This window comes from Prauserella halophila (assembly GCF_024171895.1).
In the GTDB taxonomy this organism is placed as follows: Bacteria; Actinomycetota; Actinomycetes; order Mycobacteriales; family Pseudonocardiaceae; genus Prauserella; species Prauserella halophila.
This window is the reverse complement of the sequence record NZ_JAMTCQ010000013.1, coordinates 1-57,671: the sequence shown is the minus strand read 5'-3', so window position 1 is coordinate 57,671 and position 57,671 is coordinate 1. Positions and strand designations below refer to the sequence as shown.

Genomic DNA, 57,671 nt, shown 5'->3' with positions numbered 1-57,671 from the left:
GAGGCCACCGAAAGCGCCTACGGCGTCATCGGCAAGCAGATCAACCTCGGTTCACCGAAACAGTTGCAGGTCGTGCTGTTCGACGAGCTCGGCATGCCGAAGACCAAGCGCACCAAGACGGGGTACACGACCGACGCCGATGCGCTGCAGACGTTGTACGAGAAGACCGAGCACCCGTTCCTGCAGCACCTGCTGGAACACCGCGACGCCGCACGGCTGCGCAGTACGGTCGAAGGGCTGATCAAGGCCGTCGCGCCCGACGGCCGGATCCACACGACGCTGCACCAGACGATCGCCGCGACCGGCCGGCTGTCCTCTGTGGACCCGAACCTGCAGAACATCCCGATCCGCACCGACGAGGGAAGGCGGATCCGGGAGGCGTTCGTCGTCGGCGAGGGCTACGACCAGCTGATGACCGCCGACTACAGCCAGATCGAAATGCGGATCATGGCGCACCTGTCCGGCGACACCGACCTGATCGAGGCGTTCCAATCCGGGACCGATTTCCACGCCGCGACGGCCGCCGCGGTGTTCGGCGTCGATCCGGCCGAGGTGACCGGTCCCCAGCGCGCCAAGATCAAGGCGATGAACTACGGCCTCGCCTACGGACTGTCGGCGTACGGGCTCTCGCAGCAGCTGCGGATCTCCACCGAGGAGGCCCGCGGGCTGATGGACAACTACTTCGCGCGCTTCGGCGGGGTTCGCGACTACCTGCAGACCGTCGTCGACGAGGCCGCGAAGTCCGGCTACACGCAGACGATCTTCGGCAGGCGGCGGTATCTGCCGGACCTGACGAGCGAGAACCGGCAGCGGCGTGAGATGGCCGAACGGATGGCGCTCAACGCGCCCATTCAGGGCAGTGCCGCCGACATCATCAAGGTCGCGATGCTGGGCGTCTGCGGCGCGCTGGCCTCGTCGGACCTGCGCAGCCGCACGCTGCTTCAGGTGCACGACGAATTGATCCTCGAGATCGTCGAGGGCGAGCACGCCGAGGTCGAGCAGCTGGTGCGCCGCGAGATGGGCGCGGCGTGCGAGCTCGCCGTGCCGCTGGAAGTGTCCGTCGGGTTCGGGCGCTCCTGGAACGACGCCGCGCACTGACCACCCGGCACGGCCTGCGGCATCGAACACTGCGGCTCGAACACCGGGGTATCGGGCACTGCGGCTCGAGCACTGCGGGCGCGGTGCTCGGTCACTATCGTGCTCGTCATGACGCGCCGCGCGCTGCTGCTCGCCGGGACCGGGATGCTCCGCCGGGTTGCGAGGGAGCTCGCGGTCGACGGCTGGCAGGTCGTACTGCCGAGCCGGCGGTACGCACCCGTTCCGGCAGGAGACCCCGAGTCGCACGCGGTCCGCTGGACGGCGGGCAACCGCCGCACCACGATCGGTGCCGGCCGGGCGACGTGGGTGCGGGCGCAGTGGGACGAGCCGGCCGAGCTCGCCCGGAAAGCGGGCGAGGTGCTGGTCGAGCCTGCCGATCTGCTCGTCGCGTGGGTGCACGAGACCTACCGGGAGGCCGTGCTGGCCGCCGTCGCCCCGTTGCTCTCGGCCGCTGCTCCCGTGGTCGAGGTGACCACCATCCCGACGCACCGCGAGGTCGTCGCACCACCGGCCCCGTACTACCCGCACCGGCCGACCCAGCAGGTGCTGCTCGGGTCCACCTCGGACGTTGCGGTGGGCAGGCCACTGAGGCACGAGGAGATCGAGCGGGGAGTGCTCGACGCGGTTGGGCGTGCGCTCGACGGCAGGCCGCCCTCGGCGCATCAGCTGGGGGAGCGGAGGCCGGTGCGCAGACCCTGACCAGCGGGTGAGCGCACCGGTCCGGGTGCGCTCACCCGGTGTCGGCCCGTGCGGCGAGGAGGGTGAGCACCCCGTCCCGCACCTCTGCCCGGTCCCGGTGCGGTTCGAAGACCAGCCAGTCGAGCGCCGACACGAGCAGCGTCCCGAACAGCGCCGTCGCCGCCCTCCGCGCGGGCACGTCCACCGGGAACCGCCGGGTGGCGGCGACCCGTTCCAATTGGCCTTCGAGGATCGTGAGGATCTCCTCCCGCAGCGGTGCGAGTGTCTCGGCCCAACGGCCCGGCGTCCGCCAGAGCTCGCTCACGAGGATCTGTGAGAACCCCGGGTACTGCTCGATGAAGGCCAACGCGGCGTCCACCAGTGCGGCGAGTCCGGCGGACGGGTCGTCCGAGCTCTCGACGGCGGCGGTCAACCGCTCGGCGAGGTCGTTGACGCCGTAGCGCAGCAGCGCCTCGACGAGCCCGTTCTTGCTGCCGAAGTTGTAGTACACGGTGCCCTTGGCGACACCGGCTTCGGCGGCGATGTCGTCGACGGTGACACCGGCCAGTCCCGTGCCACGTGCCAGGCGCATCGTCGCCTCGAACAGCCGCCTGCGGGTCGCCTCCGCCCGAGCGGTCACAGCGCCAGCTCCGGTTTGAGACTGCCGACCGTCCACATGCGACGTCGCCGTGCGGCCAGCGTCGAGGCCGTGAGCCCGGCCGCGAGATAGGCCACGAGGACGCCGACGTCGATGAGCATCTCTGCCGACGCTCCGCTGTAGAGCAGGTGCCGCAGTCCGTCGATCACATAGCCCATCGGCAGCGCCGCGTGCAGCGGTTGCAGCGCGTCGGGCAAGGTCTGCCAGGGGAACGTGCCTCCCGCGCTGACGAGCTGCAGTACGAGCAGCACGAGCCCGAGGAACTTGCCGACCGCACCGAAGAGCGCGTTGAGCGCGTGCACGATCGCGGTGAACGTCAGCGACGTCAGGATCACGAAGCCCAGCGCCGCAACCGGATCCGCGACCGGGATGCCGACGAGCCAGGTCACGGCGCCGAACAGCACCACCACCTGGGCGATCCCGAGCGCGGCTGCCGACAGCCACCCGCCGACGGCGACCCGCAGCGGCGACGCACCCGCAGTGAGGGCACGCGTCGACAACGGGCGCAGGAGCAGGAACAACACGAAGGCACCGATCCATGTCGCCAGGCCGATGAAGAACGGGGCGAGCCCGGCCCCGTACGTGCCCGCGCTGGCCATGCTCGCGTTGTCGACGGAGACGGGATCGGCGATGGTGCGTGCCGTCTGCTCCCGCGTGTCGTCGTCGGTGTCGGGAATCTGGTCGAGCCCTTCGCTGAGCCCGTCCCGGAGTTCGTTCGCGCCGCTGACGAGTTCCTTCGAACCGGCCAGGGCGTCCTGCTCACCGCTGTCGAGGCTCGCTGCTCCGTTCGAGAGCTTCTGCGCCCCGTCGGCTGCGCTGGCGATACCGTTGCTCAGCTGCGGTGCGCTGCCCGCGATGCGCTGCGCGCCGTTCGCGACCTCCCGCGCACCGGTGGCGAGGGTGTTCAGCTGCGACGATGTCTGCTGGATCCGGCCGTCGGCTTCGTCGATCGGTGTGCGCAGTTCCCCGAGCACCCCCAGGACGTGTTGGACCTCCTGTTCGCCGAGCCCACCTTCGCGGAGTCGCTGCCCGAGCTGGTCGTCCGCGTTGTTCAGGCTGTTCTGCAGGTCCGTCGATCCCTGCGCGAGGGCCGACGCCTTCGCGGCGATCTGCTCGTTGCCGGCTGCGACCTGGTTGGCGCCGTTCGCGAGCTTGCGGGCCTGCTCGGGCAGGTTCTCGGTACTCGACTTCAGCGTCGCCAGTCCCGACGCGAGCTGGCTGCTGCTCGTGTCGAGCTGCGATGCGCCGTTCGCGAGCTGTTGCTGGCCGTCGCGGAGTTCGCGGGCGCCGTCGGCGAGCTGCCGTGCTCCGTCCGTGGCCTTCGCGGTGCGTTCGTGGATCGTGGAGAACCCGACGAGGAACCGGTCGGCCGCCTGCGTGCCGACCTTCTTCGCGATCGTGTCCCGCACCTTCTCTGCGACCTGATCGGCGATCGTGTGGGAGAGGTAGTTGTTCGTGTCGTTGGTGGTCAGCGTGATCCCGGCCTGACGTGGCTCGAAATCGGCGCTCGACGTCAGTGCCTTGCTGAAGCCGCGGGGAATGGTGATCGCGAACGCGTAGTCGCCGTCCCGGACACCGTTGTGGGCCTCCTCCGCCGACACCGACTGCCAGTCGAAGTCGCCGGATCGCAGGAGTTCGTCGGTGACGTCTCGGCCGACGTTGCGGTGGTCGTCCCCGGTGCCGGAGCCCGCGTCGTTGTCGACGATCGCGGCCGGGAGATTGTCGAGTCGGCCGTACGGGTCGTAATTGGAGTACAGGTACAGGGACGCGTACAGCAGGGGTACGAGCACGATCGCGGCGATGGCGAGCTTGGGCAGCGTGCCTGTGGTGAGCCTGCGCAGCTCGTTGTGAGCGAGGTGAACGGCGTTCACGAGTGGTCCTCCGGCAGCGGGCGTGCGGGGTCGGGTTGGCCGAGCCTGCCGATGTGTGCGGGTTCGGTCGGCAGCGCCGAATCGGGAACGGTGGCCGTCAGTACGACGACTGCGAGTCCCCGCTCGGCGTGTTCGCGGGCGAGCTGCACCCACCCGTCGGTCTCGCTCGTGTGCCGGTCGGGACGGTCGAGCACGAGCATCCGCACGCCGTCGCGGGATGCGGCAAGCGTGGTCAGCAGTCGAGTGCGGAGATCGGCGTCGAGATGTTCGAACCGGGAGTCCGCGTAGGGCGCCGCGTCGTGATCGGCGAGCCAGCGGGTGACCGCGGCCTTGTTCGCGGGCCTGCCCGCGAGTGCCAGTTCCTCGCCGACGACGACGCGGACGGGCAGCGCTTCGTCGGGCTCACTGACGCCGGGGGCGTCGACGACCGCGACGAGTCGTGACGCCGTGCGGGCAGTGCCGGCCGGGGCTGCAGTGGCGTCGGGACTGTCTGCGGGCCGGTCCGACCGGCTGCCGCTGTCCTCGGAGTTGTCCCCGCTGTCGTCCGCGTCGCTGTCGCTCTCGTCGGCGGGGCTCTCGTCGCTGTCGCTGTCGCTGTCGCTGTCGCTGTCGCTGTCGCTGTCGTCGCTGCCGTCGCCGTCCTCGTTCCCGTCCCCGTCGTCTCGGTCCGGGTCGTCTCGGTCCGGGTCGTCTTGGTCCGGGTCGTCGTCGGCGCGGTCGGTGGGATCGGGTGTGTCGTCGTGGACGGTGACCGTGCCGGTGGAGGGGCGCAGCCGCCCGGCGAGGGCGAGGCCGAACGCCGTGACGCCGGTACCGGGCTCGCCCTTCACGACGACGAACTCGCCGGACGAGACGGTGAGCGAGGTCTGCGGCACGAGCGTTCCGTGCGGGCCATCGATGCGGACCCGGTCGGCGATCATCTGCATACGTCATCCTTTTGAACTGACTGGTCAGTTCTAACTCTAGGTCCGTCGATCCCGAAGTGTGTCGCGGGTGTCGGCGCGGGCGGAGGATCGACGCCGCAGCATGCCCGTAACGGGGGAACGGTTGCGCGATCCGGGCCGGCCGGGTGCGAGGGAACCGAGGGAACCGAGGGAACGCTGCCGCCCGTGCCGCGCCTCGACGCGGTGCGGGCACGGAGCCCGGGTGCGTGAGGACGAGCCGGCGGTCAGTGGGCTCGTTCGGCCCGGAAGATCGCGGTTCCGGGGAAGAGCTTGCCGCGCAGTGGGCTCCACTGGCCCCAGACGCGGGTGTGCCCGTCGGGCCATTCGGGCTCGACGACCTCGAGCAGACGGAAGCCGGTCGAGGTCAGTGCGCGGACGTAGTCGCCGAAGGTGCGGTGGTACTCGACGTAGGTCGCGGTGCCGCTCTCGTCCTGTTCGACGTACGGGGTGCGGTCGAAGTACGGCTGAACGGCCGTGAGCCCGGTCGGCCCGGGGTCGTCAGGAAAGATCCACCGCATCGGGTGTGTCACCGAGAACACCCAGCTGCCGCCCGGCCGCAGGACCCGTGCCACCTCGGCGAACACGGTCTCCAGGGACGGGACGAACAACAGTGCGCCGAACGACGAGCACGCGATGTCGAACGTGGCGCCCGACAGCGGCAGGGCTTCGGCGTTGGCCTGGAGCAGTGCCGGTGTCAGGCCGCTGCGCCGCGCTGCGGTGCGGGCGTGCCGGAGCATGCCCGCCGACAGATCGAGCGCGACGGCGTCGGCCCCCTGTGCCGTGAGCCAGCGGGCGCAGGGCGCCGAACCGCAGCCGATCTCGAGCACGTCGGCTCCGGCGAGAGTGCCGGACGGTCCGAGGAGCCGGGCCTGCTCCTCCCGGAGCCCTTCCGGGCACCACACGAAATCCGCCTCACCGAGGAAATCGCCGTGTTCGTCGAGATAGGTGTCCGCGTCGGCGTCCCACCAGGCCAGGTTCGCGCGTTCGGCCTCGGTGGACCCGACGGTGCGGTGGGCGACACGGGCTGTGCCGAGAGCGCGTTCGGTGTCCGCATACCGTGGATCGCGGGCGGCGGAACCGGCCGGGGGAGGCGTCTCGGACACGGTGCCATTCTCCGCCGTGAAGCGGCGTGATCACGCGTGCACCCCTGATTGTGTGGGTCACAGCCAGCCGCGTACGATGCTTGTTAGCGCAGTGGGTTCCGCGCTTCCTCTCGCCTCCCGGGTTCGTGTGAGGTGGTGTGGTCGCGCACCTCGAGATGATCCTCGGCGGCCGTTGCGGCGCAAGTGGCGCGATCAGCGTCGGAGACGCCTGGACGAATGCACGGTCATCACCCGGTGGCCCGTCCTGCGCTGCCCGACGTCGACCGATCGACCGTCTCCGGATCCCCGAGGCCGGTCCCGGCGATGGCGGGTTTCGGCAAACTGCAAACCCCACGACATCTATCCGCTACCGGAGCAACCCACCTAATGACCATCGACACCACCACCGCCCCGAGTGCCGAGCAGGCCCAGGTCGCCGTCAACGACATCGGGACGGAGGAAGACTTCCTCGCCGCGATCGACAAGACCATCAAGTACTTCAACGATGGTGACATCGTCGAAGGCACGATCGTCAAGGTCGACCGCGACGAAGTGCTGCTCGACATCGGTTACAAGACCGAGGGCGTCATCCCCTCTCGTGAGCTGTCCATCAAGCACGATGTCGACCCGGCCGAGGTTGTCGCCGTCGGTGACGAGGTGGAGGCCCTTGTCCTGCAGAAGGAGGACAAGGAAGGCCGGCTGATCCTGTCCAAGAAGCGCGCCCAGTACGAGCGCGCCTGGGGCACGATCGAGGACCTCAAGGAGAAGGACGAGCCCGTCAAGGGCACCGTCATCGAGGTCGTCAAGGGCGGCCTCATCCTCGACATCGGTCTCCGTGGCTTCCTGCCCGCCTCGCTCGTCGAGATGCGCCGGGTGCGCGACCTGCAGCCGTACGTCGGCCGCGAGCTCGAGGCCAAGATCATCGAGCTGGACAAGAACCGCAACAACGTGGTCCTGTCCCGCCGCGCCTACCTGGAGCAGACCCAGTCCGAGGTCCGCAGCGAGTTCCTCAACGCGCTCGCCAAGGGTCAGGTCCGCAAGGGCGTCGTGTCCTCGATCGTCAACTTCGGTGCGTTCGTGGACCTCGGCGGCGTCGACGGCCTGGTGCACGTCTCGGAGCTGTCCTGGAAGCACATCGACCACCCGTCCGAGGTCGTCGAGGTCGGCCAGGAGGTCACGGTCGAGGTGCTCGAGGTGGACATGGACCGCGAGCGCGTGTCCCTGTCGCTGAAGGCCACCCAGGAAGACCCGTGGCGCCAGTTCGCCCGTACCCACGCGATCGGCCAGATCGTCCCGGGCAAGGTCACCAAGCTCGTCCCGTTCGGTGCGTTCGTCCGCGTCGAGGAGGGCATCGAGGGCCTGGTGCACATCTCCGAGCTGGCCGAGCGCCACGTGGAGATCCCGGAGCAGGTCGTCCAGGTCGGTACCGAGGTCATGGTCAAGGTCATCGACATCGACCTCGAGCGTCGCCGCATCTCGCTGTCGCTGAAGCAGGCCAACGAGGGCTTCACGGCGGACGCCGACTTCGACCCGACGCAGTACGGCATGGCCGCCGAGTACGACGACCAGGGCAACTACATCTACCCCGAGGGCTTCGACCCGGACACGCAGGAGTGGCAGGAAGGCTACGAGACTGCGCGTGAGGAGTGGGAGCGGCAGTACGCCGAGGCCCACGAGCGTTACGAGCAGCACATGAAGCAGGTCGCCGAGGCGGCCGCCGCCAACGCCGCCGCGGCGGCCGACGCCGCGACCGGCGTCGAGGGCGGCGACCAGAGCTACACCTCTGGTGGCGGGGCGTCGACGTCCTCCTCCTCGTCCTCCTCCTCCTCTTCGTCGTCCTCGTCCTCGTCCTCCGCCCCGTCGGCCCCGTCGACGGGCTCGTCGGAGCAGCCCGCCCAGAGCGGCGGAACGCTGGCGAGCGACGAGCAGCTCGCGGCTCTGCGGGAGAAGCTCTCCGGCGGTGCGTGAGTGGCGTGAACGCCTCGGCGAGGCGTGACGTCACGCGGGTGAACCCCGCGCGATGAACCCCGCGCGATGAACCGACAGTGGCCCCGGTCCGATCACGGACCGGGGCCACTGTCGTGTCAGAGGGTCGAGCGACGGAACCGGCCGACCGGGGGTACCGGGGTCGTGTCGGTCAGGCGGCCGCGCGGGCGGGCAGGGGTGCCCAGGCGCGTTCGTGCGCCGCGGCACGGGCGCGGCGGCGGAGGCCCGCCAGGCTGTGCTTGGCCGGCACGAGCAGCGCGGTCAGCCAGTTGCGGCGGTGCTCGTCGAGTGCCGCCGCAACGGCCTGGTGCATGACACAGTGCACCAGGCCCGGGGTTCCCAGACGATGTTTCCCGGCGTACGTGTTGGCTGGCATCGTTCCTCCGAGTGGGCGATAGCCGATGCGCGGAAGAGTAGGTAATCAACGCCGGACTGTGGTGGAACGTCGCGGCGTGTCACTCGAATTTGCTGGATAACGGTTCGATCGACGCCGGAGAGTGCGCCGGTGGTGACGACTGGTTGAATGCGCGCATGCTTCGTGTAGGGCTGACCGGTGGAATCGGTGCGGGAAAATCGACGGTGGCGGTCAGGCTGGCCGAACTCGGGGCCACGGTGATCGATGCGGATCGCATCGCCAGGGAGGTCGTCGAGCCCGGGACGGACGGACTGGCCGAGGTCGTCGAGGCGTTCGGCAAGGACGTGCTCACGGCCGACGGTGAACTGGACCGTGCGGCTCTCGCCGCGAGGGCGTTCGCCGACGACGAGTCGCGTGCCCGGCTGAACGCGATCACCCATCCGCGGATCGGCAGGCGGACGGCCGAACTGATGGCGCAGGCATCCGCCGACGCCGTCGTCGTGCACGACGTCCCGTTGCTGGTCGAAGGCGGCATGGGCGCCAGTTACCACCTGGTGCTGGTCGTGGATGCGGATGAGGAAACCCGCGTCCGGCGGCTCGGCGAGAGCAGGGGAATGGCCGCCGAGGACGCGCGGTCCCGGATCGCCGCGCAGGCGACGCGGGCACAGCGTGAAGCCGCGGCCGACGTGTGGCTCGACAACAGCGGCACCGCCGACCTGGTGCAGGCGCAGGTGGATGCCCTCTGGCACGAGCGGATCGTGCCCTTCGAGGCCAATGTGCGCCTGCGGCAGCCCCGTGCGCCGAAGCCGCCCACGCTCGTCGAACCCGACCCGGCATGGCCCGCGCAGGCCGAACGGCTACTGGCACGGGTGCGTGCGGCGGCGGGCGACAAGGCCGAGCGCGCCGACCACATCGGTTCGACCGCCGTGCCCGGACTGCCCGCCAAGGACACGCTCGATCTGCAGCTCGTCGTGCCGTCGCTGGCCGAGGCCGATCTGGTCTCCGAGGCACTGTCCGATGCGGGCTTCGTGCGGGCCGAGGGGCACTGGTTCGACCAACCGCAGGACGGGACGACCGCGCCGGCCCGGTGGGACAAACGGTTCCACTACGGTGCCGATCCGCAGCGGCCCGTGAACCTGCACGTCCGCTCGGCGCAAGGTCCGGCGTGGCGGCTCGCACTCCTGTTCCGCGATTGGCTGCGGGCGCATCCGGCCGAGGCCGGTGTGTACGCGGACATCAAACAGCGGCTCGCCCGCGCGCACGCGGGTGATGCGAGTTCGCTGAACTACTCCGAGGAGAAACAGTCCTGGGTGGATGCCGCGTTCGTCCGTGCCGAACGCTGGGCCGCCGAGACGGGCTGGGACGGCTGAGCGGCCAGCGGTCCCTGTGTCTAGGTAGGCATGGTGGCCAGATAGGCAAGGTGATGGGACGTCGCGAAAGCGATCGGTGCGCTCGAGCGGCCCAGAGCTCGCCCGTTGCCGTGTGCTGCGTCGGACAGCTCGTGATCGCCCCACGAGAAGTACCGCCCCGCGAAGATGTCGGCGTCGACCAGCTCGCGGCACAGCTTTCGGAAGGTACGTGCTCGTGGTGGCTCGTCGGTCGACCCGTCGCCCTCATGCGCGGGGGCTGATTCCTCGATGGGCCGACGCCAGTAGGCCCATCCGGTCGAGCAGGTGTAGCGCACGGTGATGTTCTTGGGCGGCCATCCGGGTGCCTGCTTCGGGTGGACCACGCCGTAATCGCCGAACAACACGTCGCTGTGTCGCGCCGAGACCTCACGCCACAGTTGTTCCTCGTATCGGTCCTGCTGCCAGTTTCCATGGTGTGACAGTCGTGAGGGCACCGAGCCGCTCAGAAGAACGAGGTTGCGCACCGGTCCGATCGCTCGGACCGTCGCCACGGCGGTATGCACGGCGTGAGCGTGTTCGGTGGGTACGGCCTCGATGAATCCCAGGTCGACGACGATGTCGATCCTGCGCGGGTCGACGTTCAGAGCCTCGACAATGCGCTCGAACTCGGCCGGAATTCCCGGCCTCCACCGGATGCGCAGGGCGACTCCGGTCCCTGTCTCCTCGCCCAGCCGGCCGGTATCGGCGGCAGTCCGGGCCGACGCTCCTTCCCGGAGCACGGGCAGGATCGGGATCGGGGCGCCGACGTCGAAGAGGTCCACGCCGTAGCTCAGCCGGTCGACGAGTTCGCCGAGGGCTCCGACCGGAGTGAAGGTCGAACGGTCGACGTCCGATGCGTCGACGGCGAGTACCCGGTGGTGAGTGTGAAGGTGTCGCGCAACTCCTTCTGCGCGGCCGATCTGACGTGCTGCCGACGTCGCCTGGTCGAGGATCATCAGCGGCTGTATCCGGCCGAGGTGGGCTTCGTCGGCATGAGTGAGTGCCTCGGCCTCACCCTCTTTGGCCCGCAAGGCGACCCAGGCGTGTGCATCGTGTGGCAACAGAGCCTCCCCGGCCACGAGTGAAGTGCCCGTAGCGTGACGATAAGGTCACTCGTCGTTCGGGAGAAGCCACCGAACAGGGGTCTGCGCGCTAGGGGTGACGTTTCCAGGTGAGTGCGATGCCTCGGCTCGCCAGCCAGGCACCGAGGTCGTGGTCGTGCCGGGCGAGCGCGCCGACCGTGCTGTAGGCCGTCTCCAGTGCCCGGGTGGCCTCGCCGCAGCTCACCAGCCCGTCCTGCACGGCCTCGAGCAGCTCGCCGGTGTCGATCACGTCGACACCGCGGTGCTGCCGCAGGACGAGGTCGAGGTACAGGTCGGTGGTGTGCCACACCCCGTCGGGAGTCGTGGTGACACCGACGACGTCGAGATAGAAGTCCTGGTCCTTCTCGTGACCGGGGTTGAACCAGAAGTCGCTGATCCGCAGCCCGAGCGAGGGCAACAGCCACGATTCGAGATACCGGAACTGTGCCCGTCCCGGTGTCGGCCGCGCCATGTACAGGCCGCAGTCCTCGACGCGGTACTCCTCGACGTCGCGGACGACGCCCTTCGGGTCGGTGTTGGTGCCGGCTGCAACGTCGAACGTCTCCCGCTTCGGCGGATGCATGCCGATCATCTTGCTGCGCGCACCGGTGTGCGTCGAGTCGGACCACACCGGTGCCGGAGCCGGCGTGCGATGCGCTGTCCCCCGATCGGGGGCTGCTCACGTTCGGAAAGCGGCCGGGCCGGGGCGCCTTTTACTGCGGCGCGGGGACGGCCACGCTGCGGTGAGCAGGTACGCCCGCGGGGCGGAGAGTGTCGGTGGGCACGCTTATGCTGGATGGCGTGGCATTCGCGACCGAGTATCCCGTGCTGGCGCACTCCGAGTTCCGCCCCGTCTCCGACATCCCGCGTGAAGGCGGGCGGTTCGAGGTCGTCAGCGATTACCAGCCCGCCGGTGACCAGCCCGCGGCGATCGAGGAACTCGACGGCAGGCTGGCGGCGGGCGAGAAGGACGTCGTCCTGCTCGGTGCGACCGGTACGGGTAAATCGGCGACCACGGCCTGGCTGGTCGAGCGGGTGCAGCGGCCGACGCTGGTGCTCCAGCCGAACAAGACGCTGGCCGCGCAGATGGCGAACGAGCTGCGGGAACTGTTCCCGAACAACGCCGTCGAGTACTTCGTCAGCTACTACGACTACTACCAACCCGAGGCGTACGTTCCGCAGACGGACACCTACATCGAGAAGGACTCGTCGGTCAACGACGACGTGGAACGGCTGCGCCACTCGGCCACCATGAACCTGCTCTCGCGCCGCGACACGATCGTGGTGGCGAGCGTGTCCTGCATCTACGGCCTCGGCACACCGCAGTCGTACCTCGACCGGTCGACGCGGCTGGCGGTCGGCGAGGAGGTCGATCGTGACGTGTTCCTGCGCGCGCTGGTCGACGTCCAGTACACCCGCAACGACCTGGCCTTCGCCCGCGGTACCTTCCGCGTGCGCGGCGACACCGTCGAGATCATCCCCGCCTACGAGGAGCTGGCGATCCGCGTCGAGTTCTTCGGCGACGAGATCGACAGTCTCTACTATCTGCACCCGTTGACCGGCGACATCGTCAGCGAGATCGATGAGGTGCGCATCTTCCCGGCCACGCACTACGTCGCGGGGCCCGAGCGCATGGAAAAGGCCGTACACGCCATCGAGGCCGAACTCGAGGAGCGGCTGGCCGAGCTCGAGAAGCAGAACAAGCTCCTCGAGGCACAGCGGCTGCGCATGCGCACGAGCTACGACATCGAGATGATGCGGCAGGTCGGGTTCTGCTCCGGTATCGAGAACTACTCGCGCCACATCGACGCCCGTGCACCCGGGTCCGCTCCGGCCACGTTGATCGACTACTTCCCTGAGGACTTTCTGCTGGTCATCGACGAGTCGCACCAGACGGTGCCGCAGATCGGCGCGATGTTCGAGGGCGACACGTCGCGCAAGCGCACGCTCGTCGATCACGGCTTCCGCCTGCCGAGCGCGCTCGACAACCGGCCGTTGACGTGGGAGGAATTCGCCGATCGCATCGGCCAGACCGTGTACCTCTCGGCCACACCCGGTCCGTACGAGATGGGGCAGGCCGGCGGCGAGTTCGTCGAGCAGGTCATCCGCCCGACCGGGCTGGTCGATCCCGAGGTCGTCGTCAAACCGACCGAGGGGCAGATCGACGACCTGGTGCACGAGATCCGCACGCGCGCGGAGAAGGACGAGCGGACGCTGGTCACCACGCTCACGAAGAAGATGGCCGAGGACCTCACCGACTACCTGCTCGAACTGGGCATCCGGGTGCGTTACCTGCACTCCGAGGTCGACACGCTCCGCCGTGTCGAGCTGTTGCGGCAGTTGCGGTCCGGTGACTTCGACGTGCTCGTGGGCATCAACCTGCTGCGCGAGGGCCTGGACCTGCCCGAGGTGTCACTCGTGGCGATCCTCGACGCCGACAAGGAGGGCTTCCTGCGCAGCGGCACGTCCCTGGTGCAGACGATCGGCCGTGCGGCGCGGAACGTGTCCGGCCAGGTGCACATGTACGCCGACACGATCACCGCCTCGATGCAGTACGCCATCGACGAGACGAACCGCCGGCGCGAGAAGCAGGTCGCCTACAACACCGAGCGGGGTATCGACCCGCAGCCGCTGCGGAAGAAGATCGCCGACATCCTCGACCGCGTCTACACCGAGGCCGAGGACTCCGAGGAGGAGGTCGACGTCGGCGGTTCCGGGCGCAACGCCTCGCGGGGCAAGAAGCCGGAGCAGGGCGACAAGGTGCGCAGCTCGGGCGTGCTCGTGGACCGCGAACCGAGCTCGATGCCGCGGGCCGAACTCGCCGACCTCATCCAGCAGATGACCGACCAGATGATGCAGGCCGCCCGAGACCTGCAGTTCGAGTTGGCCGCCCGGCTGCGCGACGAGATCTCCGAGCTGAAGAAGGAGCTCCGCGGGATGGACGCCGCCGGACAGCAGTGACCGGCACGAGGCCGTGAGCGATCGGCATGAGGCCGTGAGTGGCCGACGGCACTCGGACGGTGGCGCTCGGATGGTGGCGCTCGGACGGCGGCACTCGGGCGGTGAATCGCGGAGGTCAGGCCGCGTTCGGATCGGGTTCGAGCATGCCGAACAGCGTGCCTTCCGGATCGCGGCAGTGGACGAGCCTGCCCATCTCCGGGACGGTCCGTGCCGACGCGGCGAGCGAGCCGCCCGCCTGCTGCACCTCGCGCACCATCAGGTCCAGGTCGTCGACCTCCATCGTGAGCGAGCACGTCGGTGCGGCCGCGCCGTTCTCGGGTGGCGGCTCGTCCCGCTGTACGAGGCTGCCGTCGATGCCGGCGCCGCTGCCCGTCGTGATCGCCCACGCCGCGTCCGGAGCCCAGCGTTCGAAATGCCACTCGAACACGGTCGTGTAGAAGGTGATCGCCCGTTCGGGATCGCTCGCGTAGACCTCGAAGTACACGGGACGAGGCATGGGGCCTCCTTGCCGGATGGGGCCGCGTGCGGCGGGGACGATTCTGTTTCGGAATTGTCGGTCATTCCCGGCCACATGTCATGCCCTGACCGTGATCGTCACCGGCCCGGGGCAGTGATCGCACCGGGTGCGGTGCAAGCGGGCCGCGCCGTCAGCTCGTGACGTCCTTCGTCGCGAACCGCCGGGCCGCGAGCAGCCCGAACACCGTGGCGAACAGTGTCGCCGACAGGACGCCGGAGGCCATGCGGGTCCACTCGATGTCGGTGGCGATCAGGTCCATCCACGCGAACGAGAAGTGGGTCGGCAGGAAGTCCCGCAGGTCCCCGAGCGCGGTGATCCGGTTGAGGATCTGCGACAGGATCGAGACCAGCACGGCGCCGCCGACGGCGCCCAACGGAGCGTCGGTGGACACGCTCAGCAGCAGTGCCAGCCCGGCCACCCACGCCAGGTGGACGATCAGGTACACCGTCGCCAGTGCGAGCGCGACGAGGCTGTCCGCGAACGGGATCGAATCGCCCGTCGGGCTGATCGCCTCGCCCGCGCCGTACCAGATCATTCCCGCGACGAGCGCCGACAGGGGCAGGATCACGATCGCCAGGGCCGACAGCAGCGCCGACGCGATCGCCTTCTGCCGCAGCAGCCGGTGCCGGGGTACGGGTATCGCCAGCAGATACTTCAGGCTCGACCACGACGACTCGCTGGCGATCGTGTCGCCGAAGTACAGCGCCACGATCATCGGCAGCAGGAACGAGCCGGACACGAACAGTGCCACGACGACGAAGTTGGGCGCGCTGGCAGTGGCGAGGTCGATGAACCCGCCCGAGCGCGGGTCGGCTTCTGCCTCGCCGATCTCGAACGCCGCGACCAGGATGAACGGCAGTAGCGCGACGAACGCCAGCAGCAGCTGGGTGCGCCGTCTGCGCAGTTGCCTCCGCAGTTCCACGCCGAGCCGGAGCGTCCGGGCTGGGCGGTAGCCGGTGACGGCGCCGTCCGGCCCGGATCCCGTGGCCGGTTCCGCCCCGGCCACGTCGGTGAGCTCGTCCAGCGCGGCCGGGTCGGTGTGCACGCCGTGCTGGTCCACCGCGTGCGGGTGCGCCGTTGCGGCGCCGGACGGCTCCGGGGTACCGCGTTCGGAGTCGCTCATCAGCCCTCACCTTCTCCGACGAGTTGCAGGAACGCGTCTTCGAGCCTGCGCCGCGGTCCGGCCTGTTCCACGGACACGTCCGCACGCACCAGCGCCGCGACGGCCTCGCTGCGCGGCAGGCCGTCGAGGTCGGCGTGCACGAGGCCGTCGGCGATCTCCACGTCGGACACGCCGTCGAGCCCGCGCAGGATCTCCGCGGCACGTTCCGCGTCGTCCACGCGGAACGTGGCCTCGCCGCCCGCGGCGATGATGTCGTGCACGCCGCCGGATGCGATCAGCCTGCCGCGGTGCATGACGACGACGTCGGTGCACGTCTGTTCCACCTCGGCCAGCAGGTGGCTGGACACGACGACCGTGCGGCCCGTCGCCGCGTACCGGCCCAGTACCTCGCGCATCTGGTGGATCTGGGGCGGGTCGAGCCCGTTGGTGGGTTCGTCGAGCACGAGCAGTTCCGGCAGCCCGAGCATCGCCTGTGCGATGGCCAGGCGCTGCCGCATGCCCTGGCTGTACGTGCGGACCTTGCGGTGCACCGCATCGCCCAGCCCGGCGATCTCGAGGGCTTCGTCGACGTGGGCCTTGTCCGTGGGGCGGCCGGTCGCCTGCCAGAACAGTTCGAGATTCGCCGCGCCCGACAGATGCGGCAGGAACCCGGAGCCTTCGACGAAGGACCCGATGCGCGACAGTACCGGCGCGCCCGGTGTCACCCGGTGGCCGAACACCCTGATCTCGCCGTCGGACGGCGAGATCAGGCCCATCAGCATGCGCAGCGTCGTCGTCTTGCCCGCGCCGTTGGGCCCGAGCAGGCCCAGCACCTGGCCGGGCTCGACCCGGAACGAGAGGTCGCTGACCGCGGTCAGCCCACCGGGATAGGACTTCGTCAGCCCGGAGATCACCATCGGGGTGTCGGCCAGCTCCGGGTCCATGCGGTGCGAACGCCTGCGGCGGATCCTGCCGATCGCGGCCACGAGCACGGCGAGGGCGAGTGCACCGCCGACGCCCGCGAGCTGGGCCACCGGCCACCCGGACGTCGCCGCCGTACCCGGGACCACCGGTACCGCCACCTCGGGTGGGCCGGCGAGCGCGACGCGGAAGGCGGCGGGCTGGTCGGGAGTGGTGTACGACTGGTCCGTCGTGCCGACCACCAGCTGCAGCCGGTGGTCGGCCTCGACCGGCCGGACGATTCCGGGCAACGTGACGGTCGTTTCGGTCGGCGAGCCGTCGTCGGCGAGCGGCACCCGGATCGGTGACACGGCGTTGCCGGGCAGCGTGCGGGTGCCGTCGGGGCCGACGTCGTACAGCTTGGCGAACAGCACCGCCTCGGACGGGGCGCCGGCGCCCGGTGCGTCGGCGCTCGGGTTCGCGTCCTCCTGCCCGGAGCCGCCGTCCCGCCCGGAGTCGCCGTCCTCCTGCCCGGATTCGTTGCCGGTACCGCCGGTGTCGTCGGCGTTGCGGCCGGTGGCGGCCTGCGTGGGCTCGGGCGTGATGGACAGTCGCACCGTCGACGCGCCGGAGACGAGCAGCTGCTCGGTCATGGGCCGCGACGTGAACACGGCGGACTGGCCGGGAGGATCGAGGGTGAACAGGCTCGACAACCGGGACGAGCCCGACACGACGCGGTTCAGCCCGGGGATGCCGCTCACCGAGGCGGGGGTGCCGCCGGGCGGGCGTACGACGGTCTGCTGTTCACCGAGGAGCCGCACGGTCCGGCGCCCGACGTCGTCGCCGTTGACGCCGGGATAGGAGCCCGCTTCGACGTTACGGACCGACGGGGCGCCGTCGGGGCGCAATGCACCGGTCACGTCGTAGGAGAAGGGCGCAGCGGGGTCGTTGCCCTCGCCGGTCAGGTGATGCCAGAGGAAGTCGGCCATGACACCGCGCAGGTTCGAGCCGGGGCCGCCGCCGTCGTGGCCACCCGCGTACCAGGCGACGGACACCTCGCCGCCCGCCTCGGCGATCTGGCGGGCGTTGGCGTCGGCCTGGTCGAGACCGAACAGGGTGTCGTGTTCGCCCTGCACCAGCAACGTCGGCACGGTGATGTCACCGGTGACGGAGGCGGGCGAGACGCGGTGCAGCAGGTCGAGCGTCTCCGGTTCGGCGACCCCGTCGGTCGCGACGTCGGCGTAGGCCGCGCAGACCTCGGCACTGAACCGGCCGCACGCACCGGCGTCGCCGCGCGTGTTTCCCCCGGCGCCGCTCTGCCCCTGGCCTGCGTCGGACGTCGAGCCGGTGTCGCCTGCCTGGCCCGGTGGTGCGGCGAGGTCGTCGTTCTCCTCGTCGTCGCCGGGTTCGACGGCGTCGGGTCCCGCACCTGCGGTCGCCGACGGGGCGCTCGAGCCCGCGGAGAAGAGCGTGCCGATCCACGACCGCTTGAGTACGCCGGATTCCGTGCCCGCGCCGGGTGCCGGGGTGGCCGTGTCGAGTCGGCCGTCGGTGGCGTTGTTCGGCAGCAGGGACTGCCGCAGGTCGTTGTACGTGATCGCAGGCGCGATGGCGTCCACCCGCGAATCCGTGCCCGCCAGCAGCAGTGCCAGCGCACCGCCGTACGAGGCGCCGGTCACGCCGACGCGCGGGTCGCCGTCGTCGTCGGAGACCACTTCGGGCATGCCGGCCAGGTGGTCGAGCAGTCGGGAGGCGTCGGCCACCTCGCGGTCGGGTGCGCCGAGCGAGATCATGCCCGTGCTGTCACCGAAACCACGCGCCGACCAGGTCAGCACGACGAACCCGCGTTCGGCGAGTTCCCGGGCGTCGCGGGCGACACTGTCCTTGTCGCCGCCGAAACCGTGCGGCAGCAGGACGGCGGGTGCGGGCGTGTCCTCCGGCACGTAGACCGTCGTGTCGAGCTGCTCGCGCTCGGACGACCCCGGGGAGGTCGCGACGTCGATGGTCGCGGCCTGGGTGCGGTACGTGGGCGGCCGCTCGCCGTCACGGAACAACAGGAGGCCGCCTGCGGCGAGGAGCACGACGACGGCGACCAGCGCCGTCAGACGGCGGCCGCGGCTGTGGAGAAGGCGGGACACGGTGCTCACACTATTGGGGTGGGACGCAGGCGGTTCGTCCGGGCATGCCCGGTTTCCGGCGTCGGGACGGTCTCGTGTGACCGATGTTACGTGTGTGGTGATGACCCCGGACGGCCACCACAAGTGGCGCCGGGTCCTACCGGGGAGTCAGGATGGGACGGTTGTTCCCCACGGAGGGGAGTATTCCCTCACGGCGACGTCGTCAGCACGGTTGCGCTCCCGCCGCACCCGGTGTCGCCGGCCGGTGTGCCTGTCGCAGGCCGCGGGTGGAAGAGACCTCCGGATAGCACCGTCACGCTGACCGGAGGAAGTCGTCGATGTCCGTGCCGTTCTGGCTGTGGGCCGCCACCATCGGCGGTCTGATCGCGCTGCTTGCGATCGATCTGATCATCGTCGACCGCAAACCCCACGAGGTCACCACCGGGGAGGCGGCTCGTTGGGTGACCTTCTACGTCGGGTGTGCTGTGGTGTTCGGCGTCGGCATATGGCTGCTGGCCGGGCACGATTCGGGGGTCGAGTTCTTCACCGGTTACATCACCGAGTACTCGCTGTCGGTCGACAACCTCTTCATCTTCATGGTGATCATGTCGTCGTTCAAGGTGCCTGCGATCCACCAGCACCGCGTGCTGCTGATCGGCATCGTGATCGCGTTGGCCATGCGCAGCGTGTTCATCGCGATCGGCGCGTGGGCCATCGCGCAGGTCGTGTGGATCTTCTTCCTGTTCGGCGCGTTCCTGATCTTCACGGCGATCAACATGGTGCGGAAGAAGGACGAGGACGAGGAGTACCACGAGAACCTGGTCACGCGCCTGACGCGGAAGGCCTTCCGCGTCACCGACGACTACGAGGGTCACCACTCGGTCGTCAAGAGGAACGGCAAGCGGTACCTGACGCCGATGGCGCTCGTGATCGTGGCGATCGGGAGTGCGGACCTGCTGTTCGCGGTCGACTCGATCCCGGCGATCTTCGGCATCACCCAGGAGGCGTTCCTCGTCTTCACGGCCAACGCGTTCGCGCTGATGGGCCTGCGGCAGCTGTACTTCCTGCTCGGCGGCCTGGTGAGCAGGCTGGTGTACCTGTCGCAGGGCCTGGCGATCATCCTCGCGTTCATCGGCGTGAAGCTCGTGCTCCACGCATTCCACGAGTACCACGTCACGCCGCCGTGGCTGGAGATCAACAACTGGATGTCCCTCGGCGTCATCGTCGTCGTGCTGACCGCGACCACCGTGGCGAGCCTCGTCAAGGCCAAGCGCGACCCGAGCGTGGTGGGCCAATCCGGGTTGAACCTCAACGCCGCAGCTCCGGAGGAGCTCAACGCCTCGGCTCCGGAGGAGAGGGCCGTCGATCCGGCCGGGCCGGACGACGAACGGTGACGGTGTGGGGTGACGTCCCCGGGAACAGGTCGTTAGCCCCGCTAATAACCGGGTAGGCTGCGCATCGTGCGTCCTATCGATATCGAACTGCAGCAGGTCCCCGGCAGGCCCGCCCTGTCCGGGGACCTCCTTCTCGTCTCCGTCACGCGCCCCGACGTCGCCGCGAACGCCTATGTCGGCGGACTGCAGCGCGTCGGCCGCGACGGGGTGACGGCGTGGACCCACGCCGAGGGTCGGCAGGGGAGTGGCAACGGCGCCGGTCCGGACCGGCGCCACGATTCGGCCCCTGCGATCTCCCCGGACGGCCGGTGGGTGGCGTTCCTGCGCAGCGATGCGGGCGAGTCCGCGCAGCTGCACGTCATGCCGGCCGGAGGCGGGGAGTCACGAGCGCTGACCGCGCTGCCGCTGGGGGCCGGCGGGCCCGTGTGGGCACCGGACTCGCGGCGGATCGCGTTCACCGCACGAGTGCCGGAACCCGGCCGGTACGGCACGACCGTCGGTGACGTGACCCCGGAACCGGGTGACGAGGCGCCCCGGCGGATCACGCGGTACGACTACCGCATCGACAACGTCGGCTTCCTGCGCGACCGGCCGCAGCGGCTGTTCGTCCTCGACGTGCTGGCCGGCGAGCCGGAACTCGAGCCGGAGCCGCTGACCGATGACGCGGCCTCGGTCGCCGACCCGGCGTGGACCCCGGACGGCGAGGCGGTGCTGGTCACGGCACCACGGGACTGGGACCGAGCCGAGACGATGCACGCCGATCTCTACGCCGTGCCCGCGGCAGGCGGGGTCCCGCGCCTGGTCGTGCGGACCGAGGGGCGTGCGGAGAACCCGGCCGTGGCCGCCGACGGCACCGTCTTCTTCTACGCGGCCGCGTTCGAGGGTTTCGCGCGCGCGGCGACCAATGCGGGGCTGTGGGCGGCGCCGCTCGACGGATCCGAGCCACCGCGCAGGCTCACCGACGCCGAATCGGTGGACTGCGTCGCGTCCGCGGGGCCGCCCGCGCCGTACGGCGACGACGTGCTCGTCGTCGTCGCCGACCGCGGTGCCGCCGGGCTGCGGCGCGTGCCGCGAGCGGGCTCCGACGTGAGCCTGCCGGAGCTGCCGGTGCTCACCGGTGAGCGGGCGGCCGTGCGGTCGTTCGCAGTGGCGGGGGAGCGGATCGCCGTGGTGCAGGCCGGGCCCGGGGACGCGGGCGAGGTGCTGCTCGCCGACGGCGACGGCGCGTTCACGGCGCTGACAGCGTTCTCGGCACCGTTGCGCGACAGCGGCGTCCGTCCCGCCGAGGAGATCACCACCACGTCGGCCGACGGTTATCCGGTGCACGGCTGGGTCGTCACGCCCGAGGGCGACGGCCCGCATCCGGTGCTGCTCGTCGTCCACGGCGGACCGTTCGCGGCCTACGAGTGGAGCCTGTTCGACGAGGCGCAGGTCTACGCGGCGGCCGGATACGCTGTGGTGCTGGCGAATCCGCGCGGCTCGGCCGGATACGGTGAGTCGCACGGCCGCGCGGTGCTGCACGCCCTTGGCACGGTGGACGCCGACGACCTGCTGGCGCTGCTCGATGCCGTGCTCGAGCGTCCCGACACCGATGCCGACCGGGTCGGGGTGATGGGCGGTTCGTACGGCGGATTCATGACCGGGTGGCTCGCCGCGCACCACGGGCGGCGTTTTCGTGCCGCGTGGAGCGAGCGTGCGGTCAACGCGTGGGACTCGTTCGCGGGGAGCTCGGACATCGGCTGGACGTTCACCGACGTCTACGTCGGCGGCGATCCGGAGGAGCAGCGCAAGCGCAGTCCGCTGACCTACGCCGCGGACATCGGCATCCCGTTCGCGGTGGTGCATTCCGAACAGGACTGGCGGTGCCCGCTGGAACAGGCACAGCGGCTGTTCGTCGCGCTGAAGAAGGCCGGCGCGGACACCGAGTTCCTGCTGTTCCCCGGCGAGGGGCACGAGCTGACCCGCAGTGGCCGGCCGCGGCATCGTGTCCAGCGGTTCGAGGCCGTGCTCGACTGGTGGGCCCGCCACCTGCCGGTGCACTGAGACCGCATCCCGGTGTGCCGGGACCGCCTCGTCCGCGAGGTCGCGGACGAGGCGGTCGGCGGGACCCGGCGGGTCAGATGGTGAAGGCCAGGTTGCCCGCGATCCGCCTGCCGAGCTCCGTGTCGCCGGAGTACTCCACATCGGACAGCCGGTCCGCGGCGGCGACGCGGCCACCGGCGAGCCGCGCGAACAGTCCCGAGTTCAGCCGCAGCGTGGTGGTCGCCGGACCGGGGAGTTCGGGGACCACGGAGGCCCTGCCGTCGACGGCGACGTGCACGGTGCGCCGCAATGGTCCGGTGAGCTCCAGGGTCACGCCGGCACCGTCCGGAGCGCCCGCCCGCTTGCCGATGACGAAGCCGAGCGATTCGGTGAGTTCGTCGAGCGATTGCTCGGCGCACGGGCCGTCCTCGTGTCCGGGCAGGCCGACCACGTCGCGGATGTCCTGCTCGTGCAGCCAGGTGTCGAAGATCCGGATGCGCATGAACCGGCCGTAGGTGGCGTGTCCCACCGGCGTCCACGAGGGCGCGTCGAAGTCGTCCTGCGTCATTGCCTGCAGCGCAACACCGCGGCGGGAGATGACATCGCGGAACCGGTCGAGCATGCGCTGTGGGTCCCGGTCCCGCATGGACTGCACCCAGCGTTCGTTGAACGCGGCGACGTCGTTGCGGACGTGGGCCAGCTCGGTCACGTCGATGTCCGGGTCCGGCGCCTGCTCGCCGAGCAGCGACGCCTCGGTGCCGATGACGTGCGCGACGACGTCGCGCACGGTCCAGCCGGGCAGCGTGCTCGGTTCGTCCCAGGCCGCTGCGGGCAGCGATGCCAGTAGCGTGTCCAGCGACTCCCACTGCGTGGCGAGCGCCCCGGTGATCGTGTCCTTGTCGAAGCCGGTCGTCGTGGTCACGAGGTGGTCTCCCGTTCGTCTCCGAGTTCGATGATCTGTCCTCTGTCGACGCTCTTCCAGTCCCTGCCCCGCAGGTACGGGGCGAGTGCCTCCGCGACGGCTTGCTGGTCGCCCGGGGCCTTGGGTCGCTGCAACTCGTAGACGTGCGGGAACTCCAGCATGCCGGTGACGACGTCCCAGAGTCGTACGGCGGCGGCACCGGAGGGCGGGTCGACCAGCACCGGGCCGAACAGGCACTGCCCGTCGGGGAAGAACAATGTGGGTACGCCGAAGCCGCCCGCGTCGAGCACGCGCTGGTGGTCCGCCTTGATGTCCTCATGGGTGGACGGGTCCGCGAGCGCCTCGTCCAGCAGCGCGGCGTCAGCGCCGATCTCGGTGAGCAGCCGCCGTGCCGTCTCCGGTTCGTGCGGTGTGCCGCCGTCGAGGTGGAGCTCCCGGCCGATCCTCGCGTACCAGGCGTCGAGCAGCGCGGGGTCGCGGCGGCGCAGCAGTGCGGCGATGCGCATCAGGGACCAGCCGTACGACCACGACCGCTCCCACGGGTGCTTCTTGCCCTCGAACCGGTTGACCTCTTCCAGGCTGAAGAACCGCCAGTTGACGGTCAGTCCGGTGTGCGCGCGGACCTCCCGGATCCAACGCGAGGTGTGATAGGCGAACGGGCACATCGGGTCGAAGTGGAAGTCCACCTCGGGCTGCTCGGACTGCACTGTCATACGGCCCCTTCGTGCAGGTGTACGTCGATGAGGTCGTGCAGCATCGCGGCGACCTCGGCCGCCGAGTGACCGCCGACCTTCGCCAGCAGGATCTGGCCCTGGGCGTGGGCGAGCAGCGAGTGTGCCAGGCGGTCGGGGTCGACACCGTCGCGCAGTACGCCGTCGTCCTGTGCCCGGTGGCAGATCGCCGCGAATTCCCGTTCCCATCGCGCGAAGGCCGAGGCCAGATGGTCGCGCAACGTGTCGTCCACTGTGGACAATTCGGCCGCGAGGTTGCCGAACGGACAGCCCACCACTCGGCCGAACGTGGATTCGAACCCGGTCTGGATGGTTCCCAGCGCGTCGGCGACTCCGTGGAGCCGCTCCGCCGCGGACGCGCCGGGTGCGGCCGAGAGCCGGTCGAGCAGGGCTTCCGTGTGCAGGTCGACGACGGCCTTCGCCAGCTCGGCCTTCGAGGGGAAGAAGTGGTAGAAGCTGCCCTTGCGCACGTCGGCCGCCGTGCACACGTCGTCCACGCTCACCGAGCCGTAACTGCGGGACAGCAACAGCCGGGCGGAGGTGCGGACGATCCGCTCGCGGGTGCCGCCGGTCCTGCCCATGGCGGGGACCGTAACCGTAGTTGACCGGTCGGTCAACGCACAGCACCGATACCGGGCGCGATCCCGTCGCGCTCGGCGATCACGGGCGGATCACTGGTCGAGCAGCACGTAGCCCAGTTCGCGGCACACCCGGGCCAGCGGTACGTCCAGGCCCGGGTGGTCGAGCCCGAGCAGGATGTCCGGTGACGCGGGCAGCGCCGAGCCCGCAGGCGGATCCCACAGGCACACCGCGGGCTCGCCCCCGTCCATCGACGACCGGTACCAGAGCCCGTCGAGATCCGGCAGCTCGGTGCGGATCGCGCGCGCCCACGCCTGGGTGACCTTCTTCGGTCCGCTGGAGATCTCCTGCGACGCACCGAGCCGGGTCGGCCACAGGCCGGACAGGTCGAGCAGTCGCAGCGTGCGGGACGGCCGGACGACCACGAGGTGAGGACCACGCGTCGTGCGGTCGACTGTGGACGTCGTCTGGAAGACCTCGGCGATGCTGGTACGTACCGACAGTCCGAAGTAGAGGACACCGTGATCGGGCTGATGCGACGGCGTGGGTGCGGCCGGCTGCGGTTCGAACCGGGCGTGGGCGATCGGCCCGGTGCGGCGGAACGTGTCCCAGCGCTGCGGATGGTTGCCGCGCGCGGCGAAGACGCGCACGAGCCGCGTGGCCGGATGGACCGCGACGATGTCCTCATCGGGGCGGAGGTGCTGCCGCAGGACCTCGCCCGGTGGAGGCAGGGGTAACCGTGCCATGGCTGTGCCGACGTGCTCCTCGGTGCGCGGTCGGGGCGGACGGGTCGGGGAACGGGCGCCGCCGGGCGCCGGGCGTCAGGCGGGTGTTCCGAGGGTAGCGGCCAGTTCGGCCACGCGCGCAGGGTCGCCGCCCGCGAGTAGCCAGTCGCGCGGTGTCGCCGGCGTGTCGTGGATCGGCAGGTCGGGCTGCGGCGTGGTCATGAATCCGGCGACCACCAGTGCGGGCTGGTCGTCGGGTACGGCGTGCAGTACGACATCGAGGCCGGGCACGGCACCGTCGGCGGAGAACTGCCACGCGGGCAGCCGCCATCCGCCGTGTCCCTTCCAGCCGGTGAGCCGGTGCTGCTTGAGGCGATGGCGGATGCGGCTGTCGTCGACGCCGAGTCGCGCGGCCGCCTCGGTGACGGTCAGTGCGGAATCGGCGAACACGGCCCGGGTGGCGACGGCGTTCGCGCGCGGGTCGGGCTCGTCCGCGCGGGTCGCCGACAGGTCGAGGCCGACGTCGCCGAGGACGGCGCGTTGTTCGCCGGAGAAGAAGTGTGCCGGGTCCGGGTCGCCGGGGGACAGGCGGCGGGCGGCCTGCTCGATGAGTGCCAGGAACTCGGTGGCGTCCACCTTGAGCCCGGTGCGGGCGAGGACATCCTCCAACGCTGTCGTCGCACTGGTCATGCGCCCATGTTAACACGGCCGTGCGCATTCGTGCGCCCAAATCGGCCGACGCTCACCGAGCCGCGCATTCAGAACAGCGGTGCCGAGTGCAGGACACGCGGTGGGCCGGCGGACGTCGGTCCGCCGGCCCACCGGCCCGTTCGCACCGGTTACGCGCCCGCCTCGCGCAGGAGGATGTCGACGGCTTCGTCGTTGCGCTCGGTCTCCGGCGCGATGTCCTCGTCGTCGGGATAGAACCCGTCGAGGCCGGAGCCGTCGGCCGGATACATCTCGAACGTGAAGCTCAGGATCCGGTGCTCGCCCCACATCCAGCCGTTGACGTCGCCGTCGGTGACGTAGAGATCGCTGGACTGTTGCGGGGTGTAGCCGTTGCTGTCTGCCAGCTCCCGGCCCACGTCCCGGAACCGCTGCGCCTGCTGTTCGGTCATGTCCTCGGTGACGTCGTCGGTGGTGTGCCCGAACGGCCACAGCACCAGTTCACCGTAGGTGTGGAAGTCGATGTGGCCCTCGATCTGCTGTTCGCCGTCGACGACGCGGGAGTCGACGAAGTCGCGCACGGCCGCCGTCTCGGGCGCGGAGAACGCCGCCTCGCCGCGGTAGGTCTCGGAGCCCGGGTAGCCGCTGGATCCGCCGCAGCAGCCCCACTTGTAACCCCAGTTGCGGTTGAGATCGGTGCCCCGTCCTTGCCGGTTCTTCCGCCAGCCCTGGTACTGGCCACCCTCGATGTCGTGCTCGGAGCCGTCCGGGTTGACCGTCGGGATGACGTAGATCTCGCGGCTGTCGACGAAATCGGTGACCGTCCGGTCCGTGCCGTAGTCGTCGGTGAAGCGCTCGACGATGCGCAGGCACATCTCCGTGGTCAGGTGTTCGCGGGCGTGCTGGTTGCAGGTGAACAGGACCTCCGGCTCGTCGGCGTCCCGTGCCGCATCGCCGCTGATCTTCAGGAGCGGGATCGTGCGGCCCTCGTGACTGCTGCCGACGTCCGAGAGCTGCGTGATGTCCGGATGGTCGGCCGCTGCATCCTCGAGCTCCGTGGTCAGCTCGGAATAGGTGTGGAAGCCCTCGTCTCCCGCGGGGAACTCGTCCGCGGCGGCCCTTGCCTCCGAGGGGGCCGGGTTGCGCTCGGCGAGCAGAGCGTCGAAGTCGCCGATCGTGGTGAGCTCGACCCCCGTTCCGCGCAGCTGCGAGGCCTGTGCCGGGTCGGCGACGACGGCGAGCGTGCCGCCGCGGGAGCCGAGCACGTCAACGCCCGACCGGGAGATCGCATCCCGGTCGGCCGCGTCGGGGGTGATCTCGTAGACGCCACGGTCGGGAGCCGCCGGGTTCGCGCCCGTCGTCGGGCCCTGGGCACCCGCGGGCGCCGCCGTGGCGAGCAGTAACAACAGTCCGGTGGTCACGCTGAGTGTTCGACGTGTGATCCGCATGTGATCAGGCTGGCCGCAGGGTCACGGGCCGACAACCACCGGAAGTCGGGCGCCGTTCCCACGACGTGCGCGATGCGGCCGGACTTGACCTCGAGTGCGCTCGAAGTTGCACGCTGGAGGCCGGCCGGGACGACCGGCCGGAACCTCGCCATCGGAACGGCCGCTCGGTACGGCCATCGCGTACCCGGAAGTCGGGCCACCCGGCAACCGCCCACGCCACCACCCAGCAATCGGACCAGACAGCAACCGGACAGGAGCGTCCATGACGGAAACGGTCGGACGGGAGACCTTCGACAGTGCCTACGCGGAGGGAACGGCGGGCTGGGTGATCGGCCGGTCGCAGCCCGCGATCCTGGAGCTGGAGCGGACGGGCCGGATCGCCCGCCGGGTGCTCGACGCCGGTTGCGGCGCCGGCGAGCACACGATCCACCTTGCAGCGCGCGGTTACGACGTGCTCGGCATCGATTTCTCGGATGCGGCCGTGGAGCTCGCCCGCCGTACGGCGGCCGAACGGGGCGTCCAGGCCGCGTTCGACGTCGCCGACGCCCTGGTGCTCGGGGACGGGACACGGGACGGCGACCTCGGTGCCGCATTCGACACGGTCATCGACAGCGCCCTGTTCCACGTCTTCGGCGCCGAGGACCGGCTCCGCTACGCGGAGGCGCTGCACCGGGTCACGCGCTCGGGCGCGACGGTGCATCTCCTCGCGCTCGCGGACAGCGACGAGCCCGGGTTCGGGCCGAGGATCAGCGCTGCGGCGATCCGGGAGGCGTTCGCCGACGGCTGGACGGTCGAGGAACTGGCGAGTTCTCGCTATCGCGCGGTGGCCCATTCGCAGGAACACGCCGACGCACTCGGTGTCCGGCCGGGTGGTCTGGTGGATCTGCCCGCGTGGCTGGCACGCATCCGCCGCGACTGACCCTGCACCGCCGGACGGCCCTGCACCGGCCGACGATCCGGCACAGACCGCCGATCCGGCTTCGGAGGAAGAGGTACAGCGATGACCGACACCGCGGCGCAGCGCAGCTTCGACGAGTCCTACACCGGGGGTGGCGCGCCCTGGGTGATCGACCAGCCGCAACCCGCGGTCGTGGCACTGGAACGGGACGGCCGGATCGGCGGCAGGGTGCTCGACGCCGGGTGCGGGGCCGGGGAACACACGATGTTGTTGGCAGGCCGGGGTTACGACGTGCTGGGCATCGATTTCGCGCCGCACGCCGTGGAACGGGCGCGTGAGCTCGCCCGTTCCCGCGGCTTCGGCTCCCGGGCCGACGCGGCGTTCCGCGTCGCGGATGCGTTCGAACTGGACCGGGAGCTCGGCGAGGACGTCGGCGTCCCGTTCGACACCGTCGTCGACAGCGCCTTGTTTCATGTCTTCGAGCCCGGGGACCAGCGGCGGTACGCCGACGTGCTGCACCGGATCACGCGACCCGGCGGGGTGGTGCACGTACTGGCGCTCGCGGACAGCGACGAGCCCGGTTTCGGGCCGAGGATCAGCGCTGCGGCGATCCGGGAGGCGTTCGCCGACGGCTGGACGGTCGAGGAGCTGACGTCACACCGCTACCGTGCGGTGGCCAAGGGAACCGATGCCGGGCCGCTCGGTGTCGAACCGGGCACGGTCGTCGACCTGCCCGCATGGCTGGCGCGCATCCGCCGCGACTGACGGCCGGCCCTCGGCTCACCAGCCGCGTTCGCGCCACTCCGGCAGCTTCGAGCGCTGGGCGCCGAGGGTGGAGTCGTCACCGTGCCCCGGGTAGAACCACGTCTCGTCCGGCAGCTCGCCGAACACCCGCGTCTCGACGTCGTCGAGCAGTGAGCGGAACTCCTCCGCCGAGTTCGTCTTGCCCACGCCGCCGGGGAACAGCGAGTCGCCGGTGAACAGGTGCGGGTGCCCCGCCGGGTCGCGGTACAGCAGCGCGATCGAGCCGGGAGTGTGCCCGCGCAGGTGGATGACCTCGAGGGTCGAGTCGCCGACCGACAGTGTGTCGCCGTGCTCGACGAGGTGGTCCGGTGGCACAGGCAGCGGACCGGCGTCGGCGGGGTGCGCCGCGGTGTAGGCCCCGTTGGCGCCCGCGACCGCACCGAGCGCCTGCCAGTGGTCGCCGTGCTGGTGCGTGGTGACGATCGTGCGCAGGGTCGGCCGATCCTCGGCGTGGCCGATGAGGTCCGAGAGACGCTCGGGGTCGTTGGCGGCGTCGACCAGCAGCGCTTCGTTCGTCGCCCGGCACACCAACAGGTACGCGTTGTTGTCCATGGGGCCGACCGACAGTTTCGTGACGGTCAGCGCCTCGAGGGTGCGGCGGGCGGCATCTCCGCCGGGTTCGACATGACCGGTGTAGGACTCGACGACGTTCACGTTCCACACCGTATTACGTGCCCGCGCTCGGAGGCGACGGGCACCGTCGCTACAGTCCCCGGTCCGGACCACGTTGCCGCGACGGGCGGGCGGGCGAACTCGGAGGGGGAGCGACGTGACGGCAGCGGCACCGGGCCGGACCGGCACCACGAATCGGCGCATGAGCTGGGACGTCATCCGGGTCGTCGCGATCACGTTCGTCGTCGCGGGCCACGTCACCGGCGGGGCCGCGCTGATCCCCGACATCGAGGCGTATCCGGTGTCGCTGCGGCTGCCGTTCGGCACGTTCACCCTGCTCGTCCTGTCGGGCTACTTCATGGGGCCGACCCTGCGGAAGCTGAGCGCGGGCCGGTGGCTGCACTCCCGGTTGGCGCGCATCCTGCCGGCCTACGTGGTCGCGTTGCTGGTCACGTTCCTCGTCCTGCGGATCGTCGCGCCGATCTTCAACGGTGAGGAGGACGGCCCGTGGTACCTGCCGGGGGCGGGCGACCTGGTCCGGAACCTGCTGCTCGTGCAGGAGTGGACGGGGAACATGCACCGCCGGATCGACGCGTCGTACTGGACGCTGCCGGTGCAGGTCGCCGCGTTCGCCACGGCGGCGCTGCTGTGCTGGTACTGGCGCCGCCACTGGGCCCACCGGTTCCGGCCCGCGGTCGCGGTGTGGGGTGTGGTCGCCGTGTCCGCCGTCTCGCCGGTGCTGAGCGGGATCGCCCGGGTCGTGCCGACGGCGACGGGCCTGTACTTCGCGCACCTGTTCGCGGCCGGTGCGGCGATCTGGCTGTGGTCGCAGCGGCGGCTCGCCGGGCCGAACCTCGCCGCGGTGCTGTCGGCGGTTCTGGGGCTCCAGCTCTTCCGGTCGAGTGAGCCGCAGTGGCTGATCGTCACCTGTCTCGGGGTGATGCTCGGGCTGATGTGCCTGGCAGCGCGGGGGCCGGATTGGGATCGGATGCTGGGGTTGCTGCGGAGGCCGATCTCGTGGCTGGCCGGGATCAGCTTCGGCATCTACCTCGTGCACCAGAAGCTCGGCTACGTCGTCGCGCGGGTGCTCACCGGCATGGAGATCGAGCCGTGGTGGCTCCGCATGGGCCTGGTCGTGACGGCGATCGTGCTGGCGGCGTGGGCGCTGACCGTTCTCGTGGAACGTCCGCTGTACCGGTTGCTGGGACCGTCGAGGAGGCGGCAGACCGGACGTCGTCAGGACGGGGACATCGGCGGCCGCACGGGCGGCGGTGTGAGCACCACCGCGGAGGCCGGTGCGGGTTCCGGCGAGCCCGGCGGGGCCGGTGACACGGTCGCGGTCACGCGCACGTGACTGCGACCGATGAAGGCGGCGGGTGACGGCGGCGCCGGTTCTGTCAGGGGTCCGACCTAGCATGGAGGCGCCGGGGCCCGCGTGCTGCTCGCCCCGCGCCCGACCTCGCGTGACGCGGGCCCGGTTGTTCGGCCCGCACCGCCATGCACCAGTGAAGGGACCATCGCCGGTGGCTGACAGTCTTGTAATCCGCGGCGCCCGCGAGCACAACCTGCGCGGCATCGACATCGACCTGCCGCGAGACAGCTTCATCGTGTTCACGGGACTGTCCGGGTCCGGCAAGTCGAGTCTGGCGTTCGACACGATCTTCGCGGAGGGGCAGCGCCGCTACGTCGAATCGCTGTCGGCCTACGCGCGGCAGTTCCTCGGACAGATGGACAAGCCGGACGTCGACTTCATCGAAGGCCTCTCGCCCGCGGTGTCGATCGACCAGAAGTCCACGTCACGGAACCCGCGGTCGACGGTCGGCACGATCACGGAGGTCTACGACTACCTGCGCCTGCTGTACGCGCGCGCCGGCAAGGCGCACTGCCCGCAGTGCGGCGAGGCGATCAGCAAGCAGACCCCGCAGCAGATCGTCGACCAGGTGCTGGACATGGAGGCAGACGTGCGCTTCCAGGTGCTCGCGCCGGTGGTGCGCGGCCGCAAGGGCGAGTACGTCGATCTGTTCTCCAACCTCCAGCAGCAGGGCTACGCGCGGGCCCGCGTGGACGGCACGGTGTACTCGCTGACCGAGCCGCCGAAGCTGAAGAAGCAGGAGAAGCACGACATCGGCGTCGTCGTCGACCGGCTCAAGGTCAAGCCGAGCGCCAAGCAGCGGCTCACCGACTCGGTGGAAACCGCGCTGCGGCTGGCCGACGGGCTCGTCGAGCTGGAGTTCGTCGACCTGCCCGAGGACGACCCGCACCGGATCCGCGGGTTCTCCGAGAACCTCGCCTGCCCGAACGGGCACGCCCTCAGCGTCGAGGACCTCGAGCCCCGGTCGTTCTCGTTCAACTCGCCCTACGGTGCCTGCCCCGACTGCACCGGCATCGGCGTCCGCAAGGAGGTCGACCCCGAGCTGATCGTCCCGGACGAGGACCTTCCGCTCGGCGACGGTGCGATCCAGCCGTGGAGCGGCGGGCAGAACGCCGACTACTTCGAACGCCTCCTGACGTCGCTGTCGGAGGCCATGGGTTTCCGCATGGACACGCCGTGGCGCAAGCTGCCGGCCAAGGTGCAGAAGGCCGTGCTCTACGGCGTCGACGAGCAGGTCCACGTGCAGTACCGCAACCGGTACGGCAGGCGGCGCAGCTACTACGCCAACTTCGAAGGCGTCATCCCGTTCCTCGAACGGCGGCACGAACAGACCGAGTCCGAGCACACGCGTGAGCGCTACGAGGGCTACATGCGCGAGGTGCCGTGCCCGTCCTGTCAGGGCACGCGACTCAAACCGGAGATCCTGGCCGTGACCCTCGAACACGGCGAGTACGGCGAGCGGTCGATCGCGGACGTCTGCGCCCTGTCGGTGTCCGAGTCCTCGGAGTTCCTGGACGGTCTCGTGCTGGGCGAACGTCAGGCGATGATCGCCGGAGCGGTGCTCAAGGAGATCCAGGCCCGGCTGCACTTCCTGCTCGACGTCGGCCTCGACTACCTCTCGCTCGACCGCGGCGCCGGCACGCTGTCCGGTGGCGAGGCCCAGCGCATCCGGCTGGCCACCCAGATCGGTTCCGGCCTCGTCGGTGTGCTGTACGTGCTGGACGAACCGTCCATCGGGCTGCACCAGCGCGACAACCAGCGGTTGATCGACACGCTCAGCAGGCTGCGCGACCTCGGCAACACCCTCATCGTCGTCGAGCACGACGAGGACACCATCAAGGCCAGCGACTGGGTGGTCGACTTCGGTCCCGGCGCAGGCGAGCGCGGCGGCCGGGTCGTCCACAGCGGGCCGTACTCGAAGCTGGTCAAGAGCAAGAAGTCCCTCACCGGCGACTACCTCGCGGGCCGCAAGGAGATCCCGGTGCCGGACATCCGGCGACCGATGAACAAGAAGCGCCAGCTGACGGTCGTCGGCGCGCGAGAGCACAACCTGCGCGGTATCGACGTGTCGTTCCCGCTCGGCACGTTGATCTCCGTGACGGGCGTGTCCGGGTCGGGCAAGTCGACGCTCGTGAACGAGATCCTGGCGACCGTGCTGGCGAACAAGCTCAACAACGCCCGTCAGGTGCCCGGCAGGCACACCCGCGTCAACGGACTGGCGAACGTGGACAAGCTCGTCCGCGTGGACCAGTCGCCGATCGGCCGCACCCCGCGCTCCAACCCCGCGACCTACACCGGTGTGTGGGACCGGCTGCGCAAACTGTTCGCCGAGACGACCGAGGCCAAGGTCCGCGGCTATCAGGCCGGCCGGTTCTCGTTCAACGTCAAGGGCGGCCGGTGCGAGGCGTGCGCGGGTGACGGAACGCTGAAGATCGAGATGAACTTCCTGCCGGACGTTTACGTGCCGTGCGAAGTGTGCAAGGGCGCCCGGTACAACCGCGAGACCCTCGAGGTGCACTACAAGGGCAAGACGGTCGCCGAGGTCCTCGACATGCCGATCGAGGACGCCGCGGAGTTCTTCGAGCCGATCAAGCCCATCCACCGGTACCTGTCGACCCTCGTCGATGTCGGACTCGGGTACGTACGGCTCGGCCAGCCCGCCCCGACGCTGTCCGGTGGCGAGGCCCAGCGCGTCAAACTCGCCAGCGAACTGCAGAAGCGCTCCACCGGCCAGACGGTCTACATCCTCGACGAACCCACGACGGGCCTGCACTTCGAGGACATCAGCCGACTGCTCGACGTGGCGCAGGGGCTGGTCGACAAGGGCAACACGGTGATCGTCATCGAGCACAACCTCGACGTCATCAAGACCTCGGACTGGGTCATCGACATGGGCCCGGAAGGTGGGCACGGGGGCGGCAGCGTCGTCGCGGAGGGCACCCCCGAGGACGTCGCCGCCGATCCGGACAGCTACACGGGCCGATTCCTCGCACCGTTCGTCGATCGGTGATCCACAGTTCCACCGGTCCACCGACGCCGCGCCCGGGGGTGCCGGACAATGCGGGACGTGCCGCTGAATCGCTATCTGTTCCGCACCACGTGGCTGGTGCCGTCGCCGTCGGACGCCGTCTTCGCGGCACTGGTCGACCTCGCCGGTTACCCGGACTGGTGGCCGGACGTGCGGTCGGTGACCAAAGTGGACGACGACACGGCCGAACTCGTCTGTTGTGCGAGTCTGCCGCTGGCGTTGCGGTTACGCATGACGCGCGTCGAGGAGAACGCGTCCGCGGGCCGGGTGGCGGTGGCCCTGTCGGGTGATCTGGAGGGCACACTCACCGGACAGCTCGTGCCCGGCGGCAGCCGCACGCGGTTGGACATCCGGCAGCAGGTCGTCGCGCGCAAGCCGGTGCTGCGGAGCCTGTCTCCGGTGGCTCATCCGGTGTTCCGGCTCAACCACGCGCTGATGATGCGCCGCGGCCTGCGCGGCCTACGGGCCCACCTGAGTGCCACCGGGACCTGACGGCGCCGGCCGACGTGCCGAGCCCGCGTGCGCCACGGATGGGGCGCACGCGGGCCGGGCGGTCGCGCGGATCAGACCGTCGCGGGCTGCTTGCCCTGCTGCGCGGGGCCCGACTCGCCGGATTCCGGCCTACCCGAACCCGAATCGCCCGAGTCGCTCGCCTCGCCCGGGTCTGCCGAGTCGGACGAGGCGTGGTCGTCGACCAGCGTCGCCTCGTTGAACGGGTCCTGCTTCGTGAGTACCCGATGCAGCTGTTCGCGGTCGAGCCCCTTGGTCACCGAGCCGATGAGGACGGTGGCCACGGCGTTGCCCGCGAAGTTCGTCAGCGCACGCGCCTCCGACATGAACCGGTCGATGCCGAGGATGAACCCGACACCGTCGACCAGCTCGGGCCGGTGGGCCTGCAGGCCGCCCGCGAGTGTCGCGATGCCCGCGCCGGACACGCCCGCTGCACCCTTCGAGGCGATGATCATGAACACCAGCAGGGAGATCTGCTCGCCGATCGAGAGCGGGCTGCCCTGCGCCGTCGCGATGAACAGGGTGGCCATCGTCAGGTAGATCGCGGTGCCGTCGAGGTTGAACGAGTACCCCGTCGGCACAGTGATCCCGACGACCGGTTTCGACACGCCGAGATGTTCCATCTTCGCGATGAGCCGCGGCAGCGCCGACTCGGACGACGACGTCGACACGATCAGCAGGAACTCGCGGCCCAGGTAGGCGAGCAGCCGGAAGATGTTCACCCGGGCGCCGAACCACAGCACGACGCCGAGCACGCCGAAGATGAACACCAGGCAGGTCAGGTAGAACCCGATCATGATCACGGCCAGGCTGCGCAGCGCGTCCCAGCCGGTCTCGCCGACCACCGCGGCGATCGCGCCGAACGCGCCGACCGGGGCGACCCACATGATCATGCCGAGGACCCGGAACACGAGCCGCTGGATGTGCTCGATACCCCGCAGCACCGGTTTACCGGCATTCCCCATCTTCTGGAGGGCGAAGCCGACCAGCAGCGCGACGAGAAGCGTTTGCAGCACCGAGCCGTCCGTGAAAGCGGACACCATGGACTCGGGGATGATGCCGAGCAGGAAATCGGCGGTGCTCTCGCCGCCGTCGGAGGCCTGGTTCTGTACCTCGGACACGGCGTCCTGTTCCAGTCGCATGCCCTCGCCGGGGTGCAGGATGTTGCCGACGACCAGGCCGATGCCGAGCGCGAAGGTCGACATCAGCAGGAAGTAGCCGACGGCCAGTATCCCGACCTTGCCGACGCTCGCGGCTTTCGCGACCGAGCCGATGCCCAGCACGATGGTGCAGAAGATGATCGGGCTGATCATCATCTTGATCAGATCGACGAAGCCGCTGCCGAGCGGTTTCAGATTCGCGGCCACGTCGGGAAATGCGAAACCGACGATGATGCCCAGCAGTACGGCAACGATCACGAAGATGTACAGGTAGTGCATCCTGTCGCGGCGTCGTGGCGCCTGCTCGGTGGGCTCGGTCGTGGACGGTTCAGGCAACGTTGCCTCCTCACGGGTTATCGCCTGCGATGAGGCCGTGACGTGCCCGCCTGACGACGTGGTCGTGGGTGTGCGGGACCGTCACGAATTCACCGCTGGATCGACGGCGACTATCGGTGCCGCAGTGAGTGAGGTCCACCTTGTGTTCATTTCGTTCGTCGCCGCCTGGTCTCATGGCGGTCGTGCGTGTTCGATCGGCCGTGCGGTCCGGGAAATGGAGTCTGGCGCGGCAGCTGCTGGTGCTGCAGCTGGCCGTGGTGGCCGTTCTGGTCACGGTCGGCGCCGTCCTGGCCTACGTCGACGCGTCGGAGGCGACCGAGGACGCGGCGACGGAAGAAGTGACGTCGGTTGCGGCGACGCTGGCCGATTCCCCGGTCGTGCCTGCGGCCGTCGGCGGCCCGGAACCGAGCCGCAGGCTGCAGCCGTTCGCCGAGCAGGTCCGTGCCGACACCGGCGTCGACTTCGTCACGATCATGGCGCCGGACCGCACGCGGTTCAGCCATCCGGACCCGCAGCGCATCGGCGAGCCGTTCATCGGGACGGTCGAACCGGCGCTGCGGGGCAGGTTGTTCACCGAGACCTACGCCGGCACGCTCGGCCCTTCGGTGCGAGCGGTCGCTCCGGTGCGCGACGACGACGGCGGGATCGTGGCGCTGGTCGCCGTCGGCCTCACGGTGGAGGCCCTGTCGCACGAGCTCGCCGGGCGGCTCGTGGTCGTGGCGCTGGTGGCAGGCGGCGTCCTGCTGGTCGGCGGCGCGGGCAGTTATCTCGTCAGCAGGCGGCTCGCCCGGCAGACCCGTGGCGTCGCCCCGGCGGAGCTGTCGTCGATGTTCGAGTACTACGAGGCGATCCTGCGGTCGGTGCGGGAAGGGTTGGTGCTCGTCGGCCGGGACGGGAACGTGGTGCTGTGCAACGACGCGGCGCGTGATCTGCTGGGCCTGGCTGCCGATCCCGCGGGCACGCGGGTGGCCGATCTGGGACTCGCCGCCGACCTCACCGGCACGTTCACGTCGCGCGAGCCCGCCACCGACGAACTGCACGTCACCGACACGCGGGTGCTGCTGGTGAACACGGTGCCGGTGCACTCGCGTGACCGGGCGATGGGCAACGTCGTGACGCTCCGCGACCACACCGAGCTGCAGTCGCTCACCGGCGAGCTCGACACCGTGCGCGGGTTCGCCGAATCGCTGCGTTCCCAGGCTCACGAGTCGGCCAACCGGCTGCACGCCGTGGTCTCGCTCGTCGAACTCGGCAGGACCGACGAGGCCGTGGAACTGGCGACGGCGGAACTGGACACGGCACAGCAGTTGACCGACCGGGTCGTCGGCGCGGTCGCCGAACCGGTGCTGGCAGCGCTGCTGCTGGGCAAGTCCAGTGAGGCCGACGAACGCGGTGCCGAGCTCACGCTGACGCCCGACAGCTCGATGGACGACACCGCGCCCACGGTGCCGGCCCGGGACCTCATCACGATCCTGGGAAACCTGATCGACAATGCCGTCGACGCGGTCGTCGAGAATGCGGCCGAGCGTGCGCCGCGGGTCGCCGTCACCGTTCGCGCCGACGAGACCGAGCTGCTGTTGCGGGTCGCCGACAGTGGAGCGGGCGTCGAGCCGGACGGCGTGCCGGGCATCTTCCGGCGTGGCTGGTCCACCAAGCCGGGCGGGGCCGCGGGCGGTCGCGGGCTGGGTCTGGCGCTCGTGGGCCAGACGGTGCGTCGGCACGGCGGCACCCTCGACGTCGACAGCGACGACGGAGCGGTGTTCACCGTTCGGCTTCCGCTGGCAGGTCGTCCGTCCGGGGACGTTCCTGGTGACCCGAGTGGAGACGGCCGCCTGCGGTGACGCCCGGTAGGCTGCGCGCCAGGATGATTGCGGTGCTGGTGGTGGAGGACGACCCGGTCGCGGCCGACGCGCATCGTGCCTACGTCGAGCGGATTCCCGGTTTCACGGTCGCAGGCGTCGTCCGTTCCGGCACCGAGACGGTGCGGTTCTGCCGGACGCATCCCGTCGACCTCGTGCTGCTGGACTTCTACCTGCCCGACACCCACGGCCTCGCCGTATGCCGCACCCTGCGGGCCGAGGGCAACACCGTCGACGTCATCGCCGTCACGTCGGCCCGTGACCTGGGCGTCGTGCGGGCCGCCGTGTCCGCGGGCGTGGTGCAGTACCTGCTGAAGCCGTTCACGTTCGCGGCGCTGCGAGGCAAGCTCGAGAGCTATGTGCGGTACCGCGACAGTGCCGCCCGGTCCGGCGAGGTCGACGGGCAGGATGAGGTCGACCGGATGCTCGCGACGCTGCGCACCACGGAGCACGTCGCGCTGCCGAAGGGCATGAGCGGGGAGACCTTCGAGGCGATCTCCGCCGTGCTCGCCGAGTCCGTGCGCGACGGGTGCGGGGGAACCTCCGACGACGACGGCGCGGACGGAGACGGAGACGGGGACGGCGGCGACGGGGACGGGGACGGCATGTCGGCGGCCGCGGTGGCCGACGCCGTCGGCGTCGCGAGAGTCACCGCGCGCCGGTACCTGGAGTATCTGGCCGACAACGGACTGGCCCGGCGCAAGCCGCACTACGGCGGCGTCGGCAGGCCCGAGGTGCGTTACACGGCGATGCCGCGGAAGGCCTGACGGCGGGCGGCATCGCCGTCGGTGGCCGCCAGCCGGGCCGCGAACGCGCGGCACCACGCCCACAACCGGTCGGCGTCGGCGTCGATCAGCTCGGCGAGTTCGCCGGCAGTGGTGCGCCAGCGCGCGGGATCGTCGCGGACGACCCAGTCGATCGCGTCGGACGCCGGATCGCCCAGGCACGGCCGCGGGTCGATCGCGACCAGTCCCCGCCCACCTCCGGCCAGGACGTTGCCGGGGTGGAGGTCGCCGTGGACGAGCGCGCCCCGTGGCGTACTCGCGGCGAGCTCCGCCGCGAGTGCCTGCCCACGATCGAGCGCCGCGACGTACTCGGCGTCGTCGTGGCCGCGCCGCCGCCACAGGTCGAACAACAGCTCCGTGCGCTCGGCCTGTGGGCGGAAGCGGGCATCCGCTGTGTCGTGCTGCTCTGTGTCGTACTGCTCTGTGTCGTGCTGCGCCGTGCCGTGCTGCGCCGGGTCATGCTGCACTGGGTCGTGCCACGCTGTGCCGTGCGGCGTGGTGTCGTGCTGCGTGGGGATCGCCTGCTCGGGCGTCGTGTCGTGGAGGGCACGGATCAGCGCGGCGACGTCCCGGAGCGCAGCGTCTTCTGCGGCGTCGGCGAGCGTCGTTTCCGACGGGATCGCCTCGAGCAGCAGTGCGCCGTCGGCCTCGGCGTACACCGCCGGGACCCGGCCCGACGGTTGCCAGACGCGGAGTGCCGCTGCCTCCGTCCCGGCGATCGCCGCGTCGGGGGTGAGCTTGAGGATCGCCGGGCGGGTTCCGACGTGACACCGCACGACCAGGGATGTGTTGCCGCTGCCCACCGGCTCGCCCAGCTCCAGTTCCCAGTCGGCGGTCAGCGCGTCGAGCCGCTCCCGCAACCCCGACCACCACGTCTCGGCGGTGGCCCCGAATCGGGCGCGCAGCCGTTCCCGGGTCGCGGCGGCAGCGGGGGAGGACAGGTCCATCGGGGGTGTTTCCGATTCGTCGCGGGTGCGACACCGACACCGTGGCCGCCCCGGCCGAGGCGGCCACGGCCGAGTGCGGGTCAGTGGACGGGGCCGAGTGCGGGTCAGTGGACGGGGCCGGTGTACTTCTCGCCGGGTCCCTGGCCGGGGGCGTCGGGTACGGCGGACGCCTCGCGGAAGGCCTTCTGCAGCGACTGCAGGCCGTCCCGCAGGGGAGCGGCGTGCACGCCGAGGTACTCGGCCGACGCGGTGATCAGGCCGGCCAGCGCGGTGATGAGCCTGCGGGCCTCGTCCAGGTCACGGCGTGGGCTGCCCTCGGGGTCCTCGTCGGAGAGGCCGAGTCGTTCGGCCGCCGCCGACAGCAGCATCACTGCGGCGCGGCTGATCACCTCGACACTCGGGATCTCGTCGAGCTCCCGCACGGCGTCGGTCACGTCCGTGGCTCCGGCCGCTCGGGCCGCTTCAGCCGCTCCGGCCACGGGATTATCGCCGGTATCCGGTGTGTTGAAAGAGTCGTCGACCACGTCTGCTACCCTTCCATGTGCGACCAGCTCCCGAGCGATCGGGGGCCGCAAGTGGAGCCCCGCTCCCACCCGAGTCGCCGCCATGCGAAAGGCGGCCGGGTCCGGTCCCGCAGTATTCGCCGTCCGGTGAATGCGCGGAACGTCTCGCAGCACTGCTGCGGACCGTGATCGGATTGATGGGCCCCTCACCGTGGTACTCGGAGTACCGGTGACCGGGGCCCGTGGTATGTGGGCACTGTGGGCACCAGGGTCGAACGAGAACCAGCGACACTTGGACCAAGGAGGCCCCATCAGCTCCGAGACGCGCATCAATGAGCGCATCCGAGTCCCCGAGGTTCGTCTCGTGGGACCGAACGGCGAGCAGGTCGGCATCGTCCGCATCGAGGACGCGCTCCGGCTCGCCGAGGAAGCCGACCTCGACCTCGTCGAGGTGGCGCCGCAGGCGCGGCCGCCGGTAGCCCGGCTCATGGACTACGGAAAGTTCAAGTACGAGTCCGCGCAGAAGGCTCGTGAATCGCGCCGCAACCAGCAGATGACTGTCATCAAGGAACAGAAGCTGCGGCCGAAGATCGACCCGCACGACTACGAGACGAAGAAGGGGCACGTGTCCCGCTTCCTCGCTCAGGGCAACAAGGTCAAGGTCACGATCATGTTCCGCGGTCGCGAGCAGTCCCGCCCGGAGCTGGGATTCCGGCTGCTGGAGAGGCTTGCCGACGACGTGTCGGACCTCGCCTTCATCGAGTCGAAGCCGAAGCAGGACGGCCGCAACATGATCATGGTGCTGGCCCCGCACAAGAAGACGAAGACCAAGTCGAAGGCGACGAAGGAAGCCGAGGGCGCCGAGTCCTGACCGGCCCCGATCACGGCAGCTCGCCCGGCGGCGACACGAACGTTGCCGGGCGGCCACGTGTGCAGCACGCCGCGAGCCGGCGTGCTGCCGTTCGAAAGAGGGAAGAATGCCGAAGAACAAGACGCACAAGGGGACGGCCAAGCGCGTCCGTGTGACGGGCAAGGGCAAGCTTCGTCGCCAGCGGGTCGGCCGCCGACACCTGATGGAGAGCAAGCCGACGAAGCTCACCCGTCGCCTCGAGGGCACGACCGACGTCGACGCCTCCGACGTGCCTCGCGTCAAGCGGCTCCTCGGTCGCTGACCTTTTCGCACCCGCCGTAACCACCCGGGGCGCCCCCTGCGCCCCCTGAACGACAGGATGGATCCGTGGCACGCGTCAAGCGGGCGGTGAACGCCCAGAAGAAGCGTCGCGCAACACTAGACATGGCCAGCGGCTACCGTGGCCAGCGTTCGCGGCTGTACCGCAAGGCCAAGGAGCAGACGCTCCACTCGTTCCAGTACTCGTACCGGGACCGCCGTGCCCGCAAGGGTGACTTCCGCCAGCTGTGGATCACCCGGATCAACGCGGCGGCCCGCCAGAACGGCATCACCTACAACCGGCTCGTCCAGGGCCTGAAGGCCGCCGGTGTCGAGGTGGACCGCAAGATCCTGGCCGAACTCGCCGTGAACGACGCCGAGGCCTTCGCCTCGCTGGCCGAGGTGGCCAAGCAGCACGTCAACACCGACGAGAAGAAGTCGGCCTGACCGCGCACACGACACGACCCGGGGCTGTCACCGTGTTCACACACAAGACGCCCCGGGTCGTTGCTGCTCGGCGCCTGACCACGAAGCCGGGCCGCGACGACGCCGGACGCTTCCTCGTCGAAGGTGCCCAGGCCGTGCGCGAGGCCCTGCGCTTCGGGCGGGTGCACGAGCTGTTCGTCACCGAGACGGCGGCCGAGCGGCACGCCGACCTCGTCGCCGGGGCACCGCGCGTGTCGCTGATCGACAGCCGCGCCGCCGAACTGCTGTCCGAGACCGTCTCGCCGCAGGGACTGGTCGCGGTGTGCGACGCCGTGACGGTGCCGCTCGACGAGGCGCTCAGCGGGCAGCCACGGCTGGTGGCGGTGCTGTGCGGCATCGCCGACCCCGGTAACGCCGGCACCGTGCTGCGCGTGGCCGACGCCGCCGGTGCCGACGCCGTCGTCTTCGCGGGGGACACCGTCGACGTGCACAACGGCAAGTGCGTGCGCGCCTCCACCGGAAGCCTGTTCCACCTGCCCGTCGCGCGCGAGCGGGACCCGGCCGCCGTCCTCGACGCCTGCGGCCGTGCGGGCCTGCGGACGATCGCCACGGAGAGCGACGCCGAACAGGACCTGACCGGTGTCTCGCTCGACGGCCCGATCGCATGGCTGTTCGGCAACGAGGCCCACGGCCTGCCCGCCGAGGTGGCAGGCGCCGCCGACGAGACGGTCCGCGTCCCGATCTCCGGCAACGCCGAGAGCTTGAACCTCGCCACCGCCGCCGCGGTGTGCCTGTACGCCCGCGTGATCCGCGGGGGATGACCGCCGCCCGGTTGCGGGTCCGCGCCCACTGAGGGTGACCGGCAGCAGGGCACGGCCGGTCACTTAGAATCCGATGAGGCGTCGGCAGACGCCGCGGGGCATGTCCCGTGTCCTGACGATCTCACCAGCTCACGCGCCGAGGAGACATGTCCGAAGCCAGCGATAAGAAGTCCGCCAGCGGGGGCGAGGCACTCGCGCCCGAGACGTTGCAGGCGGCGGTGACCGCGGCCGAGCAGGCCTTCGCCGCGGCGGCAGATCTCGACGAGCTGGCGTCGGTCAAGCCCGCTCATCTCGGCGACCAGGCGCCCGTGCCGCAGGCCAAGCGCGCGCTCGGATCGCTGCCCAAGGAGCAGAAGGCCGACGCGGGCAAGCGGGTGAACGAGGCGCGGCAGGCGGTGCAGACGGCCTACGAGGAACGCCTGGCCGTGCTCAAGGCGGAACGGGACGAGAAGGTCCTCGCCGAGGAGGCCGTCGACGTGACGCTGCCGTGGGACCGGGTTCCCCGCGGCGCCCGGCACCCGGTGACGACGATCGCCGAGCGTATCGCCGACGTCTTCGTCGGCATGGGCTACGAGATCGCCGAAGGCCCCGAGCTCGAGGCCGAATGGTTCAACTTCGACGCACTGAACTTCGGCAAGGACCATCCGGCGCGGCAGCTGGCCGACACGTTCCATGCGGGCGCAGAGGACTCCAACCTCGTGCTGCGCACCCACACCTCGCCGGTGCAGGCACGCACGTTGCTGCACCGCGACGTGCCCGTCTACATCGTGTGCCCTGGCCGGACGTTCCGCACCGACGAGCTCGACGCGACGCACACGCCCGTGTTCCACCAGGTCGAAGGGCTTGCCGTGGACAAGGGACTCACGATGGCGAACCTGCGGGGCACGCTCGACGCGTTCGCGAAGGCGATCTTCGGTGAGGAATCCGGAACCCGGTTCCGTCCGCACTTCTTCCCGTTCACCGAGCCGTCCGCCGAGGTGGACGTGTGGTTCCCGGAGAAGAAGGGCGGCGCAGGCTGGGTCGAATGGGGCGGCTGCGGCATGGTCAACCCCAACGTGCTGCGTGCGTGCGGTGTCGACCCCGAAGTGTATTCCGGTTTCGCGTTCGGGATGGGGCTGGAGCGGACCCTGATGTTCCGCAACGGTATCCCCGACATGCGGGACATGGTGGAAGGCGACGTCCGGTTCACCGCGCCGTTCGGGACCGAAACCTGATGGCCGTCCCCGGACCCGAGCACCCGACCGTGGCCGGCGCCCGATCCCACCACCGTTCCGGTAATCCTGCGGTCCGGACCCGGATGCGTCCGCACCGCGGCAGCAAGGAGGCGTAGTGCGAGTCCCCGTCAGCTGGTTGACCGAACACCTCGAGCTCGATGACGAAGTCACGTCCGACTCGCTCGTCGAGGCGTTCGTGAACCTCGGCGTCGAGGTCGAGTCGGTCGAACAGGTCGGCAACGTGGCCGGGCCGCTCGTGGTGGGCAGGGTCGCCGAGGTCGAGGAACTGACCGAGTTCAAGAAGCCGATCCGCTACTGCCGCGTGGAGATCGGCGAGGCCGACTCCGACGAGATCGACGACGCCGCCGACGTCGCCTCGGACAGGACCGCTGCCGACAGGACCGCTGTCGATACGGCCGCTGCCGACACGGCCGGTGACGTCGCCGCGGAGCCTGCGGACGGGGGCGCCGGTGAGGACACCGTCGATGGTGGGCTGCCGAAGCCGCGTACCAACGGCATCGTCTGCGGCGCCCGCAACTTCGCCGAGGGAGACCTCGTCGTCGTCGCGCTGCCGGGCGCGACGCTGCCCGGCGACTTCACGATCGCCGAGCGCGAGACCTACGGCCGCATCAGCCAGGGCATGATCTGTTCGGCCAAGGAGCTCGGCATCGGAGAGGATCACTCCGGCATCCTGGTGCTGCCCCCGGGAACGGCTTCGCCCGGCGACGACGCACGCGAGATCCTCGACCTCGACGACACCGTCCTCGAGCTGACGCCGACTCCGGACCGTGGCTATGCACTGTCGGTGCGGGGGCTGGCGCGGGAACTGTCGTGTGCGCTGGACGTGCCGTTCGGTGACCCGGCGAAGCTCGACGTGCCCGAGCCGGAGGGCGAGGCATGGCCCGTACGGGTCGAGGATCCCGACGGCTGCCCGCGGTTCGTGCTGCGCCGCGTGACCGGACTCGACGCCGGCGCGCCGACGCCGTGGTGGATCCGCCGCCGCCTCCTGCTGGCGGGCATGCGGCCGATCTCGCTCGCGGTCGACGTGACGAACTACGTGATGCTCGAACTCGGCCACCCGCTGCACGCGTTCGACACCGGCTCGATCAAGGGCGACCTCGTCGTCCGCCGGGCCGAGGAGGGCGAGAAGCTCACGACGCTCGACGACGCCGACCGCGCCCTCGACCCGGACGACGTGGTGATCGCCGACGACACCGGTGTCGTCTCGCTCGCGGGCACGATGGGCGGTGCCACCACGGAGATCGGCACCGAGAGCACGGATGTCCTGCTGGAGGCGGCGCACTGGGATCCCGCGTCGATCAGCCGCACCGCGCGCAGGCACCGACTGTTCTCCGAGGCGGCCAAGCGTTTCGAGCGATTCACCGATCCGCAGTTGTGCGAGGCCGCCGTCGAGCGGGCCGCGAAGCTGCTGCGCCAGCACGGCGACGGCAGTATCCAGCCGGGTCGCTCCGTGGTCGGCGAGGTGGAGCCCTCGCCTGCCGTGACGATGCCGATCAACCTGCCGGACCGGGTCGCGGGCGTGCGCTACGAGCGCGGCGTCACCGTCGGCAGGCTGACGCAGATCGGCTGCAAGGTCGCGGTCGACACGGCCGACGACGGCACCACCCTCGTGCACGCCGTGCCGCCGAGCTGGCGCAGCGACCTGACCCAGCCTGCCGACCTGGTCGAAGAGGTGCTGCGGCTCGAGGGGTACGACAGCATCCCGTCCGAGCTGCCGCCCGCACCCGCGGGTCGCGGACTGACCGGGGCGCAGCAGCGTGAGCGTGCCGTGTCCCGGGCACTGGCCGAGGCCGGTTACGTCGAGGCGCTGCCGTTCCCGTTCGTGTCGGCGTCGGTGTGGGACGACTTCGCCCTGCCCGCCGACGACGCGCGGCGTCGCACCGTCGAGGTGCGGAACCCGCTCGAGGCCGACAAGAACCGGCTGACGACCACGCTGCTGCCAGGGCTGCTCGACATGGTCCAGCGCAACATCTCGCGGGGCACGCGGGACGTGTCGCTGTTCCACATCGGACAGGTCGTGCTCGGTGGTGAGGAGCAGGCCGCCGCGCCGGACCCCGGCGTCGACGGCCGGCCTGCCGACGACGAGCTCGCCGCGCTCGAAGCCGCTGTGCCCGATCAGCCCCGGCACGTCGCCGTGGTGCTCGCCGGGCAGCGCCTGCGCGACGGCTGGTGGGGCAAGGGTGAACCGGCGAACTGGGCCGACGCGATCCAGGCGGCGCGGCTCGTCGCCGCGGCGGCGAAGACCGAACTGGACGTCGAAGCGGCCGACGCGCTGCCGTGGCACCCGGGCCGCTGCGCCCGGTTGATCGCCGACGGCGAGACCGTGGGCCATGCGGGTGAGCTGCATCCGAAGGTGCTCGAGGCGCTGGAACTGCCGAAGCGCACGGTCGCGATGGAGCTGAATCTCGACGGGCTGCCGCTGCGCGAGGTGCGCCCGGCGCCGTCCATCTCGGCGTTCCCGCCGGTGCTGCTCGACGTGGCGCTGGTCGTCGACGCGGAGGTGCCGTCGGCGCAGGTGGCCGCGGCGTTGCGCGCAGGCGGTGGGGAGCTGCTCGAGGACGTGGCGCTGTTCGACCTGTACACGGGCGAGCAGGTCGGTGAGGGTCACCGGTCGCTGGCGTACAAGCTGCGGTTCCGGGCGAGCGACCGGACGCTCACGGCCGAGGAGGCCACCGAGGCGCGGGACGCCGCGGTCGCCGCGGTCACCGAGCGGTTCGGAGCGACCCTGCGCGGCTGAGGCTGCGCGGCCGAGCAGCTGCGCGGTGGGCCGTTCGCGGGCGGGTCCTCATCCGATGGTGTGGCGTCCGCCGCCCCGGCTGTATTGAACTTGCATCGTCATGCATAATCATTCGTATGACGGTGAAGGTTGCGGTGGCCGGGGCCACCGGATACGCCGGGGGCGAGCTGCTGCGGCTGCTGCTCGCGCACCCGGATGTGGAGATCGGTGCGCTGACGGCGGCCAGTAGTGCGGGTACCCCGCTGGGGGAGCTGCAACCGCATCTGGCCCCCCTGGCCGACCGCGTCGTCGCCGAGACGTCCGCCGGCACCCTCGGCGGTCACGACGTCGTGTTCCTCGCGTTGCCGCACGGCCATTCCGGTGCGCTCGCCGAGCAGCTCGGTCCGGACGTGCTGGTCGTGGATCTGGGAGCGGACCATCGGCTGACCGATGCCGCGGACTGGCGGCACTGGTACGGGGGAGACCACGCGGGTACCTGGCCGTACGGCCTTCCGGAACTGCCCGGTGCCCGTGACCGGCTGCACGGGACGCGGCGGGTGGCCGTGCCGGGCTGTTTCCCGACGGGGGGTTCGCTCGCGCTCGCTCCCGCGGTCGCTGCCGGGCTCGTGGCGCCGGACGTCACGGTGGTGTCGGTCACGGGCGCGTCGGGTGCCGGCAAGAGTCTGAAGCCGCACCTGCTCGGGTCCGAGGTCATGGGCAACGTCAGTGCGTACGGCGTGGCCGGTGCGCACCGGCACACCCCGGAGTTCGTGCAGAATCTGAGCGCAGCCGCGGGCAGGCAGGTCAACGTGTCGTTCACACCGGTGCTGGCTCCGATGCCCCGGGGAATTCTCACGACGGCGAGCGCGCCGCTGACCGGCGAGGCGGCCGAGGCGCGGCGGGTGTACGAGGCGGCCTACGCCGATGAACCGTTCGTGCAGGTGCTTCCCGAGGAGCAGTGGCCCACGACGGCGGCGACCGTGGGGTCGAACACGGTGCAGCTGCAGGTCTCGGTCGACGAACAGGCGGGGCGACTGGTCGTGATCGCCGCGATCGACAACCTGACGAAGGGCACCGCGGGCGGCGCGGTGCAGTCGATGAACATCGCGCTCGGTCTCGACGAGACGACCGGGTTGCCGACGACGGGGGTTGCACCATGACGATCACCACTCCTCAGGGCTTCCGGGCGTCGGGGGTCACCGCGGGGCTGAAGGCCAGCGGCACGTCCGATGTGGCGCTCGTGGTCAACGACGGGCCGTCCGATGTGGCCGCGTGTGTGTACACGGCGAACCGGTGCAAGGCGAATCCGGTGCTGTGGAGCGAGCAGGTCACCGCCGACGGCAGGGCGAAGGCCGTGGTGCTCAACTCCGGTGGCGCGAACTGTTACACGGGCCCGGAGGGATTCCGGACGACGCACGCGAGCGCCGAACAGGTCGCGGAGCGGCTGGGTGCGGGTGCGATCGACGTCGTCGTGTGTTCGACGGGCCTGATCGGTGATCAGCTGGACAGCGACAAGCTCACCGCGGGGATCGAGCGTGCGGCGGACACGTTGTCGGTCGACGGCGGAACCGCGGCGGCCGAGGCGATCATGACCACGGATACGCGGACCAAGGAGTCGCTGCGTTCCGGCGACGGCTGGTCGGTGGGCGGCATGGCGAAGGGCGCGGGCATGCTCGCACCGGCTATGGCCACGATGCTCGTGGTGATCACCACCGACGCGCAGCTCGACTCCGCGGCGGCGGACCGGGCGCTGCGTGCGGCGACCCGGGTGACGTTCGACCGCCTCGACTCGGACGGCTGTATGTCCACGAACGACACGGTGCTGCTCATGGCCAGCGGCGCCTCGGGGGCCGCTCCCGACGAGGCGGAGTTCACGGCCCGGCTGACCGAGGTGTGTCACGACCTGGCCCAGCAACTGCTGTCCGACGCGGAGGGCGCGGACCACGACATCGCGATCGAGGTCGTGCACGCGGCGTCCTCCGGCGACGCGGTCGAGGTGGGCCGCTCGATCGCCCGCAGCAACCTGTTCAAAACGGCGGTGTACGGGAAGGACCCGAACTGGGGCCGGATCCTCGCGTCGGTCGGGACGACCGGCGCGGTGTTCGAACCCGGTGAGCTGGACGTCGCGATGAACGGCGTGTGGATCTGCCGTGGCGGCGAGCCGGGGGACTCGCGCGACCTGGTCGACCTCGGCGAGCGCGCGGTGAGCGTGACCGTCGACCTGAAGGCGGGTACCGAGACGGCCACGATCTGGACCAACGACCTGACGCACGCGTACGTGCACGAGAACTCGGCGTATTCGACATGAGTGATCCCGAATCCCTGATCCCCGCCGACGAACGCCTCGCCACGGCGTCGGAGAAGGCGGGTGTGCTGATCGAGGCGCTGCCGTGGCTGCAGCGGTTCCACGGAGCCACGGTGGTCGTCAAGTACGGCGGCAACGCGATGGTGGACGAGGAACTCAAGCGCGCGTTCGCCGAGGACATGGTGTTCCTGCGGCTGGCGGGGGTGCACCCGGTGGTGGTGCACGGTGGTGGACCGCAGATCAACTCGATGCTCGACCGCCTCGGGATCGAGGGCGAGTTCAAGGGCGGGCTGCGGGTCACGACGCCGGAGACCATGGACGTCGTGCGGATGGTGCTGGTGGGCCAGGTCAGCAGGGAGCTGGTCGGCCTGATCAACGCGCACGGCCCCTACGCTGTCGGCATCTCGGGCGAGGACGCACGCCTGTTCACCGCGGAGCGGAAACAGGCCACGGTGGACGGTGAGAGTGTCGACATCGGGCTGGTCGGCGAGGTCGCCGGGGTGAACCCGGAAGCGGTGCAGGACATCGTCAACGCCGGGCGCATCCCGGTCGTGTCGACGGTCGCCCCGGATGCCGACGGTGTGGTGCACAACGTGAACGCCGACACCGCGGCCGGTGCGCTCGCGGGGGCGCTCGGGGCGGAGAAGCTCGTCGTGCTGACCGATGTCGAAGGTCTGTACGCGAATTGGCCGGACCGTTCGTCGCTCGTCGACCAGCTCGGGGTGAGCAGGCTCGAGGCGATGCTGCCGGAGCTGGCCAGCGGCATGATCCCGAAGATGGAGGCGTGCGTGCGCGCCATCCGCGGTGGGGTGCGCCGCGGGCACGTGATCGACGGCCGGATTCCGCATTCGGTACTGCTCGAGGTGTTCACCGAACGCGGCATCGGCACGATGGTGCTGCCCGACGGCGTGCAGGAGGACGTGTGATGTCCAATCAGGACGACCGGCTGCGGTGGCAGTCCGCGATGATGAACAACTACGGCAGCCCACAGCTGTCGCTGGCGCGCGGTGAGGGTGCCGTGGTGTGGGACGCCGACGGCACCCGGTATCTGGACTTTCTCACCGGCATCGCGGTGAACGCGCTGGGGCACGCACACCCGGCGGTGACCGAGGCGGTGACGGGGCAGGTCGGCACGCTCGGTCACACGTCCAACCTCTACATCAACGAGCCCGCGCTGACCCTCGCCGAGCGGCTGCTGGAACTGTCCGGCGTGGCCGGCGGGAAGGCGTTGTTCTGCAACTCGGGCGCCGAGGCGAACGAGACGGCGTTCAAGCTGACCCGCCGCACCGGCCGCACCAAGGTCGTGGCGACCGACGGCGGGTTTCACGGGCGCACGATGGGCGCGCTCGCGCTCACCGGCCAGCCGGGCAAACGGGAGCCGTTCGCACCGCTCGTGCCCGGCGTCGAGCACATCCCGTACGGCGACGTCGCCGCGCTCGAGGCCGCGATCGACGACGACACGGCGGCATTCGTGGTCGAACCGGTGCAGGGCGAGAACGGCGTCGTCGTGCCGCCGGACGGGTACCTGCAGGCCGCGCGGGAGATCACGAGTGCCCACGGCGCGCTGCTCGTGGTCGACGAGGTGCAGACCGGCATCGGCAGGCTCGGCAGCTGGTTCGGATACCAGCAGGCGGGCATCACGCCGGACATCGTCACCCTCGCGAAGGGACTCGGCGGCGGCCTTCCGCTCGGCGCCTGCCTGGCGTTCGGTGACGCCGCGACGCTGTTCGAGGCCGGTCAGCACGGGACGACGTTCGGCGGCAACCCGGTGTGCTGCGCCGCGGGCCTGGCCGTGCTGGACACGATCGCCGCCGACGGACTGCTCGAGCACGTGCGGACCGTCGGCAAGGACCTCGTCGCGGGCGTCGAGGCGCTCGGCCACCCGCTCGTGGCGGGTGTTCGCGGCCACGGCGGACTGCTCGGCGTGCAGCTCACCGAGGCGGTGGCGGCGAAGGCCGCGGCCGCCGCGCAGCAGGCCGGTTTCCTCATCAATCCCGTTCAGCCGGACGTGATCCGGCTCGCGCCGCCACTGGTGCTGTCCCAGGATCAGGCCGGTGAGTTCGTGTCGGCACTGCCGGCGGTGCTCACCTCGGCGCTCGAGGCAAAGGACTGACATGCCACGCCATTTCCTCCGCGACGACGATCTGACCCCCGGCGAGCAGTCGGCGGTCCTCGATCTGGCCGACGACCTGAAGAAGCGGCCGCACGGTGATCAGCTCGCCGGGCCGCAGGCCGTCGCCGTGATCTTCGAGAAGAACTCCACGCGGACGCGGTTCTCGTTCGAGGTGGGCATCGCCCAGCTCGGCGGGCATCCGGTCGTCGTCGACGGCCGCAGTATGCAGCTGGGACGCGAGGAGACGATCGAGGACACCGCGCGCGTGCTGGCCCGCTACGTCGACGCCGTCGTGTGGCGGACGTTCGCCCAGGCCCGCATCGACAAGCTCGCGTCGGTCGCGACCGTTCCGGTGATCAACGCGCTCACCGACGAGTTCCACCCGTGCCAGATCCTGGCCGATCTGCAGACCGTGCGGGAGCGCAAGGGATCGCTGGCCGGGCTGACGTTGACGTACCTCGGTGACGCCGGCAACAACATGGCGCACTCGCTGCTGCTGGGCGGGGTCACCGCGGGAATGCACGTGCGCGTGGCGGCCCCCGAGGGCTTCCGTCCGCTGCCGTGGGTGCTGGACGCGGCGCGCGGCCGCGCCGCCGAGACGGGCGGCAGCGTCGCGGTGCTGACCGACCCGCACGCAGCCGTGGACGGTGCGGACGTCGTGACGACCGATTCCTGGACGTCGATGGGACAGGAGAACGACGGTAAGGACCGGGTCGCCCCGTTCCGGCCGTACCAGGTCAACGACGAGCTCCTCGGCCGCACCGGCACGGACACGATCGTGCTCCACGACCTGCCCGCGCACCGTGGCTGGGAGATCACCGACGAGGTGATCGACGGGCCGGCGAGCGCGGTGTGGGACGAGGCGGAGAACCGGTTGCACGCCCAGAAGGCGCTGCTCACGTGGTTGATGGACCGACGATGAGCCTCTCGCGAGTGGCACGGCAGGCCAGGATCACCGAGCTGGTCTCCAGTATGGCCGTGCGCAGCCAGACCGAGCTGGCCAAGCTGCTGGCTGCCGAAGGTGTCGACGTCACGCAGGCCACGTTGTCGCGCGACCTCGACGAACTGGGCGCCGTGAAACTCCGCGGTGCGGACTCCGGTGCGCCGGTGTACGTGATCCCGGAGGACGGCAGCCCGGTCAAGGGCGTGCAGGGTGGCACGTCCCGACTGTCCCGGCTGCTCGGCGAGCTGCTGGTGTCGGCGGAGGGTTCGGCCAACCTCACGGTGGTGCGTACCCCGCCCGGCGCGGCGCAGTTCCTGGCCAGCGCGATCGACAGGGCGGCCCTGGGCGACGTGCTCGGCACCATCGCCGGTGACGACACCGTCATGGTGATCGCCCGCGAACCGGGTGGCGGTCCCGCACTGGCCCGCCTGCTCACCGACCTGGCCGACAGCCATCCCACCGACTGAACCCTCCCAGCGAAGGAAACGAAATTGAGCAAGGTTCTGATGTCCCTGCCGCAGGGGGAGCGCGTCGGCATCGCGTTCTCCGGCGGTCTCGACACCTCCGTCGCGGCCGCCTGGATGCGCGAGAAGGGCGCGGTGCCGTGCACCTACACGGCCGACATCGGGCAGTACGACGAGGACGACATCGACGGCCTGCCTGCCCGCGCGAAGGACTACGGCGCGGAGATCGCCCGCATCGTGGACTGCAGGCGGCAGCTCGTCGACGAAGGCCTCGCCGCGCTGTCCTGCGGGGCGTTCCACCTGCGATCCGGTGGCCGCGCCTACTTCAACACCACACCGCTGGGCCGCGCCGTCACCGGCACGATGCTGGTCCGCGCGATGCAGGCCGACGGCGTCGACATCTGGGGCGACGGGTCGACGTTCAAGGGCAACGACATCGAGCGGTTCTACCGGTACGGTCTGCTGGCCAACCCGGAGCTGCGGATCTACAAACCGTGGCTGGACCCGGACTTCGTGCGTGAGCTCGGCGGCCGCCAGGAGATGAGTGAGTGGCTGACCGAGCACGGTCTCCCGTATCGCGACCCGGCGGAGAAGGCCTACTCCACCGACGCCAACATCTGGGGCGCCACGCACGAGGCGAAGACCCTCGAGCACCTCGACGTGTCGCTGGAGACCGTCGACCCGATCATGGGCGTGAAGTTCTGGGACCCGTCGGTGGAGATCCCGATCGAGGACGTCACGGTGCGGTTCGAGGCGGGCCGCCCGGTGGCGATCAACGGCCGGACGTTCGACGACCCGGTGGCGCTCGTGGTCGAGGCCAACGCCATCGGCGGCCGCCACGGTCTGGGCATGTCCGACCAGATCGAGAACCGGATCATCGAGGCCAAGTCGCGCGGTATCTACGAGGCGCCGGGCATGGCGCTGTTGTGGATCACCTACGAGCGGTTGCTCAACGCGATCCACAACGAGGACACGGTCGAGAACTACCACAACGAGGGCCGCAAACTGGGCAGGCTGCTCTACGAGGGCCGGTGGCTCGAGCCGCAGGCGCTGATGCAGCGTGAGGCCGTGCAGCGGTGGATCGCCTCGCTGGTCACGGGCGAGGTGACGCTGCGGCTGCGGCGCGGTGAGGACTACACGATCCTGGCCACGGAGGGCACCAACTTCTCGTACCACCCGGAGCGGTTGTCGATGGAACGGGTCGAGGGCGCCGCGTTCGGCCCCACCGACCGCATCGGCCAGCTGACGATGCGCAACCTCGACATCGCCGACTCGCGGCACAAGCTCGAGTTCTACGCACAGCAGCCGCTCGACCAGGGACAGGTGCTCGTGGAGAACGGCACCCTCTTCGGCGAGCTGCCCTCCGGCGGCGCCGATCGGATCACCGACAACCCCGAGGCCTCGAGTGGGACACCCACGCCGCTCGACGAGGCCGCGATGGAGTACGGGACCGACTGATGAACGACAACGTCAAGCTCTGGGGCGGGCGGTTCGCGAGCGGGCCCGCGGACGCGATGGCGGCGCTGTCGGCGTCGACGCACTTCGACTGGGTACTGGCGCCGTACGACATCGCGGGCTCGCGGGCACACGCCCGCGTGCTGCACCGCGCCGGGCTGCTGTCGTCCGGTGAGCTGGAGAGCATGCTCGCGGCGCTGGACACGCTGGCCGAGGACGTCGCATCGGGGGTGTTCACGCCGACGATCGCCGACGAGGACGTGCACACCGCCCTGGAACGCGGCCTGCTCGAACGGGCGGGTGCCGAGCTGGGAGGGAAGCTGCGCGCAGGCCGGTCCCGCAACGACCAGGTGGCGACGCAGTTCCGCATGTGGCTGCGGGACGCCGCCCGGCGTGTCGTGACCGGCGCGCTCGACGTCGTCGACGCGCTCGTCGCGCAGGCGCACCGGCACCCCGACGCCGTGCTGCCGGGCCGGACGCATCTGCAGCACGCGCAGCCGGTCCTGCTCGCGCACCATCTGCTGGCGCACGCGCAGGCGCTGCTGCGCGACGTGACCCGCCTCCGGGATTGGGACGAGCGCACGGCCGAATCGCCCTACGGGTCGGGTGCGCTCGCCGGGTCCTCACTCGGTCTCGACCCGGAGGCCGTCGCGGCGGAACTGGGTTTCGACGGGAGCGTGGACAACTCCATCGACGGCACCGCGTCCCGGGACTTCGCGGCGGAGTTCGCATTCGCCGTCGCGATGCTCGGCGTGAACCTGTCGCGGGTCGCCGAGGAGGTCATCCTCTGGAACACCGCCGAATTCGGCTACGTGACGCTCGACGACGCGTGGGCGACCGGCAGTTCGATCATGCCGCAGAAGAAGAACCCGGACGTCGCCGAGCTCACTCGCGGCAAGTCGGGCAAGCTGATCGGCAATCTGTCGGGTCTGCTGGCCACGCTCAAGGCACAGCCGCTGGCGTACAACCGCGACCTGCAGGAGGACAAGGAGCCGGTCTTCGACTCGGTGGCGCATCTCGAGCTGCTGCTGCCCGCGCTCGCGGGCATGCTCGGCACGCTGACGTTCCACACCGACCGGATGGCCGAGCTGGCTCCCGCCGGGTTCACGCTCGCCACCGACGTCGCCGAGTGGCTGGTGCGCAAGGGCATGCCGTTCCGTGGTGCGCACGAGGCGGCGGGCGAGTGCGTCCGCGTGGCCGAAGAACGAGGAGTGGGCCTCGACGAACTCGCCGACGACGAGTTGGCGGCGATCCACGAGGGCCTCACCCCCGACGTTCGCGAGGTGCTGACCGTCGCCGGTTCGGTGGCCTCCCGCGATGCCAAGGGCGGAACCGCGCCGGCCCGGGTGGCCGAACAGCGGGACCGGATCGTCGAGCGCGCCTCCGCACACCGGGCGTGGGCGGCCACCGTCACGCGGGCGGACTGAGGGTCACCGTGCGGCCGTTATCCTGCCGAGCATGATCGACGACACAGCGCGGGTGGTGAGCCGCGAGGACCTCGCCGTCGATCCCGTCGCCCTGGCGCCGTGGCTCCTGGGCTGTGTGCTCGAATCGCGCGGCGACCAGGGCACGGTGCGGGTGCGCCTCGCCGAGGTCGAGGCGTACCGCGGACTCGACGACCCGGCGTCGCACTGCTACCGCGGCCGGACGTCCCGCAACGACGTGATGTGGGGCCCGGCCGGGTATCTGTACGTCTACTTCGTCTACGGCATGCATTTCTGCGCCAACGTCGTGGGCCTCACGGACGGCAAGCCGGGCGCGGTGCTGGTGCGCGCGGGCGAGGTGATCGAGGGGCAGGAGCTGGCGCGGTCGCGGCGGCCGACGGCGCGCGGGAACGGCACCGTTGCCAAGGGCCCGGCGGTACTGACCTCGCTGCTCGGGCTCGAGGCCGCCCACAACGGCGTCGATCTCACCGACGCGGCTTCGCCGGTGCGGCTGCTGCAGGGCGACGACGTCGCTGCCGAGAGCATCCGCACCGGGCCGCGGGTCGGGGTGGCGGCGGCCCAGGACGTGCCGTGGCGGTTCTGGATCGACGGCTCGCCCGCTGTGAGCACGTACCGGCGTGGCGGACGCGTACGCCGCTGACCGGGGCCGACCGGCGCCGTCCCCGGTCCCCGCGGCGTCACCCGGCGGCGGGCCGGGGACAATGGGCCGCGTGAGTGAGCACATCGTTGACGAGCTGACCTGGCGGGGACTGATCACGCAGTCCACGGATGCCGAGGCGCTGCGGCGCGACCTCAGCGACGGCCCCGTGTCCGTCTACACGGGATTCGACCCGACCGCGCCCAGCCTGCACGCAGGGCATCTCGTGCAGATGCTGACGCTGCGGCGGTTCCAGAACGCCGGCTACCGGCCGGTTCTGCTCGCGGGCGGTGGCACCGGCCTGATCGGTGACCCACGGGATGTGGGGGAGCGCACGCTCAACTCGGAGGAGACCGTCCGCGAATGGGCGCAGAACCTCCGCGGCCAGCTGGCCCGGTTCGTCGACTTCGACGACCCCGAGCTGAAGCCGGTCGAGGTCAACAACCTCGACTGGCTCGGGGAGATGTCCGTGCCGGTCTTTCTGCGGGACGTGGGCAAGCACTTCTCGGTCAACACGATGCTGGCGCGCGACACGGTCAAGCGCAGGCTGGACGGCGACGGCATGTCCTACACCGAGTTCAGCTACATGCTGCTGCAGGCGCACGACTACCGCGAGCTCTACGAACGGCACGGGGTCACGCTCCAGGTCGGCGGATCCGATCAGTGGGGCAACATCGTGGCGGGGGTCGACCTCGTCCGGCGCGTGCACGGTGCGCAGGTGCACGGACTGACCACGCCGCTGGTCACCGACGCCGACGGCCGCAAGCTCGGCAAGTCCACCGGTGGCGGCAACGTGTGGCTCGATCCGGAGCTGACCTCGCCGTACGCCTGGTACCAGTACTTCCTGAATCTGCCGGACGCGAGCGTGTCCGAGTACCTCAAGCTGCTGACCTTCCTCGACCGCGACGAGATCGCCGAACTCGAGAACGCCACGGTGGAGCGGCCCGCGGCCAGGGCGGGACAGCGGCGGCTGGCTCAGGAGCTGACCGATCTCGTGCACGGTCCGGAGCAGACGGCCCAGGTGGTGGCCGCGAGCCAGGCACTGTTCGGCCGGGGCGACCTGGCCGGGCTCGACGAGCCCACGTTGCGCGCCGCCCTCGCGGAGGTGCCTGTCGGCGAGGTGACGTTGTCCGACGGGCCGACCATTGTGGACGTACTCGTGGCCACCGGTCTGGTGGAGAGCAAGGGCGCCGCGCGCCGCACCGTGAAGGAGGGTGGGGCGTACGTGAACAACACGAAGATCACCGACGAGGAGTGGGGACCGGCGACGTCCGACGCGCTGCACGGGCAGTGGCTCGTCGTGCGCCGCGGCAAACGGAACCTGGCCGGACTGCGCCTGCTGGCGTGATCTGCCCTCTGACCAGGGGGTTCGCCATAAAGGGACCCCCCTGTTTCAGAGGGTTTCGCGGCCGTGTAATGTTCTCTTTGTCGCCAGGGAGACCGGGCAGACGGAAGCCGAAAGGCCAAGTCGGAAGCCCCGGGTTACCAGGCGAGGGGACATGAACCAAGCTCCCACAGGTGTGGTAGAGTGGGTGTTCCCAGTCGAAGCGATTAGCTCATAACAAGCCGGTAGGTTTGACAGTGAGTTCGTCGCGCCTCGACGATAAAGACCAACTGCGTGTTGTTTGAGAACTCAACAGTGTGTTTGTGAGCTTTGTTTTGTTGCTTAGTGCCTCTTTTTTGGGGTTTTTTTGAGCTAGCGCAGGGCCATGGTTGATCGCGTGTTTGGCGTGGTTGGTTGTGGTGTTGTGTTTTTTGCTTGGTTTGGATTTTTCAATGCATTGTTGGAGAGTTTGATCCTGGCTCAGGACGAACGCTGGCGGCGTGCTTAACACATGCAAGTCGTACGCTGAAGCATCTTCGGGTGTGGATGAGTGGCGAACGGGTGAGTAACACGTGGGTA

Annotated in this window: 50 protein-coding genes and 1 rRNA gene (1 of these 51 running past the window's edge); 31 read left to right on the top strand and 20 right to left on the bottom strand. The window is 70.3% G+C overall.

Translation table 11 applies throughout. From position 1 onward, the window contains the following. Both polA and LY41_RS19565 read left to right on the top strand, forming a co-directional pair. On the top strand, nucleotides 1–1,098 hold the final stretch of the coding sequence (gene polA / locus LY41_RS19570) for a DNA polymerase I (protein ID WP_253865885.1). 1,623 nt of this gene lie to the left of the window's left edge; only the last 1,098 of its 2,721 coding nucleotides appear in the window; the start codon falls outside the window, past its left edge; its stop codon occupies nucleotides 1,096–1,098. 108 nt (nucleotides 1,099–1,206) lie between these two features. Next, nucleotides 1,207–1,797: a Rossmann-fold NAD(P)-binding domain-containing protein gene (locus tag LY41_RS19565; RefSeq protein WP_253865643.1), complete on the top strand. Its 591-nt coding sequence runs from the start codon at nucleotides 1,207–1,209 to the stop codon at nucleotides 1,795–1,797. Between the two features lie 31 nt (nucleotides 1,798–1,828). Here the strand turns inward: LY41_RS19565 and LY41_RS19560 are convergent, their stop codons facing one another. The 4 genes from LY41_RS19560 to LY41_RS19540 form a co-directional block, all read right to left on the bottom strand. Continuing rightward, entirely contained in the window at nucleotides 1,829–2,416 is a 588-nt protein-coding gene (locus LY41_RS19560) for a TetR/AcrR family transcriptional regulator (protein ID WP_253865642.1), read from the bottom strand. Further along, the gene (locus LY41_RS19555; protein WP_253865641.1) at nucleotides 2,413–4,305 is read right to left on the bottom strand and encodes a YhgE/Pip family protein; all 1,893 of its coding nucleotides are present in this window, start codon (nucleotides 4,303–4,305) and stop codon (nucleotides 2,413–2,415) included. Before LY41_RS19555 ends, LY41_RS19560 begins: the two co-directional genes overlap by 4 nt. Then, nucleotides 4,302–5,231, bottom strand: coding sequence for an ATP-binding cassette domain-containing protein (locus LY41_RS24120; protein WP_372493325.1), 930 nt, complete (start codon nucleotides 5,229–5,231; stop codon nucleotides 4,302–4,304). Before LY41_RS24120 ends, LY41_RS19555 begins: the two co-directional genes overlap by 4 nt. A gap of 242 nt (nucleotides 5,232–5,473) precedes the next feature. Beyond that, entirely contained in the window at nucleotides 5,474–6,352 is an 879-nt protein-coding gene (locus tag LY41_RS19540) for a class I SAM-dependent methyltransferase (RefSeq protein WP_253865640.1), read from the bottom strand. A gap of 366 nt (nucleotides 6,353–6,718) precedes the next feature. On the opposite strand from LY41_RS19540, the gene rpsA reads away from it, so the two are divergent. Next, complete coding sequence (gene rpsA, locus LY41_RS19535) at nucleotides 6,719–8,299, top strand: 30S ribosomal protein S1 (RefSeq protein ID WP_253865639.1); 1,581 nt, start codon at nucleotides 6,719–6,721, stop codon at nucleotides 8,297–8,299. 169 nt (nucleotides 8,300–8,468) lie between these two features. Here rpsA and LY41_RS19530 read toward each other — a convergent pair whose 3' ends face one another. After that, on the bottom strand, nucleotides 8,469–8,693 hold the full coding sequence (locus LY41_RS19530) for a hypothetical protein (RefSeq protein ID WP_253865638.1): 225 nt from the start codon (nucleotides 8,691–8,693) through the stop codon (nucleotides 8,469–8,471). Nucleotides 8,694–8,848: 155 nt separating this feature from the next. On the opposite strand from LY41_RS19530, the gene coaE reads away from it, so the two are divergent. Further along, nucleotides 8,849–10,042, top strand: coding sequence for a dephospho-CoA kinase (coaE, locus tag LY41_RS19525; protein WP_253865637.1), 1,194 nt, complete (start codon nucleotides 8,849–8,851; stop codon nucleotides 10,040–10,042). Nucleotides 10,043–10,062: 20 nt separating this feature from the next. Here coaE and LY41_RS19520 read toward each other — a convergent pair whose 3' ends face one another. Together LY41_RS19520 and LY41_RS19515 are read right to left on the bottom strand one after the other, a co-directional pair. Beyond that, a complete protein-coding gene (locus LY41_RS19520) occupies nucleotides 10,063–11,121 on the bottom strand; it encodes a beta family protein (RefSeq protein WP_253865636.1) in 1,059 nt (352 codons plus the stop codon). A 91-nt stretch (nucleotides 11,122–11,212) separates the two neighbouring features. Beyond that, nucleotides 11,213–11,734: a ribonuclease FAU-1 family protein gene (locus LY41_RS19515; protein ID WP_253865635.1), complete on the bottom strand. Its 522-nt coding sequence runs from the start codon at nucleotides 11,732–11,734 to the stop codon at nucleotides 11,213–11,215. Between the two features lie 209 nt (nucleotides 11,735–11,943). Here LY41_RS19515 and uvrB point away from each other — a divergent pair, with 209 nt between their 5' ends. Then, on the top strand, nucleotides 11,944–14,103 hold the full coding sequence (gene uvrB, locus LY41_RS19510) for an excinuclease ABC subunit UvrB (RefSeq protein ID WP_253865634.1): 2,160 nt from the start codon (nucleotides 11,944–11,946) through the stop codon (nucleotides 14,101–14,103). Between the two features lie 115 nt (nucleotides 14,104–14,218). Here uvrB and LY41_RS19505 read toward each other — a convergent pair whose 3' ends face one another. The 3 genes from LY41_RS19505 to LY41_RS19495 all read right to left on the bottom strand — a co-directional run bounded on the left by LY41_RS19505 (nucleotide 14,219) and on the right by LY41_RS19495 (nucleotide 18,769). Then, nucleotides 14,219–14,599: a VOC family protein gene (locus tag LY41_RS19505; RefSeq protein WP_253865633.1), complete on the bottom strand. Its 381-nt coding sequence runs from the start codon at nucleotides 14,597–14,599 to the stop codon at nucleotides 14,219–14,221. A gap of 151 nt (nucleotides 14,600–14,750) precedes the next feature. After that, nucleotides 14,751–15,743: an ABC transporter permease gene (locus LY41_RS19500; protein WP_301297375.1), complete on the bottom strand. Its 993-nt coding sequence runs from the start codon at nucleotides 15,741–15,743 to the stop codon at nucleotides 14,751–14,753. After that, nucleotides 15,743–18,769, bottom strand: a complete 3,027-nt coding sequence (locus LY41_RS19495) for an alpha/beta fold hydrolase (RefSeq protein ID WP_253865632.1) — start codon at nucleotides 18,767–18,769, stop codon at nucleotides 15,743–15,745. Before LY41_RS19495 ends, LY41_RS19500 begins: the two co-directional genes overlap by 1 nt. 308 nt (nucleotides 18,770–19,077) lie before the next feature. Between LY41_RS19495 and LY41_RS19490 the strand changes: the two genes are divergently transcribed. Together LY41_RS19490 and LY41_RS19485 are read left to right on the top strand one after the other, a co-directional pair. After that, nucleotides 19,078–20,133 carry a TerC family protein gene (locus LY41_RS19490; protein WP_253865631.1) on the top strand — a complete coding sequence of 352 codons (1,056 nt, stop codon included), beginning with the start codon at nucleotides 19,078–19,080 and terminating at the stop codon, nucleotides 20,131–20,133. Between the two features lie 66 nt (nucleotides 20,134–20,199). After that, nucleotides 20,200–22,176: a S9 family peptidase gene (locus tag LY41_RS19485; protein ID WP_253865630.1), complete on the top strand. Its 1,977-nt coding sequence runs from the start codon at nucleotides 20,200–20,202 to the stop codon at nucleotides 22,174–22,176. Nucleotides 22,177–22,249: 73 nt separating this feature from the next. On the opposite strand, the gene LY41_RS19480 is transcribed toward LY41_RS19485, so the two are convergent. The 6 genes from LY41_RS19480 to LY41_RS19455 all read right to left on the bottom strand — a co-directional run bounded on the left by LY41_RS19480 (nucleotide 22,250) and on the right by LY41_RS19455 (nucleotide 27,226). Continuing rightward, complete coding sequence (locus tag LY41_RS19480) at nucleotides 22,250–23,077, bottom strand: maleylpyruvate isomerase family mycothiol-dependent enzyme (RefSeq protein ID WP_253865629.1); 828 nt, start codon at nucleotides 23,075–23,077, stop codon at nucleotides 22,250–22,252. Next, nucleotides 23,074–23,790 (bottom strand): mycothiol-dependent nitroreductase Rv2466c family protein, encoded by a 717-nt coding sequence (locus tag LY41_RS19475; protein ID WP_253865628.1) that lies wholly within the window; start codon nucleotides 23,788–23,790, stop codon nucleotides 23,074–23,076. Before LY41_RS19475 ends, LY41_RS19480 begins: the two co-directional genes overlap by 4 nt. Beyond that, the gene (locus tag LY41_RS19470; protein WP_253865627.1) at nucleotides 23,787–24,389 is read right to left on the bottom strand and encodes a TetR/AcrR family transcriptional regulator; all 603 of its coding nucleotides are present in this window, start codon (nucleotides 24,387–24,389) and stop codon (nucleotides 23,787–23,789) included. The genes LY41_RS19475 and LY41_RS19470 overlap by 4 nt, the downstream gene beginning before the upstream one ends. Nucleotides 24,390–24,479: 90 nt before the next feature. Then, complete coding sequence (locus LY41_RS19465) at nucleotides 24,480–25,133, bottom strand: RES family NAD+ phosphorylase (protein ID WP_253865626.1); 654 nt, start codon at nucleotides 25,131–25,133, stop codon at nucleotides 24,480–24,482. A gap of 75 nt (nucleotides 25,134–25,208) precedes the next feature. Then, nucleotides 25,209–25,802, bottom strand: a complete 594-nt coding sequence (locus tag LY41_RS19460; protein WP_253865625.1) for a helix-turn-helix domain-containing protein — start codon at nucleotides 25,800–25,802, stop codon at nucleotides 25,209–25,211. Nucleotides 25,803–25,951: 149 nt separating this feature from the next. Further along, complete coding sequence (locus LY41_RS19455) at nucleotides 25,952–27,226, bottom strand: M14 family metallopeptidase (RefSeq protein WP_253865624.1); 1,275 nt, start codon at nucleotides 27,224–27,226, stop codon at nucleotides 25,952–25,954. A 262-nt stretch (nucleotides 27,227–27,488) separates the two neighbouring features. Here LY41_RS19455 and LY41_RS19450 point away from each other — a divergent pair, with 262 nt between their 5' ends. Continuing rightward, entirely contained in the window at nucleotides 27,489–28,145 is a 657-nt protein-coding gene (locus LY41_RS19450; RefSeq protein ID WP_253865623.1) for a class I SAM-dependent methyltransferase, read from the top strand. A gap of 81 nt (nucleotides 28,146–28,226) precedes the next feature. Continuing rightward, entirely contained in the window at nucleotides 28,227–28,889 is a 663-nt protein-coding gene (locus LY41_RS19445) for a class I SAM-dependent methyltransferase (protein ID WP_253865622.1), read from the top strand. A 15-nt stretch (nucleotides 28,890–28,904) separates the two neighbouring features. Here LY41_RS19445 and LY41_RS19440 read toward each other — a convergent pair whose 3' ends face one another. Beyond that, the gene (locus LY41_RS19440; protein ID WP_253865621.1) at nucleotides 28,905–29,582 is read right to left on the bottom strand and encodes an MBL fold metallo-hydrolase; all 678 of its coding nucleotides are present in this window, start codon (nucleotides 29,580–29,582) and stop codon (nucleotides 28,905–28,907) included. A 160-nt stretch (nucleotides 29,583–29,742) separates the two neighbouring features. On the opposite strand from LY41_RS19440, the gene LY41_RS19435 reads away from it, so the two are divergent. From LY41_RS19435 to LY41_RS19425, 3 genes are all read left to right on the top strand, one after another. Then, nucleotides 29,743–30,894 carry an acyltransferase family protein gene (locus LY41_RS19435; protein ID WP_253865620.1) on the top strand — a complete coding sequence of 384 codons (1,152 nt, stop codon included), beginning with the start codon at nucleotides 29,743–29,745 and terminating at the stop codon, nucleotides 30,892–30,894. Between the two features lie 169 nt (nucleotides 30,895–31,063). Beyond that, nucleotides 31,064–33,922 carry an excinuclease ABC subunit UvrA gene (uvrA, locus tag LY41_RS19430; RefSeq protein ID WP_253865619.1) on the top strand — a complete coding sequence of 953 codons (2,859 nt, stop codon included), beginning with the start codon at nucleotides 31,064–31,066 and terminating at the stop codon, nucleotides 33,920–33,922. A 57-nt stretch (nucleotides 33,923–33,979) separates the two neighbouring features. Beyond that, nucleotides 33,980–34,432 (top strand): SRPBCC family protein, encoded by a 453-nt coding sequence (locus LY41_RS19425; RefSeq protein WP_253865618.1) that lies wholly within the window; start codon nucleotides 33,980–33,982, stop codon nucleotides 34,430–34,432. 71 nt (nucleotides 34,433–34,503) lie between these two features. Here LY41_RS19425 and LY41_RS19420 read toward each other — a convergent pair whose 3' ends face one another. Further along, complete coding sequence (locus tag LY41_RS19420) at nucleotides 34,504–35,889, bottom strand: cation:dicarboxylate symporter family transporter (RefSeq protein WP_253865883.1); 1,386 nt, start codon at nucleotides 35,887–35,889, stop codon at nucleotides 34,504–34,506. A 230-nt stretch (nucleotides 35,890–36,119) separates the two neighbouring features. Here LY41_RS19420 and LY41_RS19415 point away from each other — a divergent pair, with 230 nt between their 5' ends. After that, a complete protein-coding gene (locus LY41_RS19415) occupies nucleotides 36,120–37,787 on the top strand; it encodes a sensor histidine kinase (RefSeq protein ID WP_372493324.1) in 1,668 nt (555 codons plus the stop codon). A gap of 23 nt (nucleotides 37,788–37,810) precedes the next feature. Then, the gene (locus tag LY41_RS19410) at nucleotides 37,811–38,572 is read left to right on the top strand and encodes a response regulator (protein ID WP_253865616.1); all 762 of its coding nucleotides are present in this window, start codon (nucleotides 37,811–37,813) and stop codon (nucleotides 38,570–38,572) included. Here LY41_RS19410 and LY41_RS19405 read toward each other — a convergent pair. Together LY41_RS19405 and LY41_RS19400 are read right to left on the bottom strand one after the other, a co-directional pair. Next, nucleotides 38,545–39,537, bottom strand: coding sequence for an aminoglycoside phosphotransferase family protein (locus LY41_RS19405; RefSeq protein WP_253865615.1), 993 nt, complete (start codon nucleotides 39,535–39,537; stop codon nucleotides 38,545–38,547). The genes LY41_RS19410 and LY41_RS19405 overlap by 28 nt on opposite strands. 104 nt (nucleotides 39,538–39,641) lie before the next feature. Next, nucleotides 39,642–40,016 carry a DUF1844 domain-containing protein gene (locus tag LY41_RS19400; protein WP_253865614.1) on the bottom strand — a complete coding sequence of 125 codons (375 nt, stop codon included), beginning with the start codon at nucleotides 40,014–40,016 and terminating at the stop codon, nucleotides 39,642–39,644. A 271-nt stretch (nucleotides 40,017–40,287) separates the two neighbouring features. On the opposite strand from LY41_RS19400, the gene infC reads away from it, so the two are divergent. The 17 genes from infC to LY41_RS19315 form a co-directional block, all read left to right on the top strand. Beyond that, nucleotides 40,288–40,911 (top strand): translation initiation factor IF-3, encoded by a 624-nt coding sequence (infC, locus tag LY41_RS19395; protein ID WP_253865882.1) that lies wholly within the window; start codon nucleotides 40,288–40,290, stop codon nucleotides 40,909–40,911. 106 nt (nucleotides 40,912–41,017) lie between these two features. Then, entirely contained in the window at nucleotides 41,018–41,212 is a 195-nt protein-coding gene (rpmI, locus tag LY41_RS19390; RefSeq protein ID WP_253865613.1) for a 50S ribosomal protein L35, read from the top strand. 65 nt (nucleotides 41,213–41,277) lie between these two features. Next, the gene (gene rplT / locus LY41_RS19385) at nucleotides 41,278–41,655 is read left to right on the top strand and encodes a 50S ribosomal protein L20 (protein WP_253865612.1); all 378 of its coding nucleotides are present in this window, start codon (nucleotides 41,278–41,280) and stop codon (nucleotides 41,653–41,655) included. A gap of 32 nt (nucleotides 41,656–41,687) precedes the next feature. Beyond that, nucleotides 41,688–42,455, top strand: a complete 768-nt coding sequence (locus LY41_RS19380; protein WP_253865611.1) for a TrmH family RNA methyltransferase — start codon at nucleotides 41,688–41,690, stop codon at nucleotides 42,453–42,455. Between the two features lie 146 nt (nucleotides 42,456–42,601). After that, nucleotides 42,602–43,669, top strand: a complete 1,068-nt coding sequence (gene pheS / locus LY41_RS19375; protein WP_253865610.1) for a phenylalanine--tRNA ligase subunit alpha — start codon at nucleotides 42,602–42,604, stop codon at nucleotides 43,667–43,669. Nucleotides 43,670–43,784: 115 nt separating this feature from the next. Beyond that, nucleotides 43,785–46,427 (top strand): phenylalanine--tRNA ligase subunit beta, encoded by a 2,643-nt coding sequence (gene pheT, locus LY41_RS19370; RefSeq protein ID WP_253865609.1) that lies wholly within the window; start codon nucleotides 43,785–43,787, stop codon nucleotides 46,425–46,427. Nucleotides 46,428–46,543: 116 nt separating this feature from the next. Beyond that, on the top strand, nucleotides 46,544–47,566 hold the full coding sequence (argC, locus tag LY41_RS19365) for an N-acetyl-gamma-glutamyl-phosphate reductase (protein ID WP_253865608.1): 1,023 nt from the start codon (nucleotides 46,544–46,546) through the stop codon (nucleotides 47,564–47,566). After that, the gene (gene argJ, locus LY41_RS19360) at nucleotides 47,563–48,714 is read left to right on the top strand and encodes a bifunctional glutamate N-acetyltransferase/amino-acid acetyltransferase ArgJ (protein WP_253865607.1); all 1,152 of its coding nucleotides are present in this window, start codon (nucleotides 47,563–47,565) and stop codon (nucleotides 48,712–48,714) included. The genes argC and argJ overlap by 4 nt, the downstream gene beginning before the upstream one ends. Next, nucleotides 48,711–49,637, top strand: coding sequence for an acetylglutamate kinase (gene argB / locus LY41_RS19355; protein WP_253865606.1), 927 nt, complete (start codon nucleotides 48,711–48,713; stop codon nucleotides 49,635–49,637). The genes argJ and argB overlap by 4 nt, the downstream gene beginning before the upstream one ends. Further along, nucleotides 49,637–50,824: an acetylornithine transaminase gene (locus LY41_RS19350; protein WP_253865605.1), complete on the top strand. Its 1,188-nt coding sequence runs from the start codon at nucleotides 49,637–49,639 to the stop codon at nucleotides 50,822–50,824. Before argB ends, LY41_RS19350 begins: the two co-directional genes overlap by 1 nt. Nucleotide 50,825: 1 nt before the next feature. Then, nucleotides 50,826–51,746, top strand: a complete 921-nt coding sequence (gene argF, locus LY41_RS19345; RefSeq protein ID WP_253865604.1) for an ornithine carbamoyltransferase — start codon at nucleotides 50,826–50,828, stop codon at nucleotides 51,744–51,746. Next, nucleotides 51,743–52,234, top strand: coding sequence for an arginine repressor (locus tag LY41_RS19340; RefSeq protein ID WP_253865603.1), 492 nt, complete (start codon nucleotides 51,743–51,745; stop codon nucleotides 52,232–52,234). The genes argF and LY41_RS19340 overlap by 4 nt, the downstream gene beginning before the upstream one ends. Before the next feature lie 24 nt (nucleotides 52,235–52,258). Further along, nucleotides 52,259–53,689, top strand: a complete 1,431-nt coding sequence (argG, locus tag LY41_RS19335; RefSeq protein ID WP_372493323.1) for an argininosuccinate synthase — start codon at nucleotides 52,259–52,261, stop codon at nucleotides 53,687–53,689. Next, nucleotides 53,689–55,113 (top strand): argininosuccinate lyase, encoded by a 1,425-nt coding sequence (argH, locus tag LY41_RS19330; RefSeq protein WP_253865602.1) that lies wholly within the window; start codon nucleotides 53,689–53,691, stop codon nucleotides 55,111–55,113. The genes argG and argH overlap by 1 nt, the downstream gene beginning before the upstream one ends. A 31-nt stretch (nucleotides 55,114–55,144) precedes the next feature. Next, the gene (locus LY41_RS19325; protein WP_253865601.1) at nucleotides 55,145–55,771 is read left to right on the top strand and encodes a DNA-3-methyladenine glycosylase; all 627 of its coding nucleotides are present in this window, start codon (nucleotides 55,145–55,147) and stop codon (nucleotides 55,769–55,771) included. A gap of 70 nt (nucleotides 55,772–55,841) precedes the next feature. After that, on the top strand, nucleotides 55,842–57,116 hold the full coding sequence (tyrS, locus tag LY41_RS19320; RefSeq protein ID WP_253865600.1) for a tyrosine--tRNA ligase: 1,275 nt from the start codon (nucleotides 55,842–55,844) through the stop codon (nucleotides 57,114–57,116). 433 nt (nucleotides 57,117–57,549) lie between these two features. Further along, nucleotides 57,550–57,671, top strand: a 16S ribosomal RNA gene (locus tag LY41_RS19315); the annotation flags it as partial.

Coding starts and splice junctions, on each gene's coding strand:
- LY41_RS19565 (WP_253865643.1), top strand. CDS start 1,207: ATGACGCGCCGCGCGCTGCTGCTCGCCGGGACCGGGATGCTCCGCCGG.
- LY41_RS24120 (WP_372493325.1), bottom strand. CDS start 5,231: ATGCAGATGATCGCCGACCGGGTCCGCATCGATGGCCCGCACGGAACG.
- rpsA (WP_253865639.1), top strand. CDS start 6,719: ATGACCATCGACACCACCACCGCCCCGAGTGCCGAGCAGGCCCAGGTC.
- LY41_RS19530 (WP_253865638.1), bottom strand. CDS start 8,693: ATGCCAGCCAACACGTACGCCGGGAAACATCGTCTGGGAACCCCGGGC.
- coaE (WP_253865637.1), top strand. CDS start 8,849: ATGCTTCGTGTAGGGCTGACCGGTGGAATCGGTGCGGGAAAATCGACG.
- LY41_RS19515 (WP_253865635.1), bottom strand. CDS start 11,734: ATGATCGGCATGCATCCGCCGAAGCGGGAGACGTTCGACGTTGCAGCC.
- LY41_RS19505 (WP_253865633.1), bottom strand. CDS start 14,599: ATGCCTCGTCCCGTGTACTTCGAGGTCTACGCGAGCGATCCCGAACGG.
- LY41_RS19500 (WP_301297375.1), bottom strand. CDS start 15,743: ATGAGCGACTCCGAACGCGGTACCCCGGAGCCGTCCGGCGCCGCAACG.
- LY41_RS19490 (WP_253865631.1), top strand. CDS start 19,078: ATGTCCGTGCCGTTCTGGCTGTGGGCCGCCACCATCGGCGGTCTGATC.
- LY41_RS19475 (WP_253865628.1), bottom strand. CDS start 23,790: ATGACAGTGCAGTCCGAGCAGCCCGAGGTGGACTTCCACTTCGACCCG.
- LY41_RS19470 (WP_253865627.1), bottom strand. CDS start 24,389: ATGGGCAGGACCGGCGGCACCCGCGAGCGGATCGTCCGCACCTCCGCC.
- LY41_RS19465 (WP_253865626.1), bottom strand. CDS start 25,133: ATGGCACGGTTACCCCTGCCTCCACCGGGCGAGGTCCTGCGGCAGCAC.
- LY41_RS19460 (WP_253865625.1), bottom strand. CDS start 25,802: ATGACCAGTGCGACGACAGCGTTGGAGGATGTCCTCGCCCGCACCGGG.
- LY41_RS19455 (WP_253865624.1), bottom strand. CDS start 27,226: ATGCGGATCACACGTCGAACACTCAGCGTGACCACCGGACTGTTGTTA.
- LY41_RS19450 (WP_253865623.1), top strand. CDS start 27,489: ATGACGGAAACGGTCGGACGGGAGACCTTCGACAGTGCCTACGCGGAG.
- LY41_RS19445 (WP_253865622.1), top strand. CDS start 28,227: ATGACCGACACCGCGGCGCAGCGCAGCTTCGACGAGTCCTACACCGGG.
- LY41_RS19435 (WP_253865620.1), top strand. CDS start 29,743: ATGAGCTGGGACGTCATCCGGGTCGTCGCGATCACGTTCGTCGTCGCG.
- LY41_RS19420 (WP_253865883.1), bottom strand. CDS start 35,889: ATGCACTACCTGTACATCTTCGTGATCGTTGCCGTACTGCTGGGCATC.
- LY41_RS19415 (WP_372493324.1), top strand. CDS start 36,120: ATGGCGGTCGTGCGTGTTCGATCGGCCGTGCGGTCCGGGAAATGGAGT.
- LY41_RS19410 (WP_253865616.1), top strand. CDS start 37,811: ATGATTGCGGTGCTGGTGGTGGAGGACGACCCGGTCGCGGCCGACGCG.
- LY41_RS19405 (WP_253865615.1), bottom strand. CDS start 39,537: ATGGACCTGTCCTCCCCCGCTGCCGCCGCGACCCGGGAACGGCTGCGC.
- infC (WP_253865882.1), top strand. CDS start 40,288: ATGTGGGCACTGTGGGCACCAGGGTCGAACGAGAACCAGCGACACTTG.
- rpmI (WP_253865613.1), top strand. CDS start 41,018: ATGCCGAAGAACAAGACGCACAAGGGGACGGCCAAGCGCGTCCGTGTG.
- pheS (WP_253865610.1), top strand. CDS start 42,602: ATGTCCGAAGCCAGCGATAAGAAGTCCGCCAGCGGGGGCGAGGCACTC.
- argC (WP_253865608.1), top strand. CDS start 46,544: ATGACGGTGAAGGTTGCGGTGGCCGGGGCCACCGGATACGCCGGGGGC.
- argJ (WP_253865607.1), top strand. CDS start 47,563: ATGACGATCACCACTCCTCAGGGCTTCCGGGCGTCGGGGGTCACCGCG.
- argB (WP_253865606.1), top strand. CDS start 48,711: ATGAGTGATCCCGAATCCCTGATCCCCGCCGACGAACGCCTCGCCACG.
- LY41_RS19350 (WP_253865605.1), top strand. CDS start 49,637: ATGTCCAATCAGGACGACCGGCTGCGGTGGCAGTCCGCGATGATGAAC.
- argF (WP_253865604.1), top strand. CDS start 50,826: ATGCCACGCCATTTCCTCCGCGACGACGATCTGACCCCCGGCGAGCAG.
- LY41_RS19340 (WP_253865603.1), top strand. CDS start 51,743: ATGAGCCTCTCGCGAGTGGCACGGCAGGCCAGGATCACCGAGCTGGTC.
- argH (WP_253865602.1), top strand. CDS start 53,689: ATGAACGACAACGTCAAGCTCTGGGGCGGGCGGTTCGCGAGCGGGCCC.
- LY41_RS19325 (WP_253865601.1), top strand. CDS start 55,145: ATGATCGACGACACAGCGCGGGTGGTGAGCCGCGAGGACCTCGCCGTC.